This is a genomic window from Okeania sp. SIO2B3, from assembly GCF_010672525.1.
Lineage (GTDB): Bacteria > Cyanobacteriota > Cyanobacteriia > Cyanobacteriales > Microcoleaceae > Okeania.
The window spans coordinates 57,672-115,342 of sequence record NZ_JAAHGH010000010.1; the positions used below are offsets into that span (position 1 = coordinate 57,672).

Below are 57,671 nucleotides of genomic sequence, written 5' to 3' on the forward strand. Positions count from 1 at the left end.
GGGAGTGCCCAATACGGGGGATAATGAAGTACATGAACATGTTGTTTTGAATGGAAAGGTAGGCTATCTGAAAAATGATATGCTTCACGAAGATTTTCGTGATTTATTCCACTGGTTGGAAAGACACAATCGTTATTCTAATTGGGAAGCGCGAGTACATTATAATATACTGACTGGTCAGGATGATGATGGAACTATTGGTGCAAGTTTATTTGGGGATGCGGTACAGCGTAAACGTTTTCTGAAGAAGATATGGGTAAGATTACCATTTAAACCTATGTTAAGGTTTATTTTATTTTACTTTATTCAGCTAGGGTTTTTAGATGGTAAAGCAGGATATATTTATGGTAGGTTACTGAGTCAATATGAGTATCAAATAGGTGTTAAACTGTATGAACTTAAAGATTGTGGTGGTCAGCTAAATACTGTTCAGAAAATAGAAAAAACTGCTACACCTCAGCCAGTTGCTCAGGTAGATTCAGCAAGTAGTAGTTAGGAGTAAGGCTAAGTTCAACAATTAATAATTAATAATTAACAATTACCTCTCCTTGAAAAGAAGAGGCATTGAAGCGGTAGGGAAAATTTTTTTCTTTTCTCTTGGTTTGATGGATATGGCGCAGGTTTCGGAGCCATCCCTCCACCGCTTTTCTCCTTTAAAGGAGAGGCTTTAAGCCTTAATTATTCGGTAAGCAAAATATCTAAAATATTTACAGAGATGAAAACTGAGGGTCATTTCAGTTATCAGTTATTAGTAAAAGTATCAAAGAAACGGTCGGAAAAATTTACGAAAAACTTGATTTTGAGGTCGGAAAACTTGCCAAAATTCTCTCAACTTTTCCAAGTAACTATTTATCTACCCCACAACCAATGACTCGGCAAAAGCTATTTTTTGCATCAGAGAAACCGGAAGACTAATAACAGAAATAGATGAAATTATTCCGAGCTTTCCCCTAGGATAGTCACACAGTCAAACCAAGGATGAAAAATTTATTTATCTATATATAGTTGTCATCCCATCTGCCTAGAAATGAGGTCGGAAAATTTGCCAAAATTCTCTCAACTTTCCCAAGTAACTATTTACCTATCCCACAACCAATGACTCGGCAAAAGCTATTTTTGCCAACAGAGAAACCGGAAGACTAATGACAGAAATAGAGAAAATTATTCTCGATATTTGCTCTATTTCTGAATCAATTCATTAATCTATTCCACAGTCAAAATAAATTGAATAAACCCTTCAAAATTAACTATTCTGTAGTAACATACCTATAAAGATATAATGGAATATTCTCATCAATTTTACGGTAGGAGTATAAAAAGTACTATTTACCAATTCTAAATACCTCAATGCTATAAAATTGTCTAATCAAAGTCAAGGCAAAAAAATTAACTCCTAATGACAAATAACCAACAAACAGAATCTTGGGTCGATCTTCGTAAATACGACCAATCTTGGTATGACCGAGGTAAACCGGGTTGGTTCGTATTACTGTGGTGGTTCGTACAAGCAATTACCTTTCCCTTAACTCCCCAACCTTTACACAGTTTGAGAAGATTAATATTAAATCTCTTTGGAGCCAAAATTGGTCAAGGAGTTTTAATTCGCCCCACTGCCAGATTTACCTATCCTTGGAAAATAGCGATCGGCGATTATAGTTGGATTGGAGACGACGTAGTTTTGTACAGTCTTGACCATATAGAAATAGGTCAACATTGCGTTATCTCTCAAAAAAGTTACCTCTGCACTGGAAGTCATAATATAGAAGACCCTACATTTGGTTTACAAACAGCAAGTATTAATATTGGTAATGGTGCGTGGGTTGCTACAGATTGTTTCATTGCTCCAGGGGTTAATATTGGTGCTAATGCTGTTATTGGTGCTAGGAGTAGTGTTTTTAAAGATATGCCAGCAGGTCAGGTTTGTTTAGGAACTCCTTGTCAACCTCGTTACCCAAGACAAATTAAACATCATTAAGAAGGAAGAAGGGCGTTGGTCAATCAAGGTATGAAAATAAAAATTGAACAATCTCAAATATTTGTTATTCAATAGTTTAGCAATTACCAAAAATACAAATCATACCCTAATTTACCAAAGCCGGAAGAAGGTAGAAGGTAGAAGGTAGAAGGCAGAAGGTAGAAGGTAGAAGGCAGAAGGAAAGAGGTGTAATTGCTTATGGATAGTCAACTATCTGCCACTTCATGTCTTATCACCCCAAATAATTTTAAGGACCATATAGACGGTTGGTATTAAACCCGCCACAGAAAAGATAAAAATGAATAAATTAAAATTAAATTATATTGTAATTATGATTATATTTATTTAACTTAAGAATAAAACACTTTTTCTGCTGAAACTCTTTCACAGAAAGAAACCCTTCTCTCAATCTAAACTAAAATGACTATAAGTAGTAAATTTTCACCCAAAACAATAGTAGGAATTCTACCTATTTCTGACTCTAAAGTCACCGAAAAACTCTTTTCTACCTACTGAATCTTGACTTCCGTGAAATCATAAATTTATTCAGCAAGGCTGTTAATTGTCGAATCTATTCATTCATATTCTTATAAGTTGCCACTGCAGAAGGCGAACTACGGTTCAAATAACGGAATATCCAATACTTAAAAACAGCATCTAAAATCACTGGAAAAGTTGCAATAAACAAGAAGTTAAAATCTCTACTTTCTGCTAATCCAAAATGTTTAGCAACATTTTCCAAAATCACTTCCCAGCCATGAGGGGAGTGAAACCCCACAAACATATCTGTTAACAAAATCAGGATAAATGCCTTAGCACTATCGCTAAGACCATATATCACATCATCCATAAAAGATTTTAAAATCTCAACATCTCTTCTATTAGCAGAAATAATGCCAACAAAAGTAATCAAAGATATCAGGTCACAAAAAATATTTTTAACAGCATTATTACTTCTATTTTTATATTCTGAGGCTATTTCTTGAGCTTTTTCTTCTACTTTATGCTCAATCAATTCTTCTCTTTCAAGTTTAGGTATTTCTGAAATTTCTTTTCCAGCTTCATATAATTCTGGGAATAATTCTGGTGCCTGACCTAAATACATTTGAAAATGAAGTTCTTCCTCATATTTACGCAACTCCATCAAGGCTTCTTCTTCCAAGTCGCGGTTAATAAAAATCTCTTCTTGTTGACTAGAAACTGGCAGAAAACGATCGACTAAGTAACCCACAAAAGTCATTTTTGATAACTGGTGAATTAGTAGAGGCACTAAAATCAATAACAAGATAAATCTAACTGAAGTAATAGTCTTAACTTTAGATTTTCTGAATTTTTTAATTACATCTTCTTCAGCTTCTGGGTCTAACTCTTTCTTGATTCTTTTGAAAGTACTTAATAACGAACGGGGTAAAAAGCTAGTTTCTGGTTGATCATTTTTCAGCACTTCTGTAGTATTTATAGAAGAATTAGATGATATATTATCAGTAGAATTATTAATATTCTCTTGACTAGATATTATCGCTAGAGAGGATGAAGCATCAGGCACTTCTACAATTGAATTAGATTTTTGAATTGGAGATGTTGTTTGTTTACTATATCGACTAGCTACTTCATCAATAAACTCTAATTTTTCCAAAATAATTGATGGTCGGTCCTGAAATTCTTGCTGATAATATTTATGGAATTTATCCTCGCTATCGCCAAGCTTCTTTTTCTCAAAAATACCTACAACTGAAATACTGGTATTAAACTCAGCTAATCTAGTTTGAATAACTTTTAAAGACCGCTTCAGTTCAGAATTAAAATAAGACTTAACACTATCACCATAACTAGCTGATGCTAAAGAAATCTTTTGACCTTCAAAATGTTGATCTTCAATCGCCTTAATATTGAGGGCAGCATTATAAGCCATATCCAAAGCTCTTTCAGGAGTTTCTCGGAACCACTCATTAGCACTCAGAACAGAGAGTTTAAATTGCTTCCAGGAGTAAATAGCCATATCGATTATTTTCTGATAAGTTCAATCAGCTCGCCACTATTTAGGGTTTGCTGAAAAAGTCTTATGGGTGAGGGTAGGAGACAGGAGACAACCCACCCGCGGACCCCTCCCAACCCACCCCTAACCCCTCCCAACCCACCCCTAACCCCTCCCAGGAGGGGAGGGGAAGGCAGGAGAAATGGGTACGAGCGAGGAGGTAGGAGTAAGAATTGTAAGAATGATTTTTCTGCCCAACTATGAGCCTAAAATACTAACTTTTTGAGGGTTTTAGACGTGATACCAGGCACTTTTTTAGACCCCAAAAAGGCTAAAACTTTTCTCTGTAAATACTTTTAGATTTAATCAGCAAGCTCTATTTATTTATTAAATTTAGAACTGGCAATCTCAAGTTAGTAGTTTAAAGAGCGAGTAATGAACATTTGTATATTTGATAATAAGCAATTTCAACTGAAAAATAATATCTTTCTACCATTATCAACTTAGCTAGTATCTTAGCAGATTTTTGCTTTTTAATGTGAGCATAAATACGCTATTCACCTAAATCATAATTATGTCTATTTCTTCAAAAATATTTAATTAAATTTAGACAATATTCTCCAAGCGTTCAACTAACTGTTGTGCTTGTATAACCCCTTCTATCTGTTCTACTACCTGACCATTTTTAAACAAGACCAAAGTTGGCAAAGCTTGAATGCCATACTTTGATGCTAACTGGGGATATTTATCTGTATCAATTTTAACTATCCGCAGTCGGTCTTTCATCTTTTGATTGACCTGTTCCAGAATAGGGGCCATCATTTGACAAGGGCCACACCAAGTAGCATAAAAATCCACCAGAACAGGCATTTCTGAATTAGCCAGTAATTCATCAAAACTATTAAACTGCTTTTTAATTGCCATCTTAAGAAAATATATATACTTATCAGGAAAGGCAGAAGGCAGGAGGCAGAAGGGAATTTTAACTCCTGCCCTCTGCTCCCGCTGCCTTCGTTCATCTATTAATTATTAGCTTAACTCAATAAGCCATAATCCCCTAAGTTAACGAAGTCAGAAGTCTGAAGTCTGAAGTCAGAAGTCAGATAGGGGGGGGGGAGCCGTCGAATTGGCGACGTACAGAAGTTGTTTTTGTAACAGAGATTTGAGCAAGCCTCCAAAAACATTTTGCCAATCAAGGTGGGGTTTTAAACCCAATTATTTTGATAAATTAGTTTAAATCATATAGCAAAGGATTTGATTATGGAGGCATTACCCGAAACATTACAGCGTTTGAAGGGACAAGTAGCAATAATCACAGGTGCATCTAGAGGAATTGGTCGGGCAGCAGCTTTAGCATTAGCAATGGAAGGGGCAAATGTAGTTGTTAACTATGCTAACTCTAGTGGAGCGGCAGTGGAAGTCGTGGCAGAAATAGTTGCTGCGGGTGGCAATGGAATGGCACTTCAAGCAGATGTTTCTAAAGCTGAGGAGGTTGATACCCTTGTCAAAGAAGTGATGGAAAAATGGAGTCGCATTGATATTTTGGTTAATAATGCTGGTATTACCCGTGATACTTTGCTTTTGCGGATGAAACCCAATGACTGGCAGTCAGTAATAGACCTAAATTTGACGGGGGTTTTTCTCTGTACCCGTGCGGTTAGCAAAATTATGCTCAAACAAAAGAGTGGTCGTATTATTAATATTGCTTCTGTAACTGGGCAAATGGGTAATCCTGGTCAAGCTAATTATAGCGCGGCTAAAGCAGGGGTTATTGGTTTTACTAAAAGTGTAGCAAAAGAACTTGCTAATCGTGGTATTACAGCAAATGCGGTGGCCCCTGGGTTTATAGAGACTGATATGACTAAGGATTTGAAAAATTCTGAGGAAATTATTAAGTTTATTCCTCTGGGTCGTTATGGTACGCCAGAAGAAGTAGCGGGTATGATTAAGTTTTTAGCTGCTGATAGTGCGGCTAATTATATTACGGGTCAGGTGTTTAATGTGGATGGGGGAATGGTTATGGCTTAATTAGGAGATGGCTTAATTAGGAGATGGCTTAATTAGGAGATGGGGAGATGGGGAGAGCAGGAGTGGAAAAAACTGTGAGTAGGGAATAAAGCTAAATACATCCTCTTTCTTTTAATCGGAGCTGAGGTAATTTGTCCCAAGTTTAATCAATACCATTACGGTTACAGGACTGCCTAATAATTGTCTGAGATTTTTGCCTCTAGGTTTGCTATAAATGTGAGAATTTTTAGCATTTTCTGGTCAGTTTAGATTGATACTAATACCGAGAGAGATGCTATTTCAAAGGGAGTTTTAACTATTGTTAAATTATCCGGTTTGTATAAACTTATGATTTCAACTAAAGCTGTTAGTTGATGGCTATTTAATTAATCATAAAAAACTTTTTTCTCTATCTTCCTGCTGTTTCCTAATTTATGAATAATATCCGATGAAACCAAATATTTATACTATACCTTTAAAACAACTTGCTTCTGGGGAGATTCTCTCTTTACAAGTTTATAAGTTCACTGGAAATCAAACTGGAAAAAAGGCTTATATACAGGCAAATTTACATGGTGCGGAAATTAGTGGTAATGCTGTTATTCATCGCTTAATAGAATTTTTAATGACTTTGGATAATCGTAAACTAATAGGAGAAATATTGTTAATTCCTGTGTGTAATCCTGAAGGAGTTAATTCGCGATCGCATCAATTTTCTTCGGGTAGATATAATACTTACGATGGTAAGGATTGGAATCGAATATTTTGGGATTATGAAAAGGAAGATATCGATCTAGAAGCTTTTGCTAAATCTCAAGTTAATTTAACAGAAGTTGAGATTAAAAATAATTATCGTCAGCAAATTTTACATAGTTTTCATCGGCAGTCAGAAAAAATAAATTCACCAAGTAGTGTACCTTTTTATAAACAATATAGATATCAACTTCAATCATTATGTTTAGATGCTGATTATTTAATAGATTTACACAGTTCTACTAATCAAAGTTTAGATTATTTTTATTGCTTTCATGGTCGGGAAGAAAGTGCTAAATCTTTTCTGTTAGATTATGGCATTTTAATGGGCGATGGTGAATATGATGGGGATGCTTTTGATGAGGCATTTTTTAAACCTTGGTTGGCATTAGAAAGGAGTTTGAAAAAGTTAGGAAAAGCGATTCAATTTGAGATCGAATCATGGACGTTAGAATTAGGTTCGGGAATGAAAATGAATCCTGAATCAGTGGAAAAAGGTATTCGGGGAGTGAAAAATTATTTGGCTAATAAAGGAATGTTAAAAATTCCGGAGTTTCCCTTAGTTGAAACAGCATCTCATCAAATAGATTTAATTTCTAGAAAAGGGATGAAACGTTACTATGCTCCTGTGGGTGGGATGATACAAAATAGAGTCGAACCCGGTAGAGTGGTTAAGCAAAATCAGCGAATTTATCAAATATTGAATTTCAACAAAAATAGAGAGCTGCCAAAAGTAATAGATATTTTTGCCGAAACAGATGGTTTGATTTTAGATAATTCAATAAATCATTCTGTGAATCAGGGAGATTATGTATTAGGAATTATCTCAAAAAATAACTAAATTACACTTTGCTTTTAACTTATACAACTATTTCTTTGTTATGCCTTTTTTGGGTTGAAAATAATAGTATTAATTTGCCTTGAATCTGGAAATTATTGCTAATTAGAGGGAACTAAAGCTGTTAAATCTTTATTTTTTGCTGACTAATCAAGGTCTCTATACTTCTGAAGTGAAATGGGCTTAATATTGATATAATAAAAACTATCCTTCAACATACTAGAAAAAAAAATTTATAACATGGATAAGCCATATCTCTTCATAAGTGACCTAATTAATGACTTGAAAAGAGGAAGAATCAGAATTCCTTCTTTTCAAAGAGGTTTTGTTTGGGACCCAGACCGTGTTGCCTACTTCATTGATAGTATATATAAAGGTTTTCCGTTTGGCTCAGTTTTACTGTGGAGAACTAAAACCCCTTTGCGAACAGAAAGAAATCTTGGACCCTATAAACTACCTGAAAGCGAAGAAGAATATTTTATAGACTATGTTCTTGATGGTCAACAGAGAATAACTTCTATTTTTGGTATATTTCAGAATTCTCTTGCTCCTGAAAAAAATCAAGATACTAGCTGGACAGATTTATTTTTTCAGCTTAATAGTAAAGAATCAGTTCCATTTGTATACTTAGATGATCCACAAAATTATGACAATAACGAGTTCTTTCCATTGAGGTATGTTTTCAATGCTCCAAAATATCGGCAAATCACAAGAAATTTGAATGAAGATATAGCTGAAAAAATAGATGATTTGGTTGAGAAATTTACACAAGCAACAGTGCCTTTAGAGCGTTTTCAAACTGAAGAACAAAAATATGTTGCAACTGTTTTTGAAAGAATTAATAGAAAAGGTGTTGAGTTAAACACTTTTCAATTATTATCTGTTTGGAACTGGAGTGGAGAATTCGATTTACAGGAAAAATTTCAGGAACTAGCAGAAAATTTACAGGATTTTGGATTTAACGAATTAGATTCTGATTTACTTCTCAAATGTTGTTCTGCTGTAGTGAATAATAGCGCAGATCCAGAAACTTTTATACAACTTCCTGGCGATGAGGTTCGCAAAAAGTTCGATGAAATTAAAACAGGAGTATTTAGGACTATAGATTTCTTAAAGTCTGAGCTAAATATTTTTTCTCTCAAGCTTTTACCTATGGATAATATTTTAGTTGTACTGACATCATTTTTTGCTTCTACACAAAAACAACCTCCTCCAGTACCTATAGAGCAATGTGAAACTTTAAAAATATGGTTTTGGCGTTCTTGCTTTTCTGGGAGGTATGCACGAGGTGGTGTTAAAAGCACAGATATAGACTTAAAAGAAGTTCAAAAACTGAAGAAAAATGAAAAACATAACTTAGGCAACTTTAATGTATCTATAAATTCTAACTATTTTATAAAAAATAAATTTAGAATGTCTACAATTGCTACTACAACTTTTATTCTTTTACTAGCAAATAATCAACCATTAAATTTTATTCAAGGTACAAATATCTCTCTAGAAGATGTATTATGTCAAGGTAACCGCCATGAATTTCATCATATATTTCCAAAAGCTTATCTAGAGAAAAATGGATATAAAAGCGATGAAATTAATTGCTTGGCAAATATATCAATGCTTTCAAGAGCTGACAATAATAAGATAAAAGATAATCCACCTAGTGAATATCGTTCTCAAATGCCAACAGATGATTCTACTCTTAAAAAAATACTGGGAACACATCTATGTTCTCAAGAAATGTTTAGTGATGATTATGATAAATTTATTTCTATGAGAGCTGATTTACTTATGCAAAAAGCAAAAGAGTTATCAAAACTTACTTAAATATTAGATAGGGAAAGTATATAGTCTAATTATGAAAATTGAATAATTGGGTAATAAGTGGTTTGCATATATAGCAATCAGGAAGCTGTGAGAATTTAGATGTCCCTTAAAAGTATAGAATATAGCAATTATTATATTCATATGATACGTTTTTTTCTTCTTTCCTGTTCCTTGTTTCCTGTTCCCTGTTCTCCAAAAGTTTCCAATATCTCACAACTCAAATCATATTGCATATAGCTTCAACTTTAAGTCTTTCTCAATTAAATTATTTGGAAAAACCCTTGTTAATATATTTATTGGGCAAGTTTCTGAAGTAGATAGAGAAAAGTTAAAACAAGTATGGAATACCTGATCAAACTAAAATTTTTAGTTCTTAAAATATAAGTAATTTACCGTTGATTAAGATGGTGGATGACTTATACTTTTCTTGCTAAATGGCATGAGCAATTTTGCATTACCAAATAACTGCTAAATCTAAGACAAATCCTGTTAATTAATGGATAATTGATAATGGATAATTGATAATGGATAATTACCTCTGGTTAAAACCGCTCTTGATTGAATATAAGGAAATATTATTTCTTCTCTTGGTCGATTGGATATGGCGAGGAGACCCGTTCTTGCAGACCCGCTCCGCTAACGCCATCCCATCCTAACGGACTGCTCCGCAAACGACCGCTTTTTTCCCCTTAAAAGGGTCGGCTTCAAGGCGCGAATTATTTAATTATTAATTAGGCCTTGTTGATTAAATATAAAAGTCTTTACAGATAAAGGTTTTAGCTTTTTTAAGTATTAAAAAGTGCGAGTTTTTAGGTAGTAATGATTCAAAAATGAGTGGATTTTGGTCAAGAGTTGAGCATAAAAATCTAGGGACAATTCTTACTACTACCTCCTCTATAATTCCCATTTCTCCTGACTCCTGACTCCTCCCCTTACCAAAAGACTTTCCATACGCAAACCCTAATTATTAATTATTCGGTAAAATATTTTCTCCTGATACTATTTGTGGATTTTCTCAGATTTCTATTTCTCGTTTTTGAGTCGAAGGAAAGGTCAGGAGATATCAAAAGCTTAAAACTAAAACAACGCCAGATTTTTCTTTATATTCTAGATAACTAAACACCTTCTTCCTTCTTCCTTCTTTCTTTTTTCTTCTTTCTTTTTCCTTCTTCCTTCTTCCTTCTTCCTTCTTTCTTTTTTCTTCTTTCTTTTTCCTTCTTCCTTCTTCCTTCTTCCGTCTTCCTTCCCTATAAAAAAAATGATTTCTCTCAAATTTGAAAAGAAAAATGCATCTCAAATCTTAATTATATTACTGATTATTGCCATAACTTTAGGCATAGGGTTCCGTTTTTTAAACATTGATAAAAAAGTCTATTGGCATGATGAAGTATATACTTCTTTACGAGCATCAGGTTTTAAGATGGCTGACCTTGGCCCAGAATTTATAAACGAAATTATTCCTGCTCAAAAACTGCAAAAATACCAAGAAATTAAACCAGAAAGTACCTTCAAAGACACTCTTGAATCTCTGATAATTGAAAACCCCCATCATTCTCCTTTATATTATTTGATAGCTCGGTTTTGGATGCAACAATTTGGCGCTTCTATCAAGGCATCTCGTAGTTTACCCGCATTAATCAGTTTATTATCTTTACCTTTAATCTATATCCTAGCTCGGCAACTTTTTAATTCCCATTTAAACGCTTTACTGGCAACTACATTTTTAGCTTTATCACCCTTTGAGATTTTGCTTGCTCAAACAGCCAGACAATATAGTTTAGTTACTGTGATTATTTTGAGTAGTAGCATTTTATTGTTGAGAGCTATGTATTCTTCAAATTGGAAAAATTGGGGATTATATAGTGTAGTTTGTGCTGTTGGTTTATATACCCATTTGTTTTTTTGTTTAACCATGATAGCTCAAGGAGTATTTGTTCTTATTCATTGGTTTCTATCAAATGATATAGAGAAAAATGCCTCTCACAAAAAATATAATTCCTCGAAAATAAAACTTTTAATTCAAACACTACCTGGGAAATTTTTTATTACTGCATTAGCAATAATAATTCTCTATATTCCCTGGATATTAGTAATCATAAATAATCTGCAAAGAGCCTATGATGCTACAAATTGGGCAAGAGTATCAGTGGGATTCAATATTTTAGTAAAAAAGTGGATTTTGAGTTTTTCTTCTTTGTTTATTGATCTAGATTTTGGCTTTGACAGTATTGTTACATATTTACTGAGATTGCCATTTTTAATCATTATTGGTTTTGGGGTTTATACAGTTTGTCGTTATGGCAGTCGCTCCAGAAAATTCTTTGTCCTGACTTCGATTTTTATACCTTTCATAATATTAGTAATACCCGATTTGTTCTGGGGTGGAAAACGCTCTGCAGTCACTCGTTATCTGATTTCCTGCTTTCCTGCAATATATTTATCCGTTGCTTATTTATTCTCAAGGTATTTAGGTGGCAATAATGTTTCGCATCAGTTAGGCGATCGCCTCTCTTTGTTCAGTAGGCAAAAATTTTGGCGAGTAGTTTTGGCAATATTATTGACAGCAAGTATTTTATCCTGTAGTGTCAGCGCTGTTTCTGATACTTGGTGGAATAAAACCCCTAGTTATTTTAATGCTGAGGTAGCAAAAAAAATTAATGCTAGTGACTACCCACTATTATTGAGCGATATAGGTGATGATTATACAAATGTTGGAGATGTGATTTCACTCAGCTATTTATTAGATGACAATGTACAGTTGTTGTTGTTGACTCAACTGCCAAATTTGGAGATGGTTACAGGTGAATCTGAGATTTTTGTGTTTCGTCCTTCAAAGAAACTGCGGTCGGCGATCAAAGCAAACCAATGGGAATTAGAATCTGTTGTCGCAGGGGAGTTATGGCGAGTCGGCGTCTCAAATTGATGATCAAAATGCTATATTGACAGGACTTATATCATGTTCGGTTGAATACTTATGAATAAATGTTGTGATTTCTCAGGAGTCAACCCACCCCTCGCCCCTCCCCCGACCGTGGAGGGGAACTCAGGAGTCAGGAGGAAAAAAAGGAGAAAAAGAGGAAATATTGGAGAATAGTATTGATAATTTCAGTATTTCTTTGATTGTGCATTTAAACAATTTATTGTCCTGTCCCTCGTTTAAGGCAAACCTTTATTATATCATGTCCGGATAATTAGTGAGAAAAAAACTCTCTCCTTCTTCCTTCTTCCCTTCTGACTCTTGAGGACTGACTCCTCGGTCGTTATTTGTTTTATAACTGTTCAACCGGACATGATATTACTTCTGACTTCTGAGTTGCTAATACGCATTTTAAATGCGTATTAGCTTATTTTCCACCCTACTTTTGAGATTAATCTCCCAAACAAATACCCATACTCCGAGCAGTTTTAACTAAAGTATCATTAATATCTACCGCTCTGTATTTAGAGATTGCATCTGTAATTGGAACAGCGATCGCCTGTCGATTTTGCCAAGTTACCATGTGGTCATATTTTTCTTCGGCAATGAGGTCAACTGCTGCCACCCCAAAAGCTGAAGCAATTAAGCGATCGGTCGGGGAAGGAATGCCACCACGTTGAATATGACCTAAGACGGTGACGCGAATTTCTGCACTACTACAAGCAGAGATTTTATCAGCTAGATATTGCCCAATACCACCAAATCGAGATTGACCCAAAGAATCATTAGTTGTGACAGCTTCTCCTGTTTCAGTACGCACTGCTTCTGCGACAATTACCAAAGAGTAATTTTTGCCTAAATCTTGGCGTTTGCGAATGTAGTCACATATTCGCTCTATTTGGTAAGGAATTTCGGGAATCAAGATCACATCTGCACCACCTGCAATACCAGCATTGAGAGCAATATGTCCCGCATCTCGCCCCATTACTTCCAGAATCATAACTCGACTATGACTAGCAGCAGTAAAATGTAAGCGGTCTAGTGCTTCTGTGGCAATTTTGACAGCAGTATTAAAACCGATAGATAATTCAGTACAGCTGACATCATTATCAATAGTTTTGGGAATACCCACTAGATTCAAATTTCCCTGTTGAGCAAGTTGACGAAGAATAGCTAGACTGCCATCACCACCGATACCAATTAAAGCATCAAGCTCTAATAAACGATACCCTTCAATAATTTCCTCAGAGCGATCGCGCACAGTTTCATCTGGCATCGGAAATGCAAATGGATTACCCTTATTAGTAGTTCCTAAAATTGTACCACCTGCTGTTAGTAAGGGGTCAATTTTTTCTATTTCAAGTTTGATTGCTTTTGGTGGACGTTCCATCAATCCCAGGGTAGCTTGCTGAATGCCAAAAACTTCCCAATTATAAGTTCCAATTGCGCGATATACTACCGCCCGAATTGCTGGATTTAAGCCTGCACAATCTCCTCCACTGGTAAGGATGCCAATACGTTTGTGTTCTACCATAATTATGATTTCCTCTACAATAAAGAACATAAATTTTTAACAGTTTCTACTCAGAAGTTAAAGCTGTCTATCGGATTTTACCAGTCAATTGTCAGTATTTATATTCATATCATGTCCGGATAATCACTTACGATATAATAGAATATAAATTGAAGGGTGGAGTATGATTGATACCATGTCCGGATGATTAAGTATCACAGGAGTTACGCAGGGACTCTACAGATAGCTAGTGCGCCATTCGGAGCTTTGCGGAACGCAAATGCCATTTGCCCCTACAGATGGTACTTTAAAGGTCAATTTGCTGTTATAGTATCTAGAATTACAGCGGTTTAGTTTTACCTTTGCTTGTTCTATTTCAAATATACGATAACTACAAAAATTGTTCTCATATAAATTATTCAGGGCAAACAGAATGGTCTCTATCAAACCAAACTATATAGTAAACCCCATCTACCCGAAATCCAAAAATTCGCTTTTTTTCATCTATTCTCATTTCTGATAATTTAATATCTTCCGGTATATTTTCTGATAAAGATGGATGACTACTGATTAATTTATAACCTGTTCCAACTGATGAACCAGGTTTTTTAGAACCGTGAGTTTTTATCTGCACCCAGGTATATTTTTCTATTTTATTTAACCCTTGAATTAAGTCATTAATTTCTGATGAATTCCAATCAGACAAAACCCAACGATTTTTATCTGTATAGTAGTCCAGTAGGGTGCGTTAACGTTTGCGCAGCATTCCGCAGGAAAGTGTAACGCACCGCAAATCTATAATTTTTCGGTGGGTTAGCGTCAGCGTAACCCACCCTACTATTTTTTTTTACCCTTGAATTAAGTCATTAATTTCTGATGAATTTTAATCAGATAAAAGCCTACTATTTTTATCTGTGTATGTAAATCTAAAGCTAGGATTTTGATAACTGATAACTGATAACTGATAACTGATAACTGAATTAAGCCTCCACCATCTCTGAATAGAAAGCTTTCATATCTGACTGAGAAATAATATTATTCGATGGTTGAGCTGATTCTAAATCTTTTCTGGCATTTAGCCAAGGAGTTTCTGAATGTGTTAATTCTTTTAGGTATCTAGCGCTTAATTCTCCATAAGTATTCCATACTTCTTCAAGAACTTCTATTTCATCTTTTTCAAATTCTATTTCTAATTCGTCTGGTGCAGGAATATCTCGATAATTGTAAGGTTTATATTCATTCCAAACATCACGAATAATAGGTCCGGAAACCCAAGCTTCAATATCTTGAAAAAACAGAATTTTCTTTCTAAATACTAAACTCCAAGCTTGTGCGTAATATACAAGTTTTTGTAATTTTAGAGGAGAGATTGTATCCCCTGCTTCTCTGTCAATACGACATAAAAAATAGCCAGCTATATCAAGGGCATTTTTCATAGGTTTTATTCTCTTGTATTTTTAACTATTATATAAATTTTCAATCCTTTTTTTTGTAAAAAACACAGTCGATGAAACAAATCTATTTTAACTTAATGGCTATCTCCTAATTCATCGCAACTATTGATAAATTGAAATCACCTTAATCTGAGTAACTCGGTGCATGGGTTTACTTGGTTTTTCTGTTGTTATTAATTCATCAGCATTTACAGAAATAGCAGCAGCAACATGAAGAGCATCTATTGCATTTAGACCAAAATCAGAAGCTAATTTTTGTGCAGATTCGACAATTTTTTCTAGTTCGTTTGCCCAGATAGTACAACCTGTCAAAAATGTTTCATAAAAATTAACTTCAGCGAGGTTTTGAAAATAAATTGCTTTAGATAATACTTCTAATTTGACAAACGAGCTAGTGGCATATTCTCGTTGGGGGTCATCAAGAATTTCTTGTGCTTTTATTCCTATAAGGGTTTCGCCTCGATATGCTTGAATAAGTACGCCAGAATCTATATAGGTTTTGATAATACTCACTGTCTTTCACCCCGACTTTCGGCAATTTCTTCTTCTATTTCATCCCTAGTTAGTAATTTACGCTCGGAAGGTATCTGAAGACGAATTTCCTGTAATTTTTTACCCATATCAGTTTTAGGTTCTCTTGCTCTTTCTAACGCATTCTTATATCTCTTATTTCTGTTAAGTAACTGGTGACAACGTTCTGAAGTACAACCTAATTCTTTCAAAATACAAGCTTGCAAAATGAAAGAAAGTAATTCTATAAACCAAGATAATTCTTCTGGTTGAGGAACCTTTTTCTTTAAAGATTTATTGTAATGAGTGAAGTAATTTCTAGCATTCTTGACTTGAGTAGCAAATACTTCTTTATCCTTAATTAATTGCTTAGTTATTTCTGGGATTAATTCAAGCAGTTCTATTAATCTTTCTTTTAAAGTTGGTTCATTACTGTAGTTAAGTTTTTCTTTTAGCCACTCTTGATACTCGCTAGGAACACTACCTAAGATTCTTTCTTTACGCTCTTTATGCTCATCTTCTGGCAAAACATGATTTTTAATTTGACGGCGATGATAAGATTCTACAGCCTGAACAAGATTGAGAAATTTACTCTCTAAATAAATATCTGGTTTGTACTTAATACTGAAGAATAAATTCAAAACACTATCTAGTTTTTCAACAGAATTAAACCATCTTTGCATAATTAATGAAAAGTCACTCTTAATATCAGAGAGAGAAAACAGCATCTCAGAGAAAATTTTATTGTGAAAAAGTAATTTATCTAGCTTTTTTCTATCGGGGTAGTAAGTTTTATAAATAGCTTTTATAGGGATTTCGTCTAGACTGTAACGGCTATCTACTATGTCTGTATCACCGTGACGGGAATAAAATTCTAATTCAGTAATGCAGTTAGTTCTATCAGTTGCAAAAGTTATAAAATTATTTAGAGGATGTATGAATTTAAAGTGAAAATCTTTACATGAAAGTTCTTCATTTGGTTGAATCATTAATGAGACAAATTGTTTTAAGTCGATACTTTCACGCTTACCTGCTTCAGAACAATTATAAATGACAGAAAATTTTCCGTATGTTGTTTTTGCTTCAATATCTTCAGGGGCAGTATATGTAAATCTTAATTCTCTCTCTTTATTCCAATCTAAATCTCTCAAATCAGGTTCTCGCTTAATTAAAGGCAAGTCTGCCCAGTCAGATAGATAACTATACCGTACTCTAGCTTTATTAAATAATATTTCATCTGGTTTAGTAAAATGTCTACCTATTAAAGCAAGTTCTGAGGTATATTCTTGACTTGCAAAACCAGGGGAACTTCTTCTTGAATGAGAATTAATACTATTACAAATAGTAATAATCTCTCTATGTACAACTCCTAAAATAATGGGAATATTAGTAGGAATTTTTCCCGCAGTATAAAAATTGAGAAACGAGCCTATTAGTTGAAGTTTAATTCCTTCAGTATTTTTGAATTTGAGAATACCTGCTATTTTTAAATCTGGCTCTGATGGCAACCACCAATATCCTGAATATTCTATATTTTCCATTTTTAAACCTCTAATTAATAACTATTAGTAAGACTTAATTTTTTAACGCTATGCCCTATTTTTTAATTTCGGGCATAGCTTAAATTTATAGTTGAGAAATAAGTTGATTATAATCTGAATGAGAACCTATCCAAAACCAGATAATTGTATTACTATCTTTAATCCCAACTGCTCGCCAACTTAAACCTATTCTGACAGAATAAATAGGTTTAACTGGATGAATTTTTTTAAATTGTAAACTGGGATTATATGGGTCTTTTTGCCAAAGTTGGTAGGTTTCCTTGGCAGCTTCTTGGATAGGCTCAGGAAGTTTATTCAATGCTTTCCAAAATTTAGAGGTAGTTTGAGAGTTCATCAGAAATTTAAAGGTCTAGTTTTACCTTGTTTGAACTCGGCGATCGCTTCATCGGCAAGTTGGGCGAGTTGGTCTTGAGAATTAGCAAAATTTTCTGCCCATTTTTTCTCGTCTTCTATTTCTGCTAGGATGAGATAAGCTATAGCTTCTTGCTGGTTTTCTGGTAGTTGAGATAGTTTAGTTAGTGCTTCTTCTATAACTTTAGTCATAGTTTTTTTCTGGTGATTATTTCTTATTAGTTTAGCGGATAAATAAAAATGAGACAAGAGCAAATTTTTGAAGAAAGTAGTGGTAATGTATTTGCCGATATTGGTTTGGAGGATGCCGACGAACTTTTTACACGAGGAAAAATAGGTATTCAGGTAATACGTTTGTTGAAAAAACGCCATCTTAAACAGGGTAAAATTAGTGAAATTCTAAATATTTCTCCACAAGAAGTATCTCATTTAATGAACGGAGAATTTCAAAGGTTTAGTGAAGGGAAACTACTTGATTTTCTCAAATGACTTGATATAGAAATTACTTTACACCGTGTTTGAGAAGAAACCCAAGGCTGGAAAATCTGCATAGGGTTATGCGCGGAGCTAGGAGCTGTGATTTAACGGTGAGAGTGTCAAGAACATTATAATGTATTAACTCGGTAAAATTTTAGAGAATTATAAGGATGTCCAAGACTGCTATCCAAGAAAAAAGGCTCACACTGGATGAATTTTTGTCATCCCCTTTAGCTAGTGAAAAGTATGAATATTTCGATGGAGAATTAATTCAAAAAATGTCACCCAAACGTTCTCATTCCCGTGTAACACTTGCTTTATCCTCAATTCTTGAAGATTGGAATCAAGATAAAGGGGAAGTTGGTATCGAATGGTGTGTTCGCTTAAAACGAGATGACAAAGATTGGTGTCCGATTCCAGACTTACTCTATATATCTTATGATAAGTTAGGGGAGATTGAATTAGAAGATGATGCTTGCCCCATTCCCCCTGAATTAGTCATAGAAATTATATCACCTGCTCAATCTTTTAGTAACCTTAGTGAGAAAGCGGAAGCTTATCTAAAAGCAGGGGTATCCCTTGTTTGGTTAATTGATACAAAGGTTAAGAAAATCACCGTTTTTTATCCAGATTCTCCTCCACAAACGAAGCAAGGGGAAGATAGTTTAGGGAATGATTTATTACCTGAGTTAAGTTTAACTCCTCTGCAAATTTTCCAGAAAGCAAAGTTAATTTAGCTGTGAATGTAAGGGGAAAAGACATCCGTCTCCGGTGTGTCCTCCCCCCACCAACCAATTTTTTTCAGCAGATCCTAATTAGGGTAAGCATTGCGCACCCTAAAACCCTAAAGTCACATACTATTTCACAACTAAGGTTGTCGTCGCCGATCGCCCAAATTCTTCGGGTGCATATTGTAACTTTGCTTCTGCTCCAGGCCATATAAATGTTCCGGGGGTCACTGACCTGACTAAATAATGTAAGCTATACACACCGGGGTTTAAACGGTCTGCATAAGCTTCTACCCGATCGCGATATATTTGTTGATATCCTATTTGCCAACTATCTGCTTTTGCTTTGACAGCGGAAGTGGCGGTTTGGAAACTGGTGTCAACTGCTTCTAAACCTGCTGGCAGTGGGTCACGAATAATTACATGGTCTACGGGGCGGTCTGTTATAACCTCAATGCCAATATCAAAGACTTGTCCTGCACTGACATCTAATGTTGACGCCACTTCAGATAAATCCATGCGTTGCAAAATTTCCTCTTCATTTGCCAGACGAATTTCCCGCGCTACTCGCAAACCGTTATACTTTCCTGGTTGGTTTCCTGGGAGGCGATAACTGTATTCGACTAAATAGTGCAATTTGCCTTCTCCAGATTTTTCCAATACTAAATCTGATTCTCCTTTTTGCAACCCATCCATTGCTACATTCAAGGAGAGATTCGGATTTTCATAACCTTGAAAACGGGCAGCATCTAATTGTTTGCCTGATAATTTGGCGGTGGCGACAAAATTCGGTGGTGCTGGTTGGGTATTGCTATAAGTAACTAACGCTTTCAATGCTTGGGCGTTATCATAGGTTGTGCGCCAGGTGCCATCGCGTCGGAGGTTGAGCAGACTTTGTAATAGTCGGTCTAATATTTCTGGTTTGGCGTCGCGGGTAATAAATAGTCGCAATGCTTGAGCTTGAGCAGCGGTGGTTGAATTGAGCCATCCCCAGGTTTGCGGTATATTCAATGTGGCACTACGTCCGGTTTCATAGACGCTTTCCTGAATTTCGTTATACATTTCTGCTGACTGTTTGCGCCATTTGGGGAAGGTGGATATGTAGCGCGCTAGTTTTATTTGGTCTACCTGAGATAGTTTTTCCCGTTGTTGATAAATATCTGACAGGAAGCTATTGCGGGTGTCGCCTAATTCTGACAATGCCATCAAAATATCTAAGCGCACTTGATTTTTACAGAGTTGTTCGCTGCAATATTCATCTTTGCCTGGGTCTGCCAAAATGTTGTTTAAGTAATTCCGCAGACTACTTACCATTTCCCCATTTACTAAATCTGGAAATGCTTTTTTGGCTTGGGCGATCGCTTCTGCTGCATAGGGTGTTAGATAAGGATTGGATTTTTCCCATCCTGGATAATAACCAAAACCTCCGTCTGGCAGTTGCAACTTCTCTAATTTTTCTAATGCTAGTTTTGCCTGTTGTTCTGGGTTGAAGTCTACAAATGCTTGCTCGTATTTCTCACCCAATATTTGGAGGTTGGAGGCGATCGCTAGTTGACTGGCGGTAGACTCTAAAAATGGTAATTGGTCTTTTTTCAACACTGCTTTTGCGGGGGCAGTAATTTCTGGTATTAATGTACTTGCGATGGAAATTTCTAGACCTCCCACATCTGGCATCACATTTTCTGTAATATTTAGTGGAATTTGCACTTGAGAGTCAGTTGTGCCAGACTCTACTACACTTTCACTTGCTGCCAAGGACTGCACGGGTAATGAAATTTCAAACCCATCAGTGTTTCGGTTATTCAGGTCAGTGGTAAATTGCACTTTTGCCTCACCCGCTTGTTTTGCCTCCATTGGGAAACGGTAAGCATTGGTACCTGAGTCTGTGCTGGTTTGAAAAATTTGGGTAGTTTGGGAATTTTCGGCAAATAAAATATTCTGACTAACTTCCCCATCTATTTTTAGACTGCCTTTTTTACCAGTATTATTCGTAACTGTTACGCCACCCTCAAATTTATCGCCGATACGAGCAAACTGAGGTAAAACTGGATTTAACATTAATGGTTGAGTTGTGACAAAAGTTGCTTCCCCATTACCAAAATGCAAATCTCCATCTGTGGCAACAGTCATCACGCGCCAAGTTGTCAGATCGTCTGGCATTTTAAATGTCACCGTTGCCTTACCTTTATTATCTGTAATTACAGAACCGTTGTAATAAGCTAAAGATTGAAAGTCTGTACGAATGCGGGTGCTAGATGCAGCAGATGATATGCCGCCGCCATAACCCCAACCTTTTCTCAGAGCGGATGACATGGCCTCCATTTGTACTTCGGGACGGTTATCGTTGAAAGTGGTTGATATTGGTTGTTCAGCGTAAACTGTCTCCACTAAGTCTGGGGGACGATGACCGCTTAGTTGTAATACCGCTTCATTTACAACCATTACTATAAACTGACCTTTAGTGGGTTGCCCTTGATTATTTTTAACTGCCAATTCCACAGTCTGCATAGTTCCCGGTTGTGCTTCCGGACGTTGGGGTGTGACTTCTACATTTAAGTATTTGTCTGCCAAATTAATTTTGAATGGGGTAAAACCAACTTTCATCAAATTTTCCACAGTTCCTGGTTCGACTTCTGCGAGTGGTTGACCTTGCCGCACTAATACTGCTTCTACCGCAGCATTTGGTAACATATCTTTTGTCACTTGAAACTGAATTTCTGGCGCGCCACCTGTAACTTTGACGATTTTTTCATACAGTGGTTTGTCGCGGACGACGGCAAAATATAATTCCCCTTCTGGATAGGGTGACTGAATTAAAGCAGTTGCTGTTTCTCCTGGTTTGTAGGTGTCTTTGTCGAGTTTAATTTCTAGACGGTCTTCGTTACGACCTCCCCAATAAACGCGGTTCGCTCCGGTTGCCCAAATTTGAATATCTGTGCCAGTAATGTCATTTTCAGCATTGTCAAAATTAGCTCGGATGCGATAACTACCAGACTCTGGTGGGGTGAGGTTGACGGTTTTCGGTTTATTGCCACTTCTGACTTTCTGACTCGCAACAGTTTTATATTCCACCTGATATTTGGGGTTGCGACTACCTGCCACTACTTGGGTAACGCTGCTATATTCCATTTGTTGTAATTCCAGCAGAATATTTTCCCCAGAAAGTGGTTTTCCTTGAGAGTCGGTGACAATAACTTCTACCGGAAACTTTTTATTAGCATCGGCGACAAATTTACTTTTTAGACCTATTAATTTGTTACTTGGTAGGGCGGTAAAAGTTTGAGTATCTGCCACAGAAAGATTAGATATATCTGTCACTTCCACATCTACTCGGTAGGTCATTGGGTATGGTAAATCTTTTCCGACAGTAAATATTTGATTATCCCCACCTTTATTATCTAGCACCACATTTTTTTCCAGTACATTATTAGGAATAGTCGGCGTTTCTTCCGGCCAAAACCATTGACGACCAAAGTCAAATTCTTGCCAATTTTCAGGAGTAAATTCTGTCTTTTGGCGAGTCACATAATATTTAGCCTTTGCTCCTTGCACTGGAGAATCAAACAAATAATTACTTTCAGCTTCCGCCACTATTTGTTCATTAATCAAAGCAATTTCTCGATTAAGTTTTAGGTCTACCTGAAAATTAGGCGGTTTAAATTCAGCAACGCGAAATTCTCCGTAAAATTCTATGCCATTTTCTCCCTTAGCCTCCACATTGTAATAACCCAATGACTGATTATTATCTAGAGAAATTTCTAGAGAGAAAGTACCAAATTCATTAGTAGTCTGAGTACCTAAATTTTGCTTATTTCCATCTGGATTATTTATAGTTACTTGATAATCCATATTTTCCGCTTGTTTCAAGTTACCATTTTCCAAATAATAAGCAGCTCCAGTCAACCAAACCTTTTCCCCTGGTTGATAAAGTTCTCTATCAGAAAAAATAGTACCCCGCGATGCAGGTTTGCCACTATCCCAACCAGAATAAATCCCATAACCATAAGTACCGCTATATTCTTTCGTTCTGGCAAAAGCCCAATCTTCCTTTTCTTTGGCAATTACTAATAATTCCGGTGCTTGGGAAAAGCGCCGACCATTCATACATTTTTGTAAGTCGATTTGAGAGAGAAAAAGTAAACCATTTTCATCAGTTTTTCCCGTGGCACAAGCAGTAGGTTTAGGTTGAGATTTAGCATTTAATTGAGATTTATAAATATCCACATCCGCCACAACTGGCGCACCATCATCCAAATGATTTACCCGAATAATTCCCGACTCTGGAAACCACTGAGCAAATACTCCCAAATTAGTCAGTTGTACCAATCCAGAAAATTTTGGTTCTTGCCATTTTTGTTGACCATTTTGTTGATAAGAACTCGTCCGTGCTTTTACTCCATAAGCCAACATTCCTGTCTGACCACCTAGTTGTTCTCTGAGAGGAACTGCTACTTCTTTAATCTGATTTTTTTCACCAGAAACAGGGTAATTTTTCCACTTTTCATTTGCTGGTAATAAATTTTTTCTATCTCTTCTGGGATAAGCCGATTCTGCGTAAACCAAATCTGTTGGTTTAACAACTTGATAAGCCGCTTGATATTCCGACTCTGGCAAATTTACTGTGGAAATATTCAGTTGTAAATCCTGACTAGAAGGAAAAATATTTAAACCAGCAGGTACCGAAAGATTTCCGACTAAATCCCCTGTTTGATAATTTAAAACAACAGGCTTTTCTAATACTTGCCCAAATTTATCTTCGATATTAGCGCCGATAGTAATTGTATAGTTTGTATCGGGTTCAAATGCCCAAGGATTGAGACTAACAATATTATAGTCATCATAAGCTTGAATCAGATTTTTTGTCTCTTTTGGTTCCGGTTCAATCGTAATATTTTCTACTGCTGATTCAGGTACAACACCATGATTAAATTCCAACAAGGGATTACCTTTAACAAACCTACCGCCACCCTGGGAAAATTTCAGTTCAGAAAACTCAAAAGCGGAATAAGTTTCTACTTCACTGACAAAAGGTGTTTGACTGGGTAAATTACCTTTTACAGGTTCAATTCCCGAGTCAAATTCCAGACGATATTTAGTACCCTTTTCCAGAGTAACTTGGGGAGCGAACAAATAATTCCACCGACGGAATGAAGAGTCAAATTCTTCTGTAAAAACTTCTTCTTCCTCCTCATTAGTTTCCAATGTTTCTAAACTAACCGTCAAAGGTAAAGTCTCTGTTTCTCCTGCTGGTAAAAATTTTAAATTTTCCTCAATTGAACTTACATCCAACTCCACATTTGAAGTAAAATTTAACGTCGGATTTATATCAATTGGTTGTGGTCTTCTATTTTGCTGCTTAGTAGTTGGTAAATTCGTTAATTTAACTGGTTCAGTATTGAAAGTCCAAGCTAAATCTTCATCTAATTGATGATTTTTAAGGTCAGATAAACCAGCCTTCAAAGTAACCTTTACTCTCGTAGATTTAGGAAAGCTTTCCGCAGGTTGAAAACCAACCATTTTCGGAGTCAAAAATCGAAATTTACCAGGTAATTCTGGGAAAATTTCAAACTTTTTAAGTTTCTCCTGTTGTTCTAGAGAATCTAAAGTTTCCAAAGGAATCAAAGGTTCTTTAAACCGAATCCGAATTTGACTTAAAAGTTCTGCTTCTCCCGTCGGACTAATTTGTTCTATCCACTCCGGTAGTGGAGGAGTAATTATTAAGTCTACCATGGGTAACTTTGCCTGTTTTGAACTTGTGTTAAAAAAACCACAAGCTGCAATGGCAAAAGCTAGGAATAATCCTAGTAAAAAATGTTTCCAATATTTGAACGCCATATTTGTTTGATTTGAGGATAGTTTCTACCTACAATTATTATACATCTCCGAAAAAGATATAGGCTTTTTGTAACAGTAGGGAACAGGGAACAGAGAAGATGTTTTTAGGAAAAAAACACGGAAAATGATTTTATGAGTAACTTTTACAACCCTAGTTTGATTTATCTATTGTCCAATAGTTATATTTATTTAGATGTCAGAGGAAAACGATCGCTCAGTCTCAGCAGATTAATGTTTGATTTATCTATTGTCCAATAGTTATTTTTATATATAGTCAACAGAAGCGATCACTCAGTCTCAGCAGATTAATGTTTGATTTATCTATTGTCCAATAGTTATTTTTATATATAGTCAACAGAAGCGATCACTCAGTCTCAGCAGATGGATGTTTGATTTAACTATTGTCCAATAGTTATTTTTATATATAGTCAACAGAAGCGAGCGCTGAGTTTCAGCAGATGGATGTTTGATTTAACTATTGTCCAATAGTTATTTTTATATATAGTCAACAGAAGCGAGCGCTGAGTTTCAGCAGATGGATGTTTGATTTAACTATTGTCCAATAGTTATTTTGATTTATATATAGTCAACAGAAGCGAGCGCTGAGTTTCAGCAGATGGATGTTTGATTTAACTATTGTCCAATAGTTACAGCAGTTTTCGCACATTATGAAGTACATATCGGGAATCTAGTCGCAGCTATATACTTTCATGCAACAAAGCCATTATTAATTATTAATTATTGAACCCCTCTTTTGGAGGAGATGTCTAATCTTCTTCTTTTTCCTCATTGCTTGGTGGTAACAAAAGTGGAGTTGCAGCATATTCAGCAGTACGATCGCTAGGCAACCTACGAAGCAAGTCTCGTTGAATTAATTTGTCTAAGATTGGCAAAATTTCACTAAATGTATTAACTTTTATTTTTTGTAAATCATCAATAGTAACATTTGCATCTGATAAAATTCCTTTTTCTAATACTAACCCTAATACGATGAAATCTTGAGGAGTTAATCCCGACTGTCCTCCCACTTTTTGCTCTGCATCAGCAAACCCCAGCTGCAAAATTTCTGGTGTAATGATATTTGCACCTAATTCGGCAGCTTTCTGTAATATATATCTCCCCAAGCGGTTTAACCACCGGGGAACACCACCAGATCGTTCGCACAAAAGTCTAGCAGTTTCGGGAGTGAATGGGGCAACTGCTTCAGGATCGTCTAAAGCAAGCTGAGATTCTTTGGGTCGCGCACTATTCAGATATTTGACTAGCATTTCATAAGTAGTATCCAAATCCATTTCTTCAAGTTTGAGAGCAAGATCGAATAATCCACGTTCCGCAATTAAAATGTCTCGTGTTATGCCAAAAGGGTGACCTGTAAGAATAAACCACGCTCCTGATTTTAAAATTCCTTGAGCATCTAGTAATAACTGTCTAACCTTTGCAGGGTCTTGTTTGTCTAGATCGTCGATGGCAATAACTACGCTGTCATTCTTTTCTAAAGCTCGTTGCAGTAAGTCTTCAAAACTGAGACTGGGAAACTGAGGTTTTTGAATAGCGATAACTTCTTCTTCTACTTCTACACCAGCAACAGGAAGACCTCCTTTGCCCTTAATTTTCCTTTTGCGCAGAGCTTTTTGAGGACGTAATCCCATTTGATTTAATTGTTGTTGTGCCCATTCATCATCTTCCATTTCACGAGCTAAAGCAATTAAAGCTGCAGTAGCTAAATCTATTCCTTGAGGTAAACTAATATAAGCAGTAATAGTATTTTTAGTCTTACGTTGTAAAATACCTAAAATTTCTAGAATAAATGCTGTTTTGCCAATCCCGATCCACCCATAAACTAGCAAGCGTTTTCTCTCGCGATCTCGGAACAGGTGGAGAACTTCTCTGAGTTCTTTTGTCCGACCTGTAAAAACTTCTTGAATTTTGGCTTTACCAATAGTTGAAGCACTTTCCGAAAAGGGAATTTCCTCTATTCCCCATCGGTTGTAGATATTATCTAATTCATTCCAAATTTTATCCCCATCACTCATTTTAGTTGTTTCTCCTTCATTTGTTCAATCAAATTTATCATTTTTTCTACCTCACTAATCCATAGTTTATCACCTAGTTCCCCGTAAATTTCTTTTGCATTTTCTAACTCCAATAAAGCATCTTCAACAAAACCTATTTGTACCATTAACCAACCTAATCCAGTTTTACATAAAGCAATACCTTGCCAATCTTTTATATGTTCATAAATGCGTAGAGCATCTCGATAATAAATGCGAGATTTATCGAAGTTACTCATTAAGTGGTGAGTGCGAGCTATCTGATAGGTAGTTTTAGCAAGAAGTGGATAGTCGTTTTCTTTACTGTAAGTTTGGAAACTTTTTTCTAAATAATCAAGACCTTTATACCAGGAACCTTGTTCTACATAGATCGTGCCGACTAATAGACAACTTTTGGCTGCTTCCCATGAATCTCCGAATTCTTTAAATGTCTGAATTGCTTTTTCGTAGTAAGCGATCGCCTCATCGAATTTTTGTTGTTCTTGTGTGATGATTCCCAGGTTATAGTAACTTTTGGCAGTGTCATAAAAATCTCCTGCATCTTCATAAATCTCTAGAGCTTTTTGAGAATAGGCGATCGCCTCATCAAAATGTAGTTGTTTATTTGCTACTTTGCCTAAGTAGTGATAGTCAGCAGCAGCGTTGTAAAAATCTCCTCTATCTTCTCTAATCTGGAGAGATTTTTGGAAATAGCTAATAGCTTCATCAAATTGCCCTTGCCTCTGTGTCACTATACCTAGGTAATGATAGACACTAGCAACATTGTAAAAATTCCCTGCATCTTCAAAAACTTGGAGAGATTTTTGGAAATAGCTAATAGCTTCATCAATTTGATCTTCCAATAGTGCTATTAAACCTAGGAAGTTATAAAAATAAGCAACGCTGTGAAAATCCCTCCAATTTTCATTAATCTCCAGAACTTGTTGGAAATTAGCGGTCGCATTCTTAAGTGAACATAAAGGGTGATATATATTAGCAATCCCCTGAAAATCCGGCCAATCTTCACAAACTCCCAGAATTGCTTGGAGATAAGCGATCGCCTTTCGGAAATTAGCGATAGCTTTGTCAAACTCCTTTTGCAAATATGCCGTGTTATCCAATAGGAAATACTTCTTAATCTCAATTCCTGATAAATTTGTTTCTTGATTTTTTTTGATTTCCACCATATTACTATTGAGTGAATAAGATAGATAAGTTTATCTATTTATGGTAAAGTATTATATATCTAATAATTCAAATTGACAATTTTCAAGTTGTAAGATTTTAGAAAATACACAACAAGGAAGATTTTTTATACTTTGACAAAATGTAATGGTTGAGGTTTTTTTATGAAAATTAGGCTGACTCCTGAATAGGAAAAGTTTATTGAAATACAGGTTAATAGTGGGAAATTTGCCACGGAAAAATTAGCTCTGGAAAGAAGTCAAGAAATAGGATAAAAATAAAATTGCAGACAAAATATTCTTGATTTACTAGAAAAATGCTTTAATAGTTTGCCAGAAGCTCTGGTAAAAGCTATTAATGAAATTTAATGACTTAGCTTCGCTAAAACAGTTATTTGTAGAAACAATTAGTGTTAATTCAGTTGCAGAGTTTGAAGATTTGATTGAAGAGGACTCGTTGTGGAGAGATGGGGAGTGTGGGAAGGGGAGTATGGTGAATTTGGAGGCCAATTTCCACTTTTTCCCCTATTAGACATCTCCGAGAATCAAAAATCAAATCAATTATCGTGCATAAATAATCAATTATTTCCCCCTACTCCCTACTCCCTAGTCCCTACTCCCTCTTTTCCGGAGAGGTCTATTCTATTTCTCTAGCTCCTGACTCCTTTGCAGAAAAATAGAAATATTATCTGATTACGAAATCCTCTGCTGATATAGTTGGAGTACCAGTCAAAGTTGCAAACTGACCGCCATCTCCAAAACCACCATCGCTGCCATTAGCATTGTAGAATAAAGCACCATTACTAGAATTGTAGACAACGATCGCTTCACTACTAGCAGCATCGCCATTGCTTTCTACTATTTCAAACTCATCCCCAATATCTTCACCCGCAGTAGTAGTAATTTCTGTGAAAGTCCTCAAGTCAAGTAGAATTAAATCTAAGTCTGGGTTAAAGTCTGTAATTTCATCTATCCCTAAACTCGCCTGACTAAACTCATCATTAGCAGCAAAGATAAAGCGATCGATACTTGCACCACCAGTGAGAGTATCATCATCCGCGCCACCATTTAGGCGATCGCGACCTTGACCACCACTGAGAGTATCTTCCCCGTCACCCCCTAACATCCGGTCATTACCAAGACGCCCGATTAAATTATCACCTCCATTGTTGCCAAAGATAATATCGCTTCCCAAACCACCATTAACGAGGTCATCACCATCTCCACCACTAAGGCGGTCCTCACCACTGTTGCCATTAATATCATCGTCACCAGCAGAACCATTAATAGTATCATTACCAGCAAGACCATCAATGTTGTCGTCACCCGTACCACCTTCGAGGTTATTATCACCTGGAGTTCCTGGAATATCCTGGTTTGGGCTAAACTCATAAACAGTAGTAGTACCACTTATTTCATTAGCAACTACTAATAACGCCTCCCCATTCGGACTATCTTCTGGGGAAATAAAGTTAAATCCTTCTGGTCCTAAGTCCCCCGCTGCTGATAGTTGCTCTGGGGTAGGGTCTGGGTCTCCATCAGCATCAGTGTCGAACTCAACAGAGAAGTCGCGGTTAGGAATGTATTGCACAAAATCAGGACTGGTGGGGTTGCTGACATCATAAACCATAATCCCCCCTGTACGTTCCAGACCAACAAAAGTATAGGTTTTATCGCCTAAAACTCCTGTAGTTATAGCTTCGGGTTCAGGACCACTATTATCGCTACGATCGTCAAAAGTATTTTCGTCTCGGTTTGAGTTAAAGTTCTCTGGAATTAGCCCTGCAGTTTCTCGTTCAATACTATCGCCACTGTTGAAGACTAAGTTGCCCGCAGCATCCCAAATACTGAAAGACCGACCGCCATTAGCAAAAATTTGGTCGTAGTCGCCATCACCATCAATATCCCCATCTTCGGTTGTCACTGTGAGACGACCAATAGCAGCATCATCTTCTAGTGCAGCAACATCAAAAACATCAGGGTCTAGTACATATTCATCATCTCCTACCCGTGCTTCTTCATCCAGAGCGTCATAACCTCTGGCATCTCCTTCATCTGCTGTGACATAATAGGTCTCACCTTCTATCACAAAGGAAGCAATACTATCTGGTTGCAATAACCCAAAAACAGGCCAGTTACCTAAATTGATACCACCATCACGATCGCTAGGGTCAATTTCATTACTTTCTGAAAAATCAATTAGACCCAAAACTACTGGTACTGGTTCTGGGTTGAGAGGAACAGTACCATCAACAGGAATGTCTTCATCTAGGAGACCGAAGTCATTGTCGTTTAGTACCGCTAGTCGCCCATCTGGTAAAAGTGATAAACCTTCTGGTTTGTCTCCTGCTAGATAACCAAGGGAGGGTAGGTTAGTTATCTTGGTTTTGTTAACTGGTTGGATGTCTAATGCTGCCAACTCATCTGCAGTTAATTGTTCTAAAGTTGTGTCTTCTGGTAAGTTTGGTGCGTCGTCAGCAAGTAAGTTAGTTGCCCCTTTGAGGTCAATTTCAAATATAAATTTTTTGCCTGTAGCAGTGGTAGAAGAGTCTCGCTCTAGAATATAAAATGTGTCAGCATCAGCATCATAAACAGCATCACCAATTTTATCAACTAATAGACTACCATTATCTGGGTCTATAGTCGGTTTTTCTAGCAGGTAGACATATTCTGCTACGGGTTCTCCAGTCTCTGGGTCGATACCTAACATCCGAATAACGCTGGAGTCGTCAGATGCAGTGCGATCGGGGTTTGCTAGAGGTGTTTGAATAAAGCTGTAGAGAATATCTTCATCTGTATCCAGGGCAATAGCTTCAAAACCACGGTTGCGACGACGGTTAGAATATTCTGCGGGTAGGGTTTCTGTGCCAAAGGTTCCTTCTGTTTCTCCTGCATCTGCTGCCGTGCCTTCGGGTACAAAGCGGTCGATGAGCGATCCATCAACATCAAAGTGGTAGATGGCAGGGCGATATTCGTCTACAGTCCAGTATGTGCCATCATCATTGATGACAATACCCTCAAGGTCTGCACCAAAGGGGTCGTATTCTAGAAGGTTGCCAAATAGGTCTACTGGTTCTTCATCTATTCCTGGAATATTCGGTAAACCTGTGATGGGAGTTGTACCATCTTCCCTGTTTAGGAGAATTTCTTCAGTAATTTCAATATCGCCACTGTCTTCATCTAGTGTAAAGCGAACAATTCTAGCTTGATAGTCTGGCAGAGCAAATGGTCTTTCGTTATCGCCGTCATTATCTACGTCTGTGGGTGCGCCATTTGGTCCGCGGTCGGGTACGGTGACAAATTGTAGGTTGCCGTCATCGTCTGTACCTTCATACCATAGTCCAGATAAACCACCCAGGAGAATTTCCTGACCCCCTTCGGTTGTACCCAAAACTGGCAGGTCGGAAAATTCAAATTGTGTCAGGGAGGGAAGACCGCGACTGTAGTCTTTTGCTCCCAATGGCAAAACATCTACAATGTTGGCATTTTCAATATCTACCACTGCTATAGCATTATTTTCTTGCAGAGTGACAAATGCTGTGGTGTCGTTACCATCTACAGCAATAAATTCTGGTTCGAGGTCTTGAGCTGCATTTGACCCAGGACCGTAGATCCGAACGCCTTTGTTACGCAATTCTTCTTCCCGACCAATGAAATCAGAAAAATCAGCGGTAGAGACATCTGCCTGAGTTAAATTTTCTACTCCACCAGAAATGTCGATAATACTAACGGAACCTTCTGGGTCGTTGCTGTAGTCATCGTTGGGTTCTCCTTCGTTTGCTACTAGCACCTTTGTGCCATCGGAGGTAAAGGTGAGCATATCTGGTAATGCACCCACAGTTACTTGGTTGAGAGTATTCCCATCTGCATTGAAGAAGGCAACAGTGCCCGGGTCTTGTGTGTTGTTAGCTTCAACTGCTACTGCTACAATACCATCGTCATTCACTGCAACACTATTAGCAACTGCGCCAAAGGAGGAAGCATCAATTTGATCTATTAAATTGGGGTTAGTAGGATCGCTAATATCTAATACATCAATAGTTGCCTCATTTGCATTGACAACAAACACTCTTTGTGTATTGGGGTCGTAAGCCGGAATTTCGGCAGCACTTTCATCAAAAACGCCTGTTTCATAAGTACCTAATGGTCGGAGTTTTGGGTCAGTCATTAATCTTCCTACTTGTATATATGTTTAATAGACCGATTGTATATTAACAGTTTCACTTTAAGATAAGTTTAAATAGTCATAATTAATTAAAAGTAAAACTTTGCTCTTAAACACATAATTAAGGAATTGTCAACTATGATGGCGATCGCTAGGAGCAGACGGGGGGATGGGGAGATGGGGAGATAGGGAGATGCGGGTTCTTGAGGACACGGAGACGGGGGGATGGGGAGATGGGGAGATAGGGAGATGCGGGTTCTTGAGGACACGGAGACGGGGAGATGGGGAGATGGGGAGATGGGGAGATGGGGAGATGGGGAGATGAGAGCATTTATGATGGCGATCGCTAGGAGCATATGGGGGGATGGGGAGATCGGTAGATAGGGAGATGGGGAGATGAGAGCATTTTTCTACCTGCTTGGTGCACTACCAGGTGCGCTATCAGGTAGCGCGGGGTCGCATCTGCTGGCCTCCCCTATTCTAGTTCCTGAATTTCCACTGGCTCGCTCAGACTGAGGACCGAAGTCAAAAGCACATACTGCCTACCAAGATACGGTTAGGGGTTCTATAGAATCTGATTATATAATATATGTTTATAATTATATAATACTTCAATCTCCCCCATTCCCCCACTCCCCTAAGGCCCCAAGTATACGATAACTGTATAACCGGATTTTATATTAATTAATATCTAAATCCTCAAATTTAACTTGATGAAATTATCTGCTGAATTTAGCCACGACTTGTTCCTCCTTTATAAGGAACAGGAGGGTCTTCATTAGAAGAACTCACTAACTGATGAAAAACTTCTTCACCTAATTCATCAGAATATTGTTCTCGCAGATTATTATTAATTTCTATAGTAGGCAATCCCATTGTTACTACTATAATTAATGTCCAGATAGATAGTATTAAATCATTTTTATTGTACATAATAATCACCTCTCAATCACAAAAAATTAAATTTTAAATTCAGGTTTAGTAGAAGCAAAAAATTATCAAGAGGTAAATTTATAATTCATGGCAAATAGATGTCTATAACAAAAATAATCTGAATAATTTTTCGTTCAATTATGAATGTTGTTGTCTAAATTATTCTTCAGTTAATAAATATGATTTTACGCAATATTATTTTTTTTTTCTTTACGGAATGAGAAATATTCAAGCTGTATGTAATTCTTATATAGAAGTTATCGAATTGGTGAGATAAAAAATTTTAAGGAGCAGGCAACAGTTCAAAAAAGGAATAAAAAGACAACTGTACCTAAGGCTTCTTCAGAAACCCTATATATAGCAATCTATTTAAGTTGTAATATTTTGTTGGTAGGGACGAATAGCCATTTGCTACTACAGGAGTCAGGTAGGGAAGCAGTCGGATTGACTACGTACAGAATTTACTCATGTTTTTAGTTCAAATTAACTATTATAAAAATTCTCAAAACCAATTTAGGATTGCTATAGCAATTATCAAATTGGTGAAATACAAGATTCTAGAAAGTAGGAAGTAGAAAAAAATATTGTCTCTAATTAGGGTTTGCTGATTAAATCTAAAAGCATTGACATATAATTGACATATAAAGGTCTTAGAATTTTTTAGTTGAAAAAAGTCTAAGCTTTTAGGTTGCTTAGGTTCAAAAAATTAGCATTTTAGGCTCATAGTTGCGCAGAAAAATCAAGGGACTATTCTTCCTCCTACCTCCTCTATAATTCCCCGTTCCTCCTGACTCCTGACTCCTGACTCCTACCTTCACCCATAAGACTTTTTCAGCAAACCCTAATTAATATGAGGAAAGTTATAGCAATTAGTAGATAGTGTCTCAGCAAATCTCTTTTTTTTTGGAGTTGTTAATATTATGGTGGGCTTTTTTTATAGTCTCTAGATAATTAGCAAAGCTGAAAAAAAATATTCCCACTGTATCAAAAGAGGGAATATTACATGATGAATGAGTAGGCAAGAAATTTGTTTGTACAGCAAATAACGAGTTGTTTAGGACATTAAGTATAGAGTGATGATCAATCAAATACTGGGAAATGTTTTTCCTACTGTTCTATTTTCCCTGCTCCCTATTTCCTGCTATACTTAAGTCAAATGACTATTTATGATACTAATCTTCTAATCCAACCATTAACTGTAAACCGACTATGTTCAAATGCTTTTGATGGACAAACTACAGGCATTACTTCATGTCTGCAACGACTATTAAAAAAGATAATGGAATTATTAGCAGGTGTAATAGTTTGAAAATTCTCATGAGTTATTGCTCCACCTGCTTTTAATTCAGTATCATAAATTCTTAGCTCACCTCCAGAAAAAGCTTTGGGTTCTTGATAAAAATAATACACATAAGTAACTTCTCTACTTGCTGTTTTTTCGCTACCCGCATCATTATGAATTTTGTAATAACATCCATTATTATGTGCTGTTAGTTGCGCTTCAATTTCTGATATCTCGAAAGGACGAAAATTTAATTTAGCTAATACTTCTGCCAAAGTTTCTAAAATTTTGCTCTGAATAAGTGCTGCTAATTCGGGAAAGTATTGTGAAAATAGTACATAAGACTGCCGATATTTATCAGCTTTAGTGGTAGTGGTTGATTCAATATATTGGTCGCGTTTTTGAATCGCAATTTCTATAGCTTTTTGATTTTCTTCAGGAGATAAAAAATTAGGAATTTCTACATGAGCAGCAGGTAAAAATGTTGATTTTACTTGTGCTATTTTAGGTGAATTAAGAGAAAATTTTATTGTTGAATTATCTGTATTTAGTCGGTTTATTTGTTGTTGAGCATCAGATATTAATCTGCTTGGTGATCGAGGGTTTGTTTGAGACAAAATACCTGTCATTTCTAGAATTTTTAGGGCTACTGTTGCTCGTTCTTGTGCCGGAAGTTGTTGATTTTTGAGAATTTCTTCTAAGGTATCAATTGACTGAAGCAGTAATTTATTTACTCTTTCTTCTGGCACAATATTGTTGTTTGTATTATTATTCCTTGCTGATGATTCTGTGTACATAATTCAACTCAATTATTTACTAAAGGTTTGATGACGTTTTCTGTTAAGAGTTTATCTTATTGGTTTAGATAAAATCTCAATAAACATACCTAAACTTGTCTTAAATAAGCAATCAGCAATCAGCACTCAGCAGTAAATGTGTGCATTTGCGGAGCATTATTATTGATGTAATTTTATTGTTAGCTAACTTCTGTAATTTATCCAGTCATTTGGCACTCGAGTAGGAGTATTAGTAGACCCCCGCACTCGCACAATGGAAGTATATCGCCTCAATACTGAGAAAGTTGTGCTTGGGGATGGAGATGTTTTACAAGTGCCAGAATTGTTACCAGGGTGGGAGTTACCAGTCGCTGAGGTATGGACACCGGAATTTTAATATAGCATTCGCCATCTAGCTCATGCACGGGAGCAAGATGCTCCCACTACTAAACATAGGAAATAATTTTAATAACTATGCCTAATTTAACAACAAAAGACTTAGAACAATTAACAATAGAACACCCGAACCATTTTATTTAAAGTTTTAAATACTCTTTGATTTTATCAGTTATTAGTGATAATTGATATTCCCATCCCTGGTTTTTCTTAATACATCTTTTTTGTATTGGCAACCAGCATCGATGTTGCGGTCCTGGTAGTCTATTTAATTCGTTTTTAATAGTTTCATAATTGCGATGTCTACCATGAATAATTTTTACAGCATCTTTCATCGTAAAAAAGAAGGGTGTCCTGGCATTCCAAGCATGAGAAAGAACATACATTTTACAATTAGATTCTAACCAAGCTTCTATGAAAGAAGTTTGATCGTTTTCTTTCCCGACAGTTTTATTAATAATTTTTGATTCATAAATTTCTAACCATTTTTGAAAAAATAACTCATTATTTAAGCTTTTTTTAAAGAGAATAACTCCTGTATTATATGTTTCACAAGCCGCTAATTTTTTGTTAGTTTTAGGTGATTTGGCTTTATGAGGATCTGTGGGGTCTGGAGCAACAGCAAGATCGAAAAAATCTAGAGTTTCAAATATTTCTTGACAATCATCACAAAAATATGTATCTGTATCAACAAACAAAGTTTTTTCATAGGGAGAGGCTTGATAAATATGCCTGACTTTATACAACAAACCTTCTTTAAAATGTTTAATATCTACAGGATGAATAACAATTTTATCGAACAGTGAATTATTAATTTTTCGATCGGTTACTAAAGTAATATGAACGCTTTTGTTGAGTTTTTTTAGACTTGTAGCAGAGACAATTGCTTCTTGAATATATTTATCTCCAGTTGCTACATAGAGATAGCCTATTTCGTGATTATTCATAGTTTTTAAGAAGGAAGAAGGAAGGAGTAAGAAGGAAGAAGGAAAAAGGAAAAAGCGGTCTATCTTTGACTATCCATAAGCAACCTGAAACCCTTGTAGGAAGGTGGGGAAGAGGGGGAAGAGGGGGAAGAGGGGGAAGAGGGGGAAGAGGGGGAAGTAAGAATTTTGTCTACAGTCCTCACACTTGCGTGTATTTTTCAATACAATTTTCTCCCGAAAAAGCCGCTCTTAGACTTACCCATAACTTGTCTTTTTTGTCTACGTTTTATGTTAAGAAAGATGTTTATAAAACATAGCTTTCAAAGGGGGGTAGGGGGGATGCTTTCTGCCTTATTCAATTAAAATTTGTAGTTGCGATCGCGTACCCATAAACTAATAGGTACAGCTTGGCCTTGAGAACTAATTTTTACTTCTACTACAAAAGGTATTTTACCTTCTAAGTTAGCAGTAGTTTGTGCTGCTCGAATATTCTGATTAATATCTTCGCGTTTATCTTCAGGCATATAATAAGTTTCTAAGCCATATTTAATTGTCCAACCATTAAATTTACCTTGAATAACTATTTGATTATCTGACAAATTTTGGGGTTGTTTTGCACTTACATTTACAGGTTTCCATGCTTTGGGTATGCCTAAATTTTCTGTTGTTTCAGGTGCAGCTAAAATCACATAAATATTAGTTGGATTTTGCGCAGAAAATTTTCCTGAACTTTCTAGTTCAAATTTATTCCAACCAGGAAGTTTACTCAAATTATCTTTGCGGGATATGTCATAACTTAAAACTTGATAATAGCCTCGCAAAAAATCATAAGGGTCTACAGGTACAGTTTGCAAAACTACAGTTCTACCTGTAATCGTAGTATAAATAGCTTGAGCAGGAATTGACAAAATTAATGCTAACTGTACAGTTAATGGCAAAATAAATCGCCAAATTGGCATCTGATTTTTTGAAGATTTTGTTTGATTAATATGTGGGTTTAATTCTTCAGAATAATCAGATTTTTTAGTTGATAAATTGTTTTGGTTAAAAGGATTGATAATTTTCATGTTAATTCTCTCTTTTCTTAGGGAATAGGGAACAGGGAACAGTGGAAAAAACATTGCCTAGTGTAAGATTCATCATTAGCATAAGTCCTAACCGCTCTGGTTATTGTTATAATACCAATTTGGAAAAAGAATGTTACTAATAATAAGGGCAATCTATACACAAATTTTTAGGCTGATAGCTAATAGCTGATAGCTGATAGCTAGTTAATTCTTAGATAATAAATGACGTTCAAACCATAAACCAGCAGCTATAACTCCTACACCACATAAAATAAATACAAAAGATTTAAGTAATAATCCGGTATTATACTCAAAAGTGCGACAGAGAATTTGTAAAGTTAGTAATACCAAACCACCCCAGAAACCTCCTCTAATTCCTCGCATCAATCCAATTCTAATTAAACCTGCTGCTAAAAGAAACATTTCTATATTTATGATAAAAGTTGCTATTTCTGGAATTTCATTGATACTCAAATGCCAGAAACATAATATTGTAGTTACAACAATGAAGCCCAAAATCACACTACTGACTGAATCTAATTGCCAACGATGAGAATTTGTTCTATTAGTTCGTGCTAAATTAAACCATTCCCAAATAGAAAAACCTATAAATATTAGAACTTCAATTAAAGTCAACCAACTAAACTGTAATGATGTATCTCCATCGCTCAAATCTTGTGTTAAAACATAACTCCAAATTCCCCGAAAAGATAAACATAAAAATCCAATACTCAAGTACCAAATAGCTAAACTTCTGGCTAATGGTTGAAAAAATAGACTATCTATTTTAGGCAAAATAGTATCGTCATACCCCCATAATAAAGCTAGAGGTAAAATCAAGGCGATCGCTCCCCAAACACCATTATTTGATAAGTAAACAATTTGCCACAAACTAATTTCTAGAGCTATTAATAATATTGATGTAGCGAGAAAAAAAATAATCTTGGAACTGCACCAATAAGCTAGTGGAATTAACAACAATACTGCCATCAAAGCCATATATTTAATAATTGCCTGTAACCAGGAAAATTCCACTGAATCAAATACAGTTGATAAACCCATGAAATAGCCTAATCCTATTAACAGAATAGCCATAATTCCCAGACTTTCTAGTTGTAAACTATAAGCCATTACCAAAACTCCCAATCCCCAAACAATGTATAATCCGAAGGGAGAACCACCGATATGAAACATTTGAGCCATTAATGCTATATTTGCCCCTAAAATTAACGCTCCAAATATTAAGAGTCCGTGACCTAATCTTTGTTTTTTACTGGTAGTATTCGGTAGATTATTTGACTGTCGCCAGAGATAAAAACCGCAGGTATTAACTAAGATAAATAAAGTTAATAATAGAAGTGTTTTTACTTCTCGCGACCACTGTTGCCAGTTAGCAGAAACAAAAGTGATAATACCTAATCCTAAAAGAATACCACCAAGAGAAATTAAGATAGTAATGAAACGAGCGCTGGCAGTTTCCTCCAAAGCATCAAACTGGTATCGCTCTGATAGTTGTTGATAAAAGCGATCGCTAATTAATTCCTCTGTTTGCCATAGTTTTGCTTCTTTGCGAAGCTGGCGACGAAACTTTTCTGTAATCATTTTATTGCTAAATAAAGTAATATAAATGTATCCAATAGGGTTCATTAATTGATAATTGATAATGGATAATTGATAATTACCTCTGGTTAAAACCGCTACGGAATTGAATATAAGGAGATATTATTTCTTCTCTTGGTCGAGGGATGGTTAGGAAACCCATCCATCCCTCGACCGCTTTTTTTCCCTTAAAAGGGGAGGCTTTAAACCAGAATTATTTAATTATTAATTATTAATTATTCGGTAATGGTCTAGCCAGATCCTTTTCGGAAGAACCCAGACAAACTTAAGATACTAATAGTAATTTTACATTAATTTTTATCAAAATAATATGTGTCTAAAACTCCGCCTTTTAAGGCGAAATATTTTTGGAGCAAAGCTCAAATCCCCGTTACAAAAATAACTTCTGACTTCGTTAAAAAATCACCTGCCTTTTAATCTAGGCACAAGCCGTAATTTATCTATACATCTAGAACTGATATATCCCACCTCAATTAGATTTTTATACGACTTTTGTAGCAATTTATAAAGAAACAAAAATAATTATCCATTGTCCATTATTCATTAATTTTTGATCGTCTCGCGCATTGAGAAAAATTTTCACAAACAAAAGCCAGAAATTATATTGATAACTGAAATAACTCACTATTTTTTCAGCCATTTATATTAAGTATTTTGCTAGAGGTATTGAATGTAATTAATCTTAGACTTATAGCACTTTGCGACTTTATGAGGTATACCCAAGCGGGCAAGGTGCTAGCAATACAATGTTTTCACCATTTACCCTGTACATCATTTGCCCGAAATATGCTGTAACTGTATTTAGTTGGATGTACTTCAATTAATTAATAAAAAAAATTGTGGAAATTACTAATTGTCAAATATTCAATTGATTTGATAGCATTTGATTGTCACTAAAAAATATTATTTAGTAAGCATTAAACACTTCAGGTATAGAGTATTTTTGTGTAGGAATTCTCTGCCTACTACTATTAGTTTTTACCTACATACTTTGACTAAAAGCAGACTGCTAATATAGCGGCTTTCATTAGCATGGCAATACCAGACATTGAACGAAGGAAAACAAAATTTATGTCTCTAATGATTCAGGTTTTCACCTGAAAAAGGGAAAGAATTTAAAGATATTAATTTTGTCTGCTTTCAGCTCAAATTTTTACATTCAATTTATTGAGAGGGTGTGATAAATTATGTTATCAAATGATGAATTAAACATTTTTCAGACTGACTCATTAACTGTTCCTAGTTTAGTTAACAACAACGACAATGAGTTCAATTTTCCTCAACCATTATTAAGCTCCGAGGACACATTTACTGTACTATCGCCCGTAGATGATGAAACACTGAGAATAGCTTCACAATTAATCTCGGAAATTGAAGTAAATAATATTGATGGTACTCACCGTCGGGATAATTTAGTAGGTACGGATAGTAACGATATCATAACGGGTTTTCTAGGAGCAGATACCCTGACAGGAGGAGATGGCAAGGATATATTTGTCTACACCAGTATGAGAGACCGCAGAGATATTATTACTGACTTTGAAGTAGGTCAAGATAAAATTGATTTCACTAAGCTACTAGAGCAGATAGGTTTTACAGGAGATGACCCAGTAGCATCCGGTCATGTAGGTTTGCAAACTAATGATACAGATGCAATAATAACTATTGACCAAGATGGTAAAGATGGTAGGGCGGGGCATATTTCTGTTATTACCCTGCCAGAGTTAGGGCCTGGTGCCAGAGAAAATGAAAATTTCTTAACAGAAGTATTAATAGATAGTAATTCTATTGAAGTAAATAATATTGATGGTACTCGCAGCCGGGATAACTTAGTAGGTACGGATGGTAACGATACCATAACGGGTTTTCTAGGAATAGATACCTTGACAGGAGGAGACGGCAAGGATACATTTGTTTATACCACTATTAGTCCTATGGATGGGATAGATATTATTACTGACTTTGAATTAGGTCAGGATAAAATTGATTTCACTGGGGTACTAGATAGGATAGGTTTTACAGGGGATGACCCAGTAGCATCCGGTTATGTAGGTTTGGGAACTAATCGTGGAGATCCTGCTGTTAATATCTATCGAAATGGTGGGGGTCGCGGAAGAGCTATATCTTTTGTCAGGTTACAAGGATTAGCCGATGATGTTGTCGATAATGAAAGTTTTTTAGCTGATGTTTTAGGTTTAAATTCTGATGTTTCAGTACCGATAGTTTCGGCTGAGTTATTAAATGATACTGGAGAGGATGATAGTGATGGAATTACTTCTGACCCGACGATAATTGGTACTATTAATACAGAGAGTGAAGTTGTTAGTTTGACTGCTGGTTTTAATGATACTTCTGTGGAAGATTTTGTAGACGTAACTACTGCATTATTAGAGGATGGAACTTTTGAATTAGACCAAGAATTATTAGAAGATGTTTTTGGAGATACCTTAACTAATGAAGCTTATACTTTGAAACTTCAAGCAACAGATAGTAATGGTAATTTATCAGAAGTTATCGAACTAGAGTTTACGTTGGATTTAGATACAGTTGCACCGATTATTTCAGCAGAATTAGCCAACGATACTGGAGAGGATGATAGTGATAATATTACTTCTGACCCAACAATTATTGGTACCATTAATACAGAGAGTGAAATTGTTAGTTTAACTGCGGGTTTTAATGAGACTCCTGCGGAAGATTTTGTTGATATAACCACTGGCTTATTAGAAGATGGAACTTTTGAATTAGACCAAGAATTGTTAGAAGAAGTTTTAGGAGATACCTTAACTAATGGAACTTATACTCTGAAACTTCAAGGAACAGATAGTAATGGTAATTTATCAGAAGTTATCGAACTAGAATTTACCTTAGATTTAGATGTAGAAGCTCCCATAATTTCTGCCGAATTAGCAAATGATACTGGAGAAAATGACACTGATAATATTACTTCTGACCCGACAATTGTTGGTAGTGTTAATGTCGAAGGTGGAATTGTTGGTTTAACAGCAGGTTTTAATGAAACTCCCCCTGAAGAATTTGTTGATATAACTGACGCATTATTAGAGGATGGAACTTTTGAATTAGACCGAGAATTCTTAGAAGATATTTTAGGAGATACCCTGACTAATGGTACTTATACTCTGAAACTTCAAACAACAGATAATGATAATAATTTATCAGAGGTTATTGAATTTGAATTTACCTTAGACTCATAAGCATCAGATATTTTAGTAGAATTAGCCAACGACACAGGAGAATCTGATACAGATAATATTACCTCAGATCCGACAATAATTGGAACTATTAATACCGAGAGTGAAATTGTTAGTTTGACAGCAGGTTTTAATGAAACTCCTGTAGAAGATTTTGTAGATGTAACCGCTGCATTATCAGACGATGGAACTTTTGAATTAGACCAAGAATTATTAGCAGATGTATTAGGAGATACCCTGACTAATGGTACTTACTTTTTAAATATTCAAGGTACTGGCCTTAACAGTTTTACTTCTGATATTGTAGAAATAGAATTTACTTTAGATACCCTTTCTCCAGAAATATCTGTAGAATTAGCCAATGATACAGGAGATTCACTAGACGATCAAATAACATCCGATACAACAATAATTGGTACAATTTCAGATGCTAGTCAAATTGTTAGTTTAACTGGCAACTTAAACAATAGTTCCACTGAAGAATTTATCGATTTAACAGCTGAATTAGAAATAGATGGAACTTTAGAATTCACCCCCGAATTATTAGAAAATATTTTAGGGGATGTATTTGTAGATGGAACTTATACTTTGTATCTACAAGCAACAGACGAACATAATTTCGCTTCAGATATTATTGAGTTAGAATTTACTTTCTCCGAAATAGACTTGCCAGGACCAGAAATATTATCCTTAGCAACAATCTATGGATTAGATACCTATCCCGATGCCATTACCTTACCTAATACTGGTACGCGACAGTTATCCGTGACAGTGGATGGATTAGTAGACTCTCCTGAATTGACAATTGATATTGGAGATATTAGTTATACTGTTGCGGATGAGAATATATTAGAAATTAGCGATGAAGGTTTAGTAACTGCTACGGGGGTAGGACAGACAACTGTTACGGTAGAGTATGGGGAAGCATCAGCAACCATTCCAGTATTAGTAGATGAACCAGAACCAGGAGCAACAACAGTTGACGAAAACGGCGGTATTGTCTCCGGTAGTGATGGAGCATTAGTCATGTTAGCTCCAGGAGCATTAACACAAGAAACTCAAATCAACCTGACACCACTACAACAACAAGACTTATCCCTACCAGTGCCAGAAGGATTTGAATTTGCCACCGCTTTCAATTTAGAAATAGAAGACAATAAACTAGACATCCCAGCACAACTAGCAATACCAGCACCAGAAAGTATAGAAACAGGAACAGAAGTATTCTTCTTACGCAAAGGCGCACTGCCAGATGAAACAGGTACTTGGAATGATATTTGGTTGCAAGAAGAGTCGGGAGTAGTGGATGCCGATGGATTTATTCGCACCACATCACCCCCCTATCCAGGAATAGTCAGACCAGGAGAATATATGGTCATCTTCTCCGGTCAACCAGGTAGTGCCACCTTAGTCAAAGGTCAGCTCACTCAAACAACTAATATACCTCTAGCATTTTTCGGAATTATCGACCCCAGAGGAGATATCGGTCAATTAATCGACCCAGACTCCTTTGTCACTGGTTTTACCGTTACCTATGACATTTCTTCAGTAGATGTCATAGCTATCCCACAAGTAGGGTTGCCAGTAGTGACAGAAGTAGGAGTGCAACGAGCAGAAGACGGTTTAGCCACCTTTGAAGCCTACCTAAACCTTGAAGCACCAGAATCAGACCCCACTCAAGCACCCGTATTGCAGGGCGCAGAATTGAAATTTAATGATGATAACGGCCAACCTTTTCCAGATAACGAACCAGTTTTATTCTTAAGTGCAGATAACGCACTCATAGATAATAACGAGCTACCAACATCAACAGGCAGTCAGTTAACAGATTTGCAGGTGAAGTTTTATGTGGGAGACCAAGTATATTCAGCAGAAGTGTTACCATCTTTAAGTCAAGAGGTTGATGATAACCGGGTAGAAGTAGCAGTAAAAGTTCCCGTAACAGTACCATTAGGTAGTTCTCGCATTGCTCTAAGTAGGGAACAAGATATCTTAGTAGAGCAAAATGGAACTGAACCCGTTTACGAACCCATTGAATTTGAAAGCAATCAATTACGATTAGAAAATGATGCCGAATATGTATTCACAGCTTTAGCAGGAGCAGATAGTGTATCAGTAGTAGATGCTAGCAACCCTGAAGCTGTAGTCAACAATACCAGCAGCGAAGACTTAGCCTTGGGTCGAATTCCTGTAGGAGGCGATGGTACAGACCGCCCAGAGTCCTTAGCCATAACTAGCGATAATAGTCGAGTTTATGTACCATTGAAATTTAGTGGTGGGGTCGCTATGGTAGACCCAATGGTGTTATCACAGGTGGATAATTTCCCAGATACCCCCGATGTTACCGACCCCATTCCTTTGCCAGAAGGGGCACGACCAGTAGATATTGCTCTGGGGTTGAGGGATGAATATGCTTATATTGCCGATGAAAATCAACCACAAGTTTATGTGTTAGATATCGACCCGTTTTCCAGTACATATCATCAGGTGGTGCAGACAATAGAGTTGGACAGTTCCAGAGGGTTGAACAGATTAGCTATTAGTAGCGATGGTCGGCGGTTGTTTGTGACTGGTCAGGATAGTTATATTTATGCAGTGAATGTGGATGCAACAGATCAAGTAGAGTCAGAGGAGGATAATTCTCAGAAATGGCACGAGCAAATAGGTAAAATCAGAACAGAGCAAGGTGCAAAGGGAATTTCAGCTACAGCTGAAGCACAGATGATGAGTTTTACCAGCGGACACCGAAATTTTGATGGCAGAGGTTTTGGAGTATTGGAAGTGACTAATGATGACCCATTAAGTTGGTCAGCAGAAATTCGCTATGTTCCTTTAGGTTTGGGTTCTTTTTCTGACTATTTTGATGTGAATGAGGGTTCTGGTGTAACCCTGACCAAGGATGGGTCTTATGCTTTTGTAGCAGGTCGTAATTTCCGTGGTCTTTTTGATGATGAAGTGCTAAATGGTGGTAATGTGGGGATTATTCAAGACCCCTTGGGGGATAATCCTCAGTTAGTGGCAGCAACTCGACCACTGCCAGACCGTTTGACTTATGATTTGGTGTTGAGTAATGATGATCAGTATTTGTATGTTTCTAATCCTCATTTGAGTGCTAGTGGTGATGTGTTGATTTTTGATGTGGAGGAGATGATTGAGACTTTGTCTTCCCCTGGGGATTATCAGATAGATATTTTAGACCGGGGTGTGGGTTCTCCGTTTTTTGATGAGAGTACGGCGCGGACGGTGACGGCGGCTGATTTTGAGTCGGTGCCGATTGATGATATTAATCCGGATATTAGTATAGCTGCTGATTTTGAGATTCTGCAAGAGGACAGGCCGCGTAATCAGTTTACCTTTGGGGTGCCCGATGATACGACGCGGGGTCCGGTAGCTATTGGTGGGAATCCACGGGGGATTGCGATTACTGGTGGTGATTGGTTGGATTTGGAAGATGTGGATTTAGTCTTAGATGATGGCGCTCCAGATTTGACTCCGACGTTGGAGTGGGATTTTGATGGTGTTGCTTCTGAGAATATCGAAGAAGTTAATTTGTTTGTGAGCGTGTTTGATGAGGGTAATGGTTTGTTGCCTTGGGATGAAGTAGTCGATTTGTCAGGTCCTGGGGGAAATGCTTTTCTTGCTAGTCAAGGGTTGACAAAACAAGAGCAGCTAGAGTTGTTGAGCGAACCTTGGAATGTATCTTTCTATGGGCAAGAGGATGATTTTAATCCTAACCGGATTCTGACAGCAACTTGGCAAAGAGACCCTGATGATGGTATCGGCAAGTGGACTTCTGATGGTGGTCAAACCTGGATTGAAGGTGTCAATACTAGCTTCACTCTTCCTGAAAATAGAACCTTAACAGCAGGTCAGACTTACCATTGGGCAGTAGAAACATTTTCCGACAACGAACTACACCCAGAAATAGAGTTTGGTGAGTTTACCACAGAGATTCCATCTGCATTAAATGGCGACGATACTTTCCGCAGCGTCAGCTTATTGACTCACGGTTTCCAGTTCCCAGGAACAGCTTCAGGAGTTCCAGAACGCTACTACGACCTAGCTGACAGAATTGCTAATCTGGATTCCGATAGTGATGGGTTGATTTTAAGGTATGAACCTGCCACTGGTTACTGGGTTCCTGTGAACGAACAGGGACAAGTGTTGTTGTCACCCTCTGGCGATAACTATTTAGCCGAGCTGCGAGAATTTATCGCACCGGAAAATCCTGCCCCAGGCCAAATTAATTATCTAGAATCTCAAACTCCAGTGGTACTGCTGGCAGATTGGTCCCATGATTCGAGCATTCCTGATTCTGGTTTTTCTGAAGCTGCTGCGGATTCTTTATTTGCTTCCCTGGTACAGTTAGACCAGTTGTTGATGGATGAAAATAGCGATGCCACACAAGGACCTGTTCTGAATTCTCCCCTACACTTGATTGGTTTCAGTCGCGGTACAGTTGTTAATAGTGAAATCGTTCAACGTTTGGGTACTCATTTCCCAGAGGCGGGAGGTAAACCGGGAACGGGGCAACGAGACCTACAGATGACAACCTTAGACCCCCATGATTTTGACCAACCAGGGTTGTCGTTGTTGGGGATAAATAGTTTTACTGATTTCCGGGAGCCAAAAGTTCAGGTTTGGGATAATGTGACTTTTGCCGATAATTATTATCAAACTGTTCCTAATTTACTAGGTAATTCCTTTACTCCAGCAGGTCGGGATATTCCTAATCTGCCTGCAACAGAGTCTGGTAAAACGGCGACTGGGTTGGAGTTCCCACGACAGGGGTGGCGGTCGGAATCTCCCAATCCCAATGCTCCGTTATTAGGGGAACCTGATTTGTCAGTTTTCTTGGGTACTAACAAGAATGAACCTGACTACAACCGCAGTCGAGCAGGTTTTACCAGGGAAACCGATCCGTTCTATGGTTTTGGGGGAACTCATACGCGAGTACCTAGTTGGTATGCGGGAACTGTAGATTTGGAGTCTGTTAATTTTCCCAATTCTGAGCAGTCTGACGAACATGGGATTTATCGTCAACGGAGTGATGGGCGTTATGAGCAGTTTTTCGATAGCTCGTTTTCCTATGGAGAGGGGGTGACAAATCAACCACGAGTAAGTCCGTGGTACAGACCAGACCACACGCAAGCGGGTTTTAATGATAGTGCTGAGGATGCACCGAGTGAAGGTATAGGTACGGGTTGGTTTTATTCAGTGCTGGGAGGGGGTAAAGATTTGCGCCCTCAAACTGGTATAGATAAAGTGCCTGTTGATTTTGATAATACTTATGACGCGCAGATGCGGGGTGATTTTGCGGTGCCGACTTTGTTTAATGGTAATTTTGATGCGGTTTATAATCCTAAAGGTACGTTTCGTCAGACTATTTCTCAGGAGATTCCGGGATGGTCTTTTCATGGTGGTGGGACTTCAGGTAATGTGTCTTCTAATAGTTTAGTGGATTGGAAAAATATTAGCTCTCTTGAGAATTACCGAACACAGGTAGGATACGACTCTAACCAACCAGATTATGCTCTCAAGCTAACTTCAGGCCAAGCGATCGCTCATAATCGCTTTGTTGTACCTGAGTGGGGAACGCTGCGATTTAACCTTCATACTCCCAACTTGCGCGATGCTGCCAACTCAGATATGTTAAGAGTCTCTATATCTGAAGGAGGAGATAATTGGCAACCTCTGGGAGAAATTGATTTGAAATTAGCTCCTAATTCGAGTGAAAGTACCGTTGGTTACTATGATTATGTAAACGGACAATACATCGATCCATACACCTGGAGTATTGCTTATGGAGTAGAGGGTTTTGAAACTTTCCACCTTTCTGTACCTGAAGAGTTTCGAGGAAAGTCAGCAATGGTAAGATTTGAATTGAGTGATGGGAGTCCTGATATTTATCTGGATGATGTTTTCTTTAAGAGCGAACATCTCAAGCTAGGAAATCCTAGTTTTGCCAGACCTTTAGAAAATACTCACCGCGAGAATTATTTGGTTGAAAAACCACAGTATTCCTTGTCTTACAACGATGCGATTAAAGGTCCTAATTGGGTGAGTTGGGAGTTAAACAAGTCTTGGTTGGGAAATGTTCAACCAATAGATATTACTAACGAGGGTCCTGGAAAATATCCTGTTGAATTTCCTTCACCAGTGCTAAGTACTCCTGAAGGTCTAGAATTAACATCTCCTGATAGTAGTTATAAGGCTAACTACCTGATTGATTATCCCTGGGTAGCGGATGCTTCTCTTCCTAGTGATTGGATAAAAACCCAAGGACCTGATTACCGTTTAAATAACAGAGGTTTTGAGCGAGGTCACATGACTGCTGCTGCCGACCGTAGTCGAAATATTAAAGATTATTCTGCTACATATCTAACAACCAACCTTCTTCCACAACATGAAGACATTAACAGCAAGACAGGAAGAATTTGGACAAGACTTGAAAATCATTCTCGCACACTTGTGAGGGATCAAAATCGCGAACTTTATATTACTGCCGGTGGTTTTGACTATAGCCAGAACCGACCTCAAGGACACTCAGATTTAAGAACAATTCACAACAGGATTTCCACCAATCAGGATGGTGAAGTTGTCCTTGGCAATAATCAAAATACTTTAACTGCTAATCCCAAAAATATTGGTATCCCTAACTATACTTGGAAAATAGTCGTTTCTTTAGAACCTGGTCAAGAAGTCGCTGATATCACTACCGATACAGAACTTATCGCTGTTATGGTTCCCAACAGAGCTAGTCGAGTCACTCCCGATGCTGATTACAGGCTGCCATCAACTCAATCGTATCAAAACGGTTTCCTTCCCCAGGGTATTACTGAATGGAATAATTGGGAACAGTGGAGAGTGAGCGTTGATTATCTCGAAGAACTGACTGGTTATGACTTTTTATCAAACGTTCCCAAACCGATTCAAGATGAGTTGGAAAGGAAACATGGCAATCCTTTCCTTACCTAGCTTGAAACTATATATTATGTTCTTTCTATTAAGAACTTTTTTCCTCAATAGTAAAGAACAAACAGAAGTCATTAACTTGATATAGTATGTTAAGGAGAGTCATATAAATTAACCACAGTGCAAGGAAGTTCTATGTAACTTCCTTGCAAGTTCAAAAAAGCAGTGCCGAGTGGAGTTTGAGAATACATGGTATTAAACAATTATTCTTCACCCAAAAAATAGGCTCGATTTAATTCGTATTCTTTGTTGCTCATAATTTGTCCGTCTGGCATTATGGTATCTCCTAGAAAAGGTTGGAAAATCTCGCATCTTCCAGTGGCTCCTCTTAAATTAGCTTTAATTAGATTAGCTTCAGCAACTATGGCATCTTGGAGATTAGCTCCTTCCAGATTAGCCTCTTTCAATGTACATTCAATCAATTTAGCACGCCTCAAATTAGCTTGAGATAAATTAGCTCTTTCTAAACCTGCTCTGAGAGAAGCCCATTGCAAATTAGCCTTACGCAGGCAAGCTGAACTTAAGTTAGCACTATCAAAACTAACATCATATAGATTAGCTTCTTCTAGACAAGCATTCTCGAAATTGGTTAGCCCGCAACGAGCAAATTTAAGGTTGGCATATTTGAAGTTGGCTCGTTCCAGATCGGCTTCGTATAATTCGGCACTTTGCAGGCAAGCATTCTCAAAATTAGCTAGCCCACAACGAGTACGCCGAATATCGGCATCTTCCAGGTTAGCTCCGATGAGGTTGGCCTCACGGAGATCGCAACTCAACAATTTGGCTCTCTCTAAATTGGCATTATTCAAAGATGCCCCTTTCAAGTTAGACCTACTGAGGTCGATCTCAGTCAAGTCACAGTCACTTAGATCGGCACCACTGAGGTCTAGCTGTATAAATTTTCTGGCTCCCATAGCATAACGATTGAGTAATTTTTTGACATCATAAGGTCTGAGTAATTTTTCAGCATCCATAGATTGTTTCCAAATAGAGCTTCTACATTATCAACTAGGTGTAAAAAAAGAGAGATTGATATTTTAGACCGAGGTGTGGGTCTTCCGTTTTTAAATGAGAATAGGGCACGGACGGTGACTGAGGCTGAATTTTATTGACAATATGATTATAGGCTGAATTTTATTTAGAAAAAATTTGCCAACTTTAGATAGCCACTTGCCTTACCAGTCATGGTCGCAGTTAATTATGGTGCCATCGTCTAAAACAATGTTAGTCATTTTAGTGCCAGTCCAATCAACCGTTCTGAAGTTTTTAGCCCCCAATACTAATGTCTTGGCAAGTTGAGTTTGGATGATTGAAGCACAATACAATTGAGTATTGCTCAGATCAGTGTTCCAGAACTTAGCAACATCCAAGCACGCATAGCTCAAGTTCACATAGCTCAAGTTCACATTAGTTAGGTTGCAATGGCTCAAATCAGAGCGACTCAGGTTGGCATTACTAAAATTGGCTCCACTCAAGTTAGCTCCAGCTAAGATCGCACCAGTCAAGTCAGAACCACTCAAATTAATTTCACTCAGGTCAACATCAAAAACAAAAATGTCTTCCATAGGATTAGAACCACTGATATTAGCTCCCTTGAGATTGATACCTGTAAAATTTCTCTCTCCTGCTGAATACCTTTGCAGTAATTCATTAGCATCCATAATTTTTCTCCTAGAAGGCTTTCTACCAAAAACCATAACATAATACGACTCTAAAATGCTGTATCTATCCGAAGGGCGTTCTGCTTGCAACTCCAGCCCGGAAAAATCTCTTTCACCCGCTGCATATCGCTCCAGTAGTTTTTCAGTTGTTATCTGCATTATGCGTGTCATAGTTATATCAAATCCGGTAGCATCGGTGTAATTAAATTAGAACTTTAGGCCACCAATGATACTGGGTTATAGCCTTGATGAGAAACTGCTGTTTTAAAAGAACTTGACAACGCTTAAACAAAACTTCTTCTAGCTCCTCAAGGCTAGCAAATGAATGATTTGCTATCGGTTCATTAATTAGAGGCCATAAACGTTCTGCAGGTTGTAATTCTGGTGAGTAAGCTGGCAAATACTCTAAGTGCAAGCCCAAAGGAATCTTTAACTCAGAACTTGTATGCCATCCAGCTCTGTCAATGGTTAAGATAATGTGTTTGTCTTCTCCTAACTGAAATTCTTGTGCAAAGTCTTCTAAAACTCGGTTAAAAAGCTCTACATTCACTTTTGGTAAAATCCAGTAGTAAGTTTCACCATTATTTGGATTCACAAAGCCGTATAACCATAGCCATTGGTATTTCCAGTTAACATTGGCGATCGGTTGAAAACCTAACTGAGCCCAGACTCTTCTACATATAGGTTTTAACCCTAAGCGATGTTCATCCATGGCCCAGACTTCAACTGTGGCCTCTGGGTGTTTTTGACCTACTTCTTGGACTTTCTGGTTGAGTTTTTTTTTTCCACTGTTCTTGCTCTGTGATGTCCCCTTTGTCATGTGCTGGACGTGGTATTTTTAAACGCATTTCAAAGCTACGTAGATATTCCCACCCTCTTTGAGGATGAATAGGACGCTCTAAATGATCGCTCATCCACTCAGCTACCTTTGGTCCATTCCATAAACCTCCATCTATGGGTGGCTCTTGTAGTGCTTGCCATAGCAAAGCTTGGTCTATTTCTGAGAGTAGGGTCTCTGGCCCCTGATGTTGATGACGCCGATCTTTTAATCCATCAACACCTAATTGGTTATAGCGCCCTACAATTCTGTAAATTGAACCACGCCGATATCCAGTAACCTCAGCCACTGCTTCTACTTTGTGGCCTTTAGCTACCAACCAGAGGATTTGCCATCTAGTTCGTTCTATTGGGTCTTGACTTTGTCGGTAGAGTTTTTCCAACTCTTCGATACTTTTGTGTGGTTGTAGCTTTAACAATCTCGGCATGGCGATCGCCCAACTCTTACTATTTATCCCTGAATTTACCAGGTTGAATTTTATTATACCGATGCTACCGGATTTGATATGACAAATGACTACCATTGACCCCCATGATTTTGAGCAACCCGGTTTTTCATTCCCTGGATGGATTCCTGTTGTTGGTGGAGAAGGGTTTGCTGATTTCAACGATCCAGAAGTACAGGTTTGGGAGAATGTGACTTTTGCCGATAACTATTATCAGACTGTACCGAAGTTAGACCCTAACTTGTTAGAATTGACGGGAACGCCAGCAGGTCGGTTGATTGAGAATGCGGATTTGAATGTCTTTTTGGGCACGAATTCTGATGAAAATAATTATGAGAATAGTCGAGCTGGTTTTACCAGGGAAACTGACGGGATACCTCTGCTGGCAGGTCGCGGTGCAACTCACGGACGAGTGGTTTCTTGGTATGACGGTACTACTAATTTGTCGGTCCTGAAATCACCAGATGAATTGTATCGTCGTTTGGGAGATGGGTATCACGACCATTTATATGACCCAGATTTTTCGGGCGTGCCCAACCCTTGGTACACTCCTGACCATCAGAATGCGACTTTTGAGTTAGGGGATGAGAATGCACCGTGGGAAGGTATTGGTACGGGTTGGTTTTATTCTGTGCTTGGTGGAGGTAAGGATTTGCGACCGGAGTTGAAGCTTGATGAGCGGGTGCCTGTGAGTTTTGATAATACTAGCGATCGCGATAGTCAAGGTGATTTTCCTGTACCGACTGTGTTTAATGGTAATTTTGAGATTGTGACTAATCCCGATTCTGTTTTAGCTCAGACTTTAAATACAACTGATGCAATTCCTGGATGGTCGTTTCATCAAAACGTAGAGTCGGAGTCTAACACCCCTTCTAATCAAGAAGTAAGGGGAGGAAATTTGGTGAATGTACATGAAATTCCTAGCCTAGAACGTCATTTAGAACTATTGGGTAAGGAAAAACCCTCATCCGAAGACTCTCAAAGCTATGCGTCAGAATTGGAGCCTGGTGAGTCTATGACCCATAATCGGGTCAGAGTACCTGATTGGGGTTCATTGCGGTTTGACCTTCATGTTCCGAGAGGGTTTTATACAGCACAGGAAGTGAGGCAAGCAAAAGAAAACAACGAAGAACTGCCACAAAAGCAGCTTAAAGTTACTATAGAGTCTGCAGAAGAAACTATTACAGAGACTTTCCTGCTGCAACAGGTAGATTTAGGGATCAAGGGTCAGAGTCTTCAGGATGAGGATGGAAATTATCGAAGGGATATTTTCGGAAATCCTGATGATCGCTCCCATGATGCTCGTTATAAGCTCGACTATGCTACTGTAGGATTTGAAACGTTCCAAGTAGATATTCCCCAGAATTCAGGTCTACATGGTAAGGTTGCCAACATAACCTTTGAGTTGGTCGATGAGAGTGAGAGTCAAAAGGCAAAAGTTTATGTAGATGATGTTTCATTCCAGAGTTCCCATCTGAGATTTGGCAAGCCAATTCCTAAAGAAGGTAATTCTAATGCTTCCCAGGTAAAGGAAGCGTTTTATAGTGATGTCAATTTGAACAATAATCCATATCAGGAAGCTTTGCTGTTAGAAAGACCTCAGTATGTATTGTCGTATAATGGTAAGAAGAATACAGCTAATTGGGCTAGTTGGGTTGTTAATCAGTCTTGGCTTCATGACGATTCTGTCAAATCAGATCCCTTAAGGCTTTTTAAAGTAGATTCTCGCGATTCGAGGGAAGATCGAACTTTGCCTAAAGATTTTTATCAGGTGTTAGAGGATGATTATATAAGATTTGAGGGCGATAAATATGATCGAAAAAAGAAAACCGGGCGAATCATTAAAGAAGATGTTAATGGAAAAGCAAGCAATTCTACTTATATTAGGGGTCATCTAGTTCCTCAAGAAGACCGAAACAGGAATCCTGGCAATTACGATCCTAGCCATAAGAAGCCGAGATCAAAGGATGGTTTCCTTGCTGTTAATTTGCTATCAAATATTGTTCCACAAGAAACAACCCATAATGGTAGTGTTCTTTGGCAACAGATTGAAAATTACACTCGTAAGTTTGTCAAACAGGGAAATGAAGTTTATGTCATTAGTGGTACTTATGGAAGTAAACGTGAATTAACACGAGACGAATCATTAAATGGGGAAGGCGTAGATAAGCGATATAACTTTAAGCCAGGGGAATTCAAACCAATTACTATTCCTCAGTATTTATGGAGAGTAATGCTAGTTGTGGATACTCCAGGAGCAGATGCAGATGAAAATACTTATGCAGTTGGTTTTTGGACAGAAAACAGAAAGCATAAAAAAGGTCAATCAGGAGATGATTGGCAAAATCAGCCAATCTTAACTACAGTAAGAGAGATCGAGAATAGTACTGGCTACGACTTCTTCGCCAATCTTCCTGACGAAATTGAAGATAAAATTGAAACGCAACCACCTACGATAGTAAAATTCCCTAAATAATCATCCCTTTCTCAACAGAAGTTTCTCTAAAAATCAGAAACTTCTGTTGAAAAAATTTTCAGGTGCAAAATTAATTGTTGGCAACAATTTTAACTACAGCACTTCTCCACCAGGCATAGTAGTATTACCAACAATAGCATTTTCAACGTCTATAGAAGAACATATATCTCTTTCTAAATCGTAGTTTGCACCTTGAAAATTAGCATTTTTTAGGTTTGCTCCTTCAAAATCGGCGTTTTCCAAATCGGTATCTGTCAAATCAGCACCAATTAATATTGCATCAACTAGATAAGCAGTGTACAGACAAGCTTCATTAAGGTTAGCACCACTTAGATTTGCTCGTTCTAAATCTGAATTGCTTAAGCTGGCTCCTCTAAGATTTGTGTTGCTTAAGTTGGCTTCAATCAATGTAGCCTCGCTAAAGCTTGTTCTTTCTGCGTTCGCGTTACTGATATTAGCCCCACTCAAATCGCAACTGCTAAAATTTGCCATATAGAGATTTGCCCCCTTCAAGCAAGCTCCTACCAAGTTTGAGTTGGAGAAGATGGCATAAGTCAGGTTCACACCCATCAGGTTAGCACCAGCAAAATTAGAAAAACGCAGTTCGATACGATTTGGTAAATCTCGGCTCAGTTCAGTATTACTGAGATCGACACCACTGAGATCGACTTTCTGAAAATCTCTTTCTCCTTCGGCCAACCTTCTGAGAAATTCTTGTACATCCATAGATTGTCTCCTAATATAGCTTTATGTTATCAACTATTCTAGTCAAAAATTTTACCAAAACTTTTCCGAATAGGAATCCTGGAAATTATGATTCTAGTAAGAGGAATCCGGTAGTAAAGGCAAAGGATAGTACCCTTGCTGCTAATTTGCTATCAAATATTGTCCCACAAGAAACAACCCATAATGGTACTGCTCTTTGGCAACAGATTGAAAATTACACTCGTGAGTTTGTCGAAAAGGGAAATGAAGTTTATGTCATTAGTGGTACTTACGGAAGTAAAGGTGAATTGACGCGAGACGATTCATTAAATTGGGATGGCGTGCCAAAACGATATAACTTTAAGCCAGAGGAAGTCAAACCAATCACTATTCCTAAGCATTTATGGAGAGTAATGCTAGTTGTGGATGCTCCAGGAGCAGATGCACATGAAAATACTTATGCAGTCGGTTTTTGGACGGAAAACAGAAAGCATGAAGGAGGTCAACCAGGAGACAATTGGCAAGAGCAGCCAATTTTAACTAATGTAAGAGACATCGAGAACAAAACTGGTTACGACTTCTTCGCCAATCTTCCTAAAGAAATTCAAGATAAAATTGAAACGCAACCACCTACAATAGTAGAATTCCCTAAATAATCATCCCTTTTTTGACAGAAGTTTCTCTAAAAATCAGAAACTTCTGTTGAGAAAATCTTCATCAGCAAAATTTTTACAAAAACTTTTACTACCAAACGTCTCCACCAGGCAAAGTAGTATTATCAACAATAACAGTTTTAACATCTATCATATCGTAGTTTCCACCTTTAAAATTAGCATTTTTTAGGTTTGCTCCTTCAAAATCCGCATTTAGCAAATCGGTCTCTGTCAAATCAGTACCAATTAGTATTGCATTAACCAGGTAAGCTCTAAACAGAATAGCCTCATGGAGGTTAGCACCACTGAGATTGGCTCTTTCCAGGTTAGCCCGAGAAAGACTTGCACCTTCTAAATTAGCACCACTGAGATTGGCATTTATCAACGTGGCTCCACTAAAGCTTGCTCTTTCTGCGTTCGCGTTACTGAGATTTGCCCCACTCAAATCGCAATTACTAAAACTTGCCATATAGAGATTTGCCCCCTTCAAACAAGCTCCTATCAAGTTAGAACTGCGCAAGTTGGCATAAGTAAGGTTCACACCCATCAGGTTAGCACCAGCAAATTTGGAAAAACGCAGATCGAGACGCTTTACAGAAGAACCACTGAGGTTGACACCACTAAGATCGACACAACTAAGATCGACTTTCTGAAAATTTCTCTCTCCTTCGGCCAACTTTCTGAGAAATTCTTGTGCATCCATAGATTGTCTCCTAATATAGCTTTATGTTATCAACTATTATAAAACTTCTCCACCAGGCATAGTAGTATTACCAACAATAGCATTTTCAACGTCTATAGAAGAACATATATCTCTTTCTAAATCGTAGTTTGCACCTTGAAAATTAGCATTTTTTAGGTTTGCTCCTTCAAAATCGGCATTTTCCAGATCGGTACCTGTCAAATCAGCGCCAATTAATATTGCATTAACCAGGTAAGCCCTATACAGACGAGCTTCATGGAGGTTAGCACCACTGAGATTCGCTCTATCCAGGTTTGCTCCATTAAGACTTGCACCTTCTAAATTAGCATTACTAAGATTGGCATTAGTTAATGTGGCACGACTAAAGCTTGTTCCTACTGCATTAGCATTACTGAGATTTGCCTCACTCATTTCTGAGTCCGCAAAACGTGCTTTATAGAGATTTGCCCCCTTCAAGCAAGCTCCTATCAAGTTAGAACTGCGTAAGTTGGCATAAGAAAGGTTCACACCCATCAGGTTAGCACCAGCCAATTTGGAAAAACGCAGTTCGATACGATTTGGTAAATCTCGGCTTAGTTCAGTATTACTGAGATCGACACCACTGAGATCGACTTTCTGAAAATCTCTTTCTCCTTCGGCCAACCTTCTGAGAAATTCTTGTACATCCATAAATTGTCTCCTAATATAGCTCTATATCATCAACTATAGCCAAAATGGATTACCCGATCGTCAAATCAAACTGTTAATGCAGTTGCCAAACAGAAGTACATTTAGTGGAAAACGCGACTACGCTATCCTTAGACTACTTTGGGATAATCCTTGGAGACGAGGAGAAATAGCAAGATTAAATATTGGTGACGTTAACTTTAGCGATCGCCTCATCCGAATACAGGAAAAAGCAAAAC

42 protein-coding genes and 1 pseudogene (2 of these 43 cut by a window edge) are annotated in these 57,671 nt (G+C 37.3%); 17 read left to right on the forward strand and 26 right to left on the reverse strand.

Annotated elements, in window-relative coordinates:
- Together F6K15_RS11880 and hpsU are read left to right on the forward strand one after the other, a co-directional pair.
- Nucleotides 1-496 carry the 3' portion of a glycosyltransferase family 2 protein gene (locus F6K15_RS11880; RefSeq protein WP_293061005.1) on the forward strand. Its footprint begins 455 nt before the window's first position, so only the last 496 of its 951 coding nucleotides appear in the window; the start codon falls outside the window, past its left edge; it ends in the stop codon at nucleotides 494-496.
- 900 nt (nucleotides 497-1,396) lie between these two features.
- On the forward strand, nucleotides 1,397-1,975 hold the full coding sequence (gene hpsU / locus F6K15_RS11885; protein WP_293061007.1) for a hormogonium polysaccharide biosynthesis acetyltransferase HpsU: 579 nt from the start codon (nucleotides 1,397-1,399) through the stop codon (nucleotides 1,973-1,975).
- A 571-nt stretch (nucleotides 1,976-2,546) separates the two neighbouring features.
- On the opposite strand, the gene F6K15_RS11890 is transcribed toward hpsU, so the two are convergent.
- Nucleotides 2,547-3,974 carry a proton extrusion protein PcxA gene (locus tag F6K15_RS11890; RefSeq protein ID WP_293061009.1) on the reverse strand — a complete coding sequence of 476 codons (1,428 nt, stop codon included), beginning with the start codon at nucleotides 3,972-3,974 and terminating at the stop codon, nucleotides 2,547-2,549.
- Nucleotides 3,975-4,556: 582 nt separating this feature from the next.
- Nucleotides 4,557-4,874: a thioredoxin gene (gene trxA, locus F6K15_RS11895; protein WP_293061011.1), complete on the reverse strand. Its 318-nt coding sequence runs from the start codon at nucleotides 4,872-4,874 to the stop codon at nucleotides 4,557-4,559.
- Between the two features lie 336 nt (nucleotides 4,875-5,210).
- On the opposite strand from trxA, the gene fabG reads away from it, so the two are divergent.
- The 3 genes from fabG (at nucleotide 5,211) to F6K15_RS11910 (ending at nucleotide 9,372) form a co-directional block, all read left to right on the forward strand.
- Nucleotides 5,211-5,978, forward strand: coding sequence for a 3-oxoacyl-[acyl-carrier-protein] reductase (fabG, locus tag F6K15_RS11900; RefSeq protein WP_293061013.1), 768 nt, complete (start codon nucleotides 5,211-5,213; stop codon nucleotides 5,976-5,978).
- 427 nt (nucleotides 5,979-6,405) lie between these two features.
- A complete protein-coding gene (locus tag F6K15_RS11905; protein ID WP_293061015.1) occupies nucleotides 6,406-7,551 on the forward strand; it encodes a succinylglutamate desuccinylase/aspartoacylase family protein in 1,146 nt (381 codons plus the stop codon).
- 237 nt (nucleotides 7,552-7,788) lie between these two features.
- Nucleotides 7,789-9,372, forward strand: a complete 1,584-nt coding sequence (locus F6K15_RS11910) for a DUF262 domain-containing protein (protein WP_293061016.1) — start codon at nucleotides 7,789-7,791, stop codon at nucleotides 9,370-9,372.
- 1,107 nt (nucleotides 9,373-10,479) lie between these two features.
- On the opposite strand, the gene F6K15_RS11915 is transcribed toward F6K15_RS11910, so the two are convergent.
- Nucleotides 10,480-10,644, reverse strand: a complete 165-nt coding sequence (locus F6K15_RS11915; protein WP_293061018.1) for a hypothetical protein — start codon at nucleotides 10,642-10,644, stop codon at nucleotides 10,480-10,482.
- Here F6K15_RS11915 and F6K15_RS11920 point away from each other — a divergent pair.
- A complete protein-coding gene (locus tag F6K15_RS11920) occupies nucleotides 10,631-12,295 on the forward strand; it encodes a glycosyltransferase family 39 protein (RefSeq protein ID WP_293061019.1) in 1,665 nt (554 codons plus the stop codon). The genes F6K15_RS11915 and F6K15_RS11920 overlap by 14 nt on opposite strands.
- Nucleotides 12,296-12,740: 445 nt before the next feature.
- Here the strand turns inward: F6K15_RS11920 and F6K15_RS11925 are convergent, their stop codons facing one another.
- From F6K15_RS11925 to F6K15_RS11955, 7 genes are all read right to left on the reverse strand, one after another.
- Nucleotides 12,741-13,823: an ATP-dependent 6-phosphofructokinase gene (locus F6K15_RS11925; protein ID WP_293061021.1), complete on the reverse strand. Its 1,083-nt coding sequence runs from the start codon at nucleotides 13,821-13,823 to the stop codon at nucleotides 12,741-12,743.
- A 394-nt stretch (nucleotides 13,824-14,217) separates the two neighbouring features.
- Nucleotides 14,218-14,541: an MAG6450 family protein gene (locus F6K15_RS11930; RefSeq protein ID WP_363267824.1), complete on the reverse strand. Its 324-nt coding sequence runs from the start codon at nucleotides 14,539-14,541 to the stop codon at nucleotides 14,218-14,220.
- Between the two features lie 241 nt (nucleotides 14,542-14,782).
- Nucleotides 14,783-15,238: a Panacea domain-containing protein gene (locus F6K15_RS11935; protein ID WP_293061025.1), complete on the reverse strand. Its 456-nt coding sequence runs from the start codon at nucleotides 15,236-15,238 to the stop codon at nucleotides 14,783-14,785.
- Between the two features lie 120 nt (nucleotides 15,239-15,358).
- On the reverse strand, nucleotides 15,359-15,769 hold the full coding sequence (locus tag F6K15_RS11940; RefSeq protein WP_293061027.1) for a PIN domain-containing protein: 411 nt from the start codon (nucleotides 15,767-15,769) through the stop codon (nucleotides 15,359-15,361).
- The gene (locus tag F6K15_RS11945; RefSeq protein WP_293061029.1) at nucleotides 15,766-17,307 is read right to left on the reverse strand and encodes a HEPN domain-containing protein; all 1,542 of its coding nucleotides are present in this window, start codon (nucleotides 17,305-17,307) and stop codon (nucleotides 15,766-15,768) included. The genes F6K15_RS11940 and F6K15_RS11945 overlap by 4 nt, the downstream gene beginning before the upstream one ends.
- Nucleotides 17,308-17,392: 85 nt before the next feature.
- The gene (locus tag F6K15_RS11950) at nucleotides 17,393-17,662 is read right to left on the reverse strand and encodes a type II toxin-antitoxin system RelE/ParE family toxin (protein WP_293061031.1); all 270 of its coding nucleotides are present in this window, start codon (nucleotides 17,660-17,662) and stop codon (nucleotides 17,393-17,395) included.
- Entirely contained in the window at nucleotides 17,662-17,871 is a 210-nt protein-coding gene (locus tag F6K15_RS11955; protein WP_293061033.1) for a hypothetical protein, read from the reverse strand. Before F6K15_RS11955 ends, F6K15_RS11950 begins: the two co-directional genes overlap by 1 nt.
- A gap of 48 nt (nucleotides 17,872-17,919) precedes the next feature.
- Here F6K15_RS11955 and F6K15_RS11960 point away from each other — a divergent pair, with 48 nt between their 5' ends.
- On the forward strand, nucleotides 17,920-18,168 hold the full coding sequence (locus tag F6K15_RS11960; RefSeq protein ID WP_293061035.1) for a helix-turn-helix domain-containing protein: 249 nt from the start codon (nucleotides 17,920-17,922) through the stop codon (nucleotides 18,166-18,168).
- A gap of 158 nt (nucleotides 18,169-18,326) precedes the next feature.
- The gene (locus tag F6K15_RS11965; protein ID WP_293061037.1) at nucleotides 18,327-18,893 is read left to right on the forward strand and encodes a Uma2 family endonuclease; all 567 of its coding nucleotides are present in this window, start codon (nucleotides 18,327-18,329) and stop codon (nucleotides 18,891-18,893) included.
- A 120-nt stretch (nucleotides 18,894-19,013) separates the two neighbouring features.
- Here the strand turns inward: F6K15_RS11965 and F6K15_RS11970 are convergent, their stop codons facing one another.
- Nucleotides 19,014-24,719 carry an alpha-2-macroglobulin gene (locus F6K15_RS11970; protein WP_293061039.1) on the reverse strand — a complete coding sequence of 1,902 codons (5,706 nt, stop codon included), beginning with the start codon at nucleotides 24,717-24,719 and terminating at the stop codon, nucleotides 19,014-19,016.
- A 132-nt stretch (nucleotides 24,720-24,851) separates the two neighbouring features.
- On the opposite strand from F6K15_RS11970, the gene F6K15_RS11975 reads away from it, so the two are divergent.
- Nucleotides 24,852-24,977, forward strand: a complete 126-nt coding sequence (locus F6K15_RS11975) for a hypothetical protein (RefSeq protein WP_293061041.1) — start codon at nucleotides 24,852-24,854, stop codon at nucleotides 24,975-24,977.
- A 509-nt stretch (nucleotides 24,978-25,486) separates the two neighbouring features.
- Here the strand turns inward: F6K15_RS11975 and F6K15_RS11980 are convergent.
- Nucleotides 25,487-26,752, reverse strand: a complete 1,266-nt coding sequence (locus tag F6K15_RS11980) for an AAA family ATPase (protein WP_293061042.1) — start codon at nucleotides 26,750-26,752, stop codon at nucleotides 25,487-25,489.
- On the reverse strand, nucleotides 26,749-27,936 hold the full coding sequence (locus F6K15_RS11985) for a tetratricopeptide repeat protein (protein ID WP_293061044.1): 1,188 nt from the start codon (nucleotides 27,934-27,936) through the stop codon (nucleotides 26,749-26,751). The genes F6K15_RS11980 and F6K15_RS11985 overlap by 4 nt, the downstream gene beginning before the upstream one ends.
- A 355-nt stretch (nucleotides 27,937-28,291) precedes the next feature.
- Here F6K15_RS11985 and F6K15_RS11990 point away from each other — a divergent pair, with 355 nt between their 5' ends.
- Entirely contained in the window at nucleotides 28,292-28,465 is a 174-nt protein-coding gene (locus F6K15_RS11990) for a hypothetical protein (RefSeq protein WP_293061046.1), read from the forward strand.
- A gap of 153 nt (nucleotides 28,466-28,618) precedes the next feature.
- Here F6K15_RS11990 and F6K15_RS11995 read toward each other — a convergent pair whose 3' ends face one another.
- Nucleotides 28,619-32,101, reverse strand: coding sequence for an esterase-like activity of phytase family protein (locus F6K15_RS11995; RefSeq protein ID WP_293061048.1), 3,483 nt, complete (start codon nucleotides 32,099-32,101; stop codon nucleotides 28,619-28,621).
- Between the two features lie 222 nt (nucleotides 32,102-32,323).
- Here F6K15_RS11995 and F6K15_RS12000 point away from each other — a divergent pair, with 222 nt between their 5' ends.
- Nucleotides 32,324-32,482, forward strand: a complete 159-nt coding sequence (locus F6K15_RS12000; RefSeq protein WP_293061049.1) for a hypothetical protein — start codon at nucleotides 32,324-32,326, stop codon at nucleotides 32,480-32,482.
- Nucleotides 32,483-32,830: 348 nt separating this feature from the next.
- Here the strand turns inward: F6K15_RS12000 and F6K15_RS12005 are convergent, their stop codons facing one another.
- On the reverse strand, nucleotides 32,831-33,031 hold the full coding sequence (locus F6K15_RS12005) for a hypothetical protein (protein WP_293061051.1): 201 nt from the start codon (nucleotides 33,029-33,031) through the stop codon (nucleotides 32,831-32,833).
- A 1,164-nt stretch (nucleotides 33,032-34,195) separates the two neighbouring features.
- The gene (locus F6K15_RS12010; RefSeq protein ID WP_293061052.1) at nucleotides 34,196-35,110 is read right to left on the reverse strand and encodes a 2OG-Fe(II) oxygenase; all 915 of its coding nucleotides are present in this window, start codon (nucleotides 35,108-35,110) and stop codon (nucleotides 34,196-34,198) included.
- Nucleotides 35,111-35,309: 199 nt separating this feature from the next.
- On the opposite strand from F6K15_RS12010, the gene F6K15_RS12015 reads away from it, so the two are divergent.
- Complete coding sequence (locus F6K15_RS12015) at nucleotides 35,310-35,486, forward strand: Uma2 family endonuclease (RefSeq protein ID WP_293061165.1); 177 nt, start codon at nucleotides 35,310-35,312, stop codon at nucleotides 35,484-35,486.
- Nucleotides 35,487-35,625: 139 nt separating this feature from the next.
- On the opposite strand, the gene F6K15_RS12020 is transcribed toward F6K15_RS12015, so the two are convergent.
- The 4 genes from F6K15_RS12020 to F6K15_RS12035 form a co-directional block, all read right to left on the reverse strand.
- On the reverse strand, nucleotides 35,626-36,432 hold the full coding sequence (locus tag F6K15_RS12020) for a putative nucleotide-diphospho-sugar transferase (RefSeq protein ID WP_293061053.1): 807 nt from the start codon (nucleotides 36,430-36,432) through the stop codon (nucleotides 35,626-35,628).
- 338 nt (nucleotides 36,433-36,770) lie between these two features.
- Nucleotides 36,771-37,478: a GDYXXLXY domain-containing protein gene (locus tag F6K15_RS12025; RefSeq protein WP_293061055.1), complete on the reverse strand. Its 708-nt coding sequence runs from the start codon at nucleotides 37,476-37,478 to the stop codon at nucleotides 36,771-36,773.
- Between the two features lie 204 nt (nucleotides 37,479-37,682).
- Nucleotides 37,683-39,125: a DUF2157 domain-containing protein gene (locus tag F6K15_RS12030; RefSeq protein ID WP_363267802.1), complete on the reverse strand. Its 1,443-nt coding sequence runs from the start codon at nucleotides 39,123-39,125 to the stop codon at nucleotides 37,683-37,685.
- A 475-nt stretch (nucleotides 39,126-39,600) separates the two neighbouring features.
- On the reverse strand, nucleotides 39,601-39,738 hold the full coding sequence (locus F6K15_RS12035; protein ID WP_293061057.1) for a hypothetical protein: 138 nt from the start codon (nucleotides 39,736-39,738) through the stop codon (nucleotides 39,601-39,603).
- Between the two features lie 547 nt (nucleotides 39,739-40,285).
- Between F6K15_RS12035 and F6K15_RS12040 the strand changes: the two genes are divergently transcribed.
- Both F6K15_RS12040 and F6K15_RS12045 read left to right on the forward strand, forming a co-directional pair.
- On the forward strand, nucleotides 40,286-42,313 hold the full coding sequence (locus F6K15_RS12040; protein ID WP_293061058.1) for an Ig-like domain-containing protein: 2,028 nt from the start codon (nucleotides 40,286-40,288) through the stop codon (nucleotides 42,311-42,313).
- Nucleotides 42,314-42,427: 114 nt separating this feature from the next.
- On the forward strand, nucleotides 42,428-49,288 hold the full coding sequence (locus tag F6K15_RS12045) for a DNA/RNA non-specific endonuclease (protein ID WP_293061059.1): 6,861 nt from the start codon (nucleotides 42,428-42,430) through the stop codon (nucleotides 49,286-49,288).
- A 200-nt stretch (nucleotides 49,289-49,488) separates the two neighbouring features.
- Here F6K15_RS12045 and F6K15_RS12050 read toward each other — a convergent pair whose 3' ends face one another.
- The 3 genes and pseudogenes from F6K15_RS12050 to F6K15_RS12060 all read right to left on the reverse strand — a co-directional run bounded on the left by F6K15_RS12050 (nucleotide 49,489) and on the right by F6K15_RS12060 (nucleotide 52,211).
- Nucleotides 49,489-50,259, reverse strand: a complete 771-nt coding sequence (locus tag F6K15_RS12050) for a pentapeptide repeat-containing protein (RefSeq protein ID WP_293061060.1) — start codon at nucleotides 50,257-50,259, stop codon at nucleotides 49,489-49,491.
- Between the two features lie 201 nt (nucleotides 50,260-50,460).
- A complete protein-coding gene (locus F6K15_RS12055) occupies nucleotides 50,461-51,105 on the reverse strand; it encodes a pentapeptide repeat-containing protein (RefSeq protein ID WP_293061062.1) in 645 nt (214 codons plus the stop codon).
- A 43-nt stretch (nucleotides 51,106-51,148) separates the two neighbouring features.
- Nucleotides 51,149-52,211, reverse strand: a pseudogene (locus F6K15_RS12060) (IS630 family transposase).
- Nucleotides 52,212-52,296: 85 nt separating this feature from the next.
- Between F6K15_RS12060 and F6K15_RS12065 the strand changes: the two are divergent.
- Nucleotides 52,297-54,705, forward strand: coding sequence for a DNA/RNA non-specific endonuclease (locus tag F6K15_RS12065; protein WP_293061064.1), 2,409 nt, complete (start codon nucleotides 52,297-52,299; stop codon nucleotides 54,703-54,705).
- A gap of 93 nt (nucleotides 54,706-54,798) precedes the next feature.
- On the opposite strand, the gene F6K15_RS12070 is transcribed toward F6K15_RS12065, so the two are convergent.
- Entirely contained in the window at nucleotides 54,799-55,431 is a 633-nt protein-coding gene (locus F6K15_RS12070) for a pentapeptide repeat-containing protein (protein ID WP_293061066.1), read from the reverse strand.
- 23 nt (nucleotides 55,432-55,454) lie between these two features.
- On the opposite strand from F6K15_RS12070, the gene F6K15_RS12075 reads away from it, so the two are divergent.
- A complete protein-coding gene (locus F6K15_RS12075) occupies nucleotides 55,455-56,066 on the forward strand; it encodes a DNA/RNA non-specific endonuclease (protein ID WP_293061068.1) in 612 nt (203 codons plus the stop codon).
- Between the two features lie 88 nt (nucleotides 56,067-56,154).
- On the opposite strand, the gene F6K15_RS12080 is transcribed toward F6K15_RS12075, so the two are convergent.
- The gene (locus F6K15_RS12080) at nucleotides 56,155-56,766 is read right to left on the reverse strand and encodes a pentapeptide repeat-containing protein (RefSeq protein WP_293061070.1); all 612 of its coding nucleotides are present in this window, start codon (nucleotides 56,764-56,766) and stop codon (nucleotides 56,155-56,157) included.
- Between the two features lie 36 nt (nucleotides 56,767-56,802).
- The gene (locus F6K15_RS12085) at nucleotides 56,803-57,435 is read right to left on the reverse strand and encodes a pentapeptide repeat-containing protein (RefSeq protein ID WP_293061072.1); all 633 of its coding nucleotides are present in this window, start codon (nucleotides 57,433-57,435) and stop codon (nucleotides 56,803-56,805) included.
- A 64-nt stretch (nucleotides 57,436-57,499) separates the two neighbouring features.
- Between F6K15_RS12085 and F6K15_RS12090 the strand changes: the two genes are divergently transcribed.
- A protein-coding gene (locus F6K15_RS12090; RefSeq protein ID WP_293061168.1) for a tyrosine-type recombinase/integrase crosses the window boundary here: on the forward strand, nucleotides 57,500-57,671 show its 5' portion. 14 nt of this gene lie beyond the right edge of the window; the window shows 172 of its 186 coding nt (coding positions 1-172); its start codon is at nucleotides 57,500-57,502; the stop codon falls past the right edge of the window.

Bases quoted from the DNA above. Each gene is read 5' to 3' on its own strand.
- F6K15_RS11950 (WP_293061031.1), bottom strand. From the start codon at position 17,662: ATGAACTCTCAAACTACCTCTAAATTTTGGAAAGCATTGAATAAACTT.
- F6K15_RS12070 (WP_293061066.1), bottom strand. From the start codon at position 55,431: ATGGATGTACAAGAATTTCTCAGAAGGTTGGCCGAAGGAGAAAGAGAT.
- F6K15_RS11985 (WP_293061044.1), bottom strand. From the start codon at position 27,936: ATGGTGGAAATCAAAAAAAATCAAGAAACAAATTTATCAGGAATTGAG.
- F6K15_RS12030 (WP_363267802.1), bottom strand. From the start codon at position 39,125: ATGAACCCTATTGGATACATTTATATTACTTTATTTAGCAATAAAATG.
- hpsU (WP_293061007.1), top strand. From the start codon at position 1,397: ATGACAAATAACCAACAAACAGAATCTTGGGTCGATCTTCGTAAATAC.
- F6K15_RS11990 (WP_293061046.1), top strand. From the start codon at position 28,292: ATGAAATTTAATGACTTAGCTTCGCTAAAACAGTTATTTGTAGAAACA.
- F6K15_RS12040 (WP_293061058.1), top strand. From the start codon at position 40,286: ATGTTATCAAATGATGAATTAAACATTTTTCAGACTGACTCATTAACT.
- F6K15_RS12005 (WP_293061051.1), bottom strand. From the start codon at position 33,031: ATGTACAATAAAAATGATTTAATACTATCTATCTGGACATTAATTATA.
- F6K15_RS12065 (WP_293061064.1), top strand. From the start codon at position 52,297: ATGACTACCATTGACCCCCATGATTTTGAGCAACCCGGTTTTTCATTC.
- F6K15_RS11980 (WP_293061042.1), bottom strand. From the start codon at position 26,752: ATGAGTGATGGGGATAAAATTTGGAATGAATTAGATAATATCTACAAC.
- F6K15_RS12075 (WP_293061068.1), top strand. From the start codon at position 55,455: ATGTTATCAACTATTCTAGTCAAAAATTTTACCAAAACTTTTCCGAAT.
- F6K15_RS11945 (WP_293061029.1), bottom strand. From the start codon at position 17,307: ATGGAAAATATAGAATATTCAGGATATTGGTGGTTGCCATCAGAGCCA.
- F6K15_RS12080 (WP_293061070.1), bottom strand. From the start codon at position 56,766: ATGGATGCACAAGAATTTCTCAGAAAGTTGGCCGAAGGAGAGAGAAAT.
- F6K15_RS12020 (WP_293061053.1), bottom strand. From the start codon at position 36,432: ATGAATAATCACGAAATAGGCTATCTCTATGTAGCAACTGGAGATAAA.
- F6K15_RS11920 (WP_293061019.1), top strand. From the start codon at position 10,631: ATGATTTCTCTCAAATTTGAAAAGAAAAATGCATCTCAAATCTTAATT.
- F6K15_RS12000 (WP_293061049.1), top strand. From the start codon at position 32,324: ATGGGGAGATGGGGAGATAGGGAGATGCGGGTTCTTGAGGACACGGAG.
- F6K15_RS11965 (WP_293061037.1), top strand. From the start codon at position 18,327: ATGTCCAAGACTGCTATCCAAGAAAAAAGGCTCACACTGGATGAATTT.
- F6K15_RS12050 (WP_293061060.1), bottom strand. From the start codon at position 50,259: ATGGATGCTGAAAAATTACTCAGACCTTATGATGTCAAAAAATTACTC.
- F6K15_RS11960 (WP_293061035.1), top strand. From the start codon at position 17,920: ATGAGACAAGAGCAAATTTTTGAAGAAAGTAGTGGTAATGTATTTGCC.
- F6K15_RS12010 (WP_293061052.1), bottom strand. From the start codon at position 35,110: ATGTACACAGAATCATCAGCAAGGAATAATAATACAAACAACAATATT.
- F6K15_RS11910 (WP_293061016.1), top strand. From the start codon at position 7,789: ATGGATAAGCCATATCTCTTCATAAGTGACCTAATTAATGACTTGAAA.
- F6K15_RS12035 (WP_293061057.1), bottom strand. From the start codon at position 39,738: ATGGCTGAAAAAATAGTGAGTTATTTCAGTTATCAATATAATTTCTGG.
- F6K15_RS11935 (WP_293061025.1), bottom strand. From the start codon at position 15,238: ATGAAAAATGCCCTTGATATAGCTGGCTATTTTTTATGTCGTATTGAC.
- F6K15_RS11970 (WP_293061039.1), bottom strand. From the start codon at position 24,719: ATGGCGTTCAAATATTGGAAACATTTTTTACTAGGATTATTCCTAGCT.
- F6K15_RS11905 (WP_293061015.1), top strand. From the start codon at position 6,406: ATGAAACCAAATATTTATACTATACCTTTAAAACAACTTGCTTCTGGG.
- F6K15_RS12085 (WP_293061072.1), bottom strand. From the start codon at position 57,435: ATGGATGTACAAGAATTTCTCAGAAGGTTGGCCGAAGGAGAAAGAGAT.
- F6K15_RS11890 (WP_293061009.1), bottom strand. From the start codon at position 3,974: ATGGCTATTTACTCCTGGAAGCAATTTAAACTCTCTGTTCTGAGTGCT.
- fabG (WP_293061013.1), top strand. From the start codon at position 5,211: ATGGAGGCATTACCCGAAACATTACAGCGTTTGAAGGGACAAGTAGCA.
- F6K15_RS11925 (WP_293061021.1), bottom strand. From the start codon at position 13,823: ATGGTAGAACACAAACGTATTGGCATCCTTACCAGTGGAGGAGATTGT.
- F6K15_RS12025 (WP_293061055.1), bottom strand. From the start codon at position 37,478: ATGAAAATTATCAATCCTTTTAACCAAAACAATTTATCAACTAAAAAA.
- F6K15_RS11975 (WP_293061041.1), top strand. From the start codon at position 24,852: ATGAGTAACTTTTACAACCCTAGTTTGATTTATCTATTGTCCAATAGT.
- F6K15_RS12055 (WP_293061062.1), bottom strand. From the start codon at position 51,105: ATGCAGATAACAACTGAAAAACTACTGGAGCGATATGCAGCGGGTGAA.
- F6K15_RS11955 (WP_293061033.1), bottom strand. From the start codon at position 17,871: ATGACTAAAGTTATAGAAGAAGCACTAACTAAACTATCTCAACTACCA.
- F6K15_RS11995 (WP_293061048.1), bottom strand. From the start codon at position 32,101: ATGACTGACCCAAAACTCCGACCATTAGGTACTTATGAAACAGGCGTT.
- trxA (WP_293061011.1), bottom strand. From the start codon at position 4,874: ATGGCAATTAAAAAGCAGTTTAATAGTTTTGATGAATTACTGGCTAAT.